Origin of the sequence: Streptomyces sp. CB00316, from assembly GCF_001905595.1 — a bacterium.
Taxonomy (GTDB): domain Bacteria; phylum Actinomycetota; class Actinomycetes; order Streptomycetales; family Streptomycetaceae; genus Streptomyces.
Window position 1 is genome coordinate 1 of record NZ_LIXI01000008.1, and the last position, 54,788, is coordinate 54,788.

Annotated in this window: 52 protein-coding genes and 5 pseudogenes; 25 read left to right on the forward strand and 32 right to left on the reverse strand. The window is 72.1% G+C overall.

The features are described from left to right. Together AMK21_RS22170 and AMK21_RS22175 are read left to right on the forward strand one after the other, a co-directional pair. A pseudogene (locus AMK21_RS22170) lies at positions 1-427 on the forward strand (flavoprotein); the annotation flags it as partial. Next, positions 424-1,716 carry an MFS transporter gene (locus AMK21_RS22175; protein ID WP_073880621.1) on the forward strand — a complete coding sequence of 431 codons (1,293 nt, stop codon included), beginning with the start codon at positions 424-426 and terminating at the stop codon, positions 1,714-1,716. The pseudogene AMK21_RS22170 and the gene AMK21_RS22175, both read left to right, overlap by 4 nt. 525 nt (positions 1,717-2,241) lie before the next feature. On the opposite strand, the gene AMK21_RS22185 is transcribed toward AMK21_RS22175, so the two are convergent. The 3 genes from AMK21_RS22185 to AMK21_RS22195 all read right to left on the reverse strand — a co-directional run bounded on the left by AMK21_RS22185 (position 2,242) and on the right by AMK21_RS22195 (position 8,347). Beyond that, complete coding sequence (locus tag AMK21_RS22185; RefSeq protein WP_073880623.1) at positions 2,242-3,438, reverse strand: glycoside hydrolase family 64 protein; 1,197 nt, start codon at positions 3,436-3,438, stop codon at positions 2,242-2,244. A gap of 311 nt (positions 3,439-3,749) precedes the next feature. Beyond that, a complete protein-coding gene (locus AMK21_RS22190; protein WP_073880625.1) occupies positions 3,750-5,507 on the reverse strand; it encodes a ThuA domain-containing protein in 1,758 nt (585 codons plus the stop codon). Next, positions 5,504-8,347, reverse strand: a complete 2,844-nt coding sequence (locus AMK21_RS22195; protein ID WP_420712518.1) for a PQQ-dependent sugar dehydrogenase — start codon at positions 8,345-8,347, stop codon at positions 5,504-5,506. Before AMK21_RS22195 ends, AMK21_RS22190 begins: the two co-directional genes overlap by 4 nt. Before the next feature lie 524 nt (positions 8,348-8,871). Here AMK21_RS22195 and AMK21_RS22200 point away from each other — a divergent pair. After that, positions 8,872-10,134 (forward strand): glycoside hydrolase family 16 protein, encoded by a 1,263-nt coding sequence (locus AMK21_RS22200; protein WP_073880628.1) that lies wholly within the window; start codon positions 8,872-8,874, stop codon positions 10,132-10,134. Between the two features lie 98 nt (positions 10,135-10,232). Here AMK21_RS22200 and AMK21_RS22205 read toward each other — a convergent pair whose 3' ends face one another. The 4 genes from AMK21_RS22205 to AMK21_RS22220 form a co-directional block, all read right to left on the reverse strand. After that, entirely contained in the window at positions 10,233-11,027 is a 795-nt protein-coding gene (locus tag AMK21_RS22205) for an ABC transporter permease (RefSeq protein ID WP_073880630.1), read from the reverse strand. Beyond that, the gene (locus AMK21_RS22210; protein WP_073880632.1) at positions 11,024-12,025 is read right to left on the reverse strand and encodes an ATP-binding cassette domain-containing protein; all 1,002 of its coding nucleotides are present in this window, start codon (positions 12,023-12,025) and stop codon (positions 11,024-11,026) included. The genes AMK21_RS22205 and AMK21_RS22210 overlap by 4 nt, the downstream gene beginning before the upstream one ends. A 101-nt stretch (positions 12,026-12,126) precedes the next feature. Next, positions 12,127-12,969, reverse strand: coding sequence for a DUF4097 family beta strand repeat-containing protein (locus AMK21_RS22215; RefSeq protein ID WP_073880634.1), 843 nt, complete (start codon positions 12,967-12,969; stop codon positions 12,127-12,129). 99 nt (positions 12,970-13,068) lie between these two features. Next, a complete protein-coding gene (locus tag AMK21_RS22220) occupies positions 13,069-13,581 on the reverse strand; it encodes a hypothetical protein (RefSeq protein ID WP_073880636.1) in 513 nt (170 codons plus the stop codon). A 201-nt stretch (positions 13,582-13,782) separates the two neighbouring features. On the opposite strand from AMK21_RS22220, the gene AMK21_RS22225 reads away from it, so the two are divergent. Beyond that, complete coding sequence (locus AMK21_RS22225; protein WP_073881134.1) at positions 13,783-14,352, forward strand: DoxX family protein; 570 nt, start codon at positions 13,783-13,785, stop codon at positions 14,350-14,352. Between the two features lie 369 nt (positions 14,353-14,721). Here the strand turns inward: AMK21_RS22225 and AMK21_RS22230 are convergent, their stop codons facing one another. Next, the gene (locus AMK21_RS22230) at positions 14,722-15,213 is read right to left on the reverse strand and encodes an FBP domain-containing protein (protein WP_073880638.1); all 492 of its coding nucleotides are present in this window, start codon (positions 15,211-15,213) and stop codon (positions 14,722-14,724) included. Between the two features lie 82 nt (positions 15,214-15,295). Here AMK21_RS22230 and AMK21_RS22235 point away from each other — a divergent pair, with 82 nt between their 5' ends. Together AMK21_RS22235 and AMK21_RS22240 are read left to right on the forward strand one after the other, a co-directional pair. Then, positions 15,296-15,868, forward strand: coding sequence for a TetR/AcrR family transcriptional regulator (locus AMK21_RS22235; RefSeq protein ID WP_073880640.1), 573 nt, complete (start codon positions 15,296-15,298; stop codon positions 15,866-15,868). Between the two features lie 27 nt (positions 15,869-15,895). Further along, positions 15,896-17,080, forward strand: a complete 1,185-nt coding sequence (locus AMK21_RS22240; RefSeq protein ID WP_073880642.1) for a GDSL-type esterase/lipase family protein — start codon at positions 15,896-15,898, stop codon at positions 17,078-17,080. A 64-nt stretch (positions 17,081-17,144) separates the two neighbouring features. Here AMK21_RS22240 and AMK21_RS22245 read toward each other — a convergent pair whose 3' ends face one another. Both AMK21_RS22245 and AMK21_RS22250 read right to left on the reverse strand, forming a co-directional pair. Next, a complete protein-coding gene (locus AMK21_RS22245) occupies positions 17,145-17,351 on the reverse strand; it encodes a ferredoxin (RefSeq protein ID WP_199863262.1) in 207 nt (68 codons plus the stop codon). Continuing rightward, positions 17,348-18,634 carry a cytochrome P450 gene (locus AMK21_RS22250; protein ID WP_073880644.1) on the reverse strand — a complete coding sequence of 429 codons (1,287 nt, stop codon included), beginning with the start codon at positions 18,632-18,634 and terminating at the stop codon, positions 17,348-17,350. The genes AMK21_RS22245 and AMK21_RS22250 overlap by 4 nt, the downstream gene beginning before the upstream one ends. 388 nt (positions 18,635-19,022) lie before the next feature. Between AMK21_RS22250 and thpR the strand changes: the two genes are divergently transcribed. Next, complete coding sequence (gene thpR / locus AMK21_RS22255; protein ID WP_073880646.1) at positions 19,023-19,643, forward strand: RNA 2',3'-cyclic phosphodiesterase; 621 nt, start codon at positions 19,023-19,025, stop codon at positions 19,641-19,643. 187 nt (positions 19,644-19,830) lie between these two features. Here thpR and AMK21_RS36165 read toward each other — a convergent pair. The 3 genes and pseudogenes from AMK21_RS36165 to AMK21_RS22270 form a co-directional block, all read right to left on the reverse strand. Continuing rightward, positions 19,831-20,028 (reverse strand): annotated as a pseudogene (locus AMK21_RS36165) (SAM-dependent methyltransferase); the annotation flags it as partial. 109 nt (positions 20,029-20,137) lie between these two features. Next, on the reverse strand, positions 20,138-20,764 hold the full coding sequence (locus tag AMK21_RS22265; RefSeq protein WP_073880648.1) for a hypothetical protein: 627 nt from the start codon (positions 20,762-20,764) through the stop codon (positions 20,138-20,140). 82 nt (positions 20,765-20,846) lie between these two features. After that, on the reverse strand, positions 20,847-21,383 hold the full coding sequence (locus AMK21_RS22270; protein WP_073880650.1) for a MarR family winged helix-turn-helix transcriptional regulator: 537 nt from the start codon (positions 21,381-21,383) through the stop codon (positions 20,847-20,849). A gap of 116 nt (positions 21,384-21,499) precedes the next feature. On the opposite strand from AMK21_RS22270, the gene AMK21_RS22275 reads away from it, so the two are divergent. Further along, positions 21,500-21,910 carry an Ohr family peroxiredoxin gene (locus AMK21_RS22275; RefSeq protein WP_073880652.1) on the forward strand — a complete coding sequence of 137 codons (411 nt, stop codon included), beginning with the start codon at positions 21,500-21,502 and terminating at the stop codon, positions 21,908-21,910. Here the strand turns inward: AMK21_RS22275 and AMK21_RS22280 are convergent. Continuing rightward, a pseudogene (locus AMK21_RS22280) lies at positions 21,859-22,455 on the reverse strand (alpha/beta hydrolase); the annotation flags it as partial. The gene AMK21_RS22275 and the pseudogene AMK21_RS22280 overlap by 52 nt on opposite strands. Positions 22,456-22,520: 65 nt before the next feature. Between AMK21_RS22280 and AMK21_RS33800 the strand changes: the two are divergent. Beyond that, positions 22,521-23,139 (forward strand): annotated as a pseudogene (locus tag AMK21_RS33800) (RICIN domain-containing protein); the annotation flags it as partial. 11 nt (positions 23,140-23,150) lie between these two features. On the opposite strand, the gene AMK21_RS34425 reads toward AMK21_RS33800, so the two are convergent. Both AMK21_RS34425 and AMK21_RS22295 read right to left on the reverse strand, forming a co-directional pair. Continuing rightward, the gene (locus AMK21_RS34425; RefSeq protein ID WP_107429964.1) at positions 23,151-23,543 is read right to left on the reverse strand and encodes a hypothetical protein; all 393 of its coding nucleotides are present in this window, start codon (positions 23,541-23,543) and stop codon (positions 23,151-23,153) included. A 54-nt stretch (positions 23,544-23,597) separates the two neighbouring features. Further along, positions 23,598-24,731, reverse strand: a complete 1,134-nt coding sequence (locus tag AMK21_RS22295; protein WP_073880656.1) for an NADH:flavin oxidoreductase/NADH oxidase — start codon at positions 24,729-24,731, stop codon at positions 23,598-23,600. 159 nt (positions 24,732-24,890) lie between these two features. Here AMK21_RS22295 and AMK21_RS22300 point away from each other — a divergent pair, with 159 nt between their 5' ends. Beyond that, positions 24,891-25,262, forward strand: coding sequence for an ArsR/SmtB family transcription factor (locus AMK21_RS22300; RefSeq protein WP_073880663.1), 372 nt, complete (start codon positions 24,891-24,893; stop codon positions 25,260-25,262). A gap of 73 nt (positions 25,263-25,335) precedes the next feature. On the opposite strand, the gene AMK21_RS22305 is transcribed toward AMK21_RS22300, so the two are convergent. Beyond that, positions 25,336-26,376 carry an NAD(P)-dependent alcohol dehydrogenase gene (locus AMK21_RS22305; RefSeq protein ID WP_073880665.1) on the reverse strand — a complete coding sequence of 347 codons (1,041 nt, stop codon included), beginning with the start codon at positions 26,374-26,376 and terminating at the stop codon, positions 25,336-25,338. A 153-nt stretch (positions 26,377-26,529) separates the two neighbouring features. Between AMK21_RS22305 and AMK21_RS22310 the strand changes: the two genes are divergently transcribed. Continuing rightward, entirely contained in the window at positions 26,530-27,429 is a 900-nt protein-coding gene (locus tag AMK21_RS22310; protein ID WP_073880667.1) for a helix-turn-helix domain-containing protein, read from the forward strand. 502 nt (positions 27,430-27,931) lie between these two features. Here the strand turns inward: AMK21_RS22310 and AMK21_RS22315 are convergent. The 3 genes from AMK21_RS22315 to AMK21_RS22325 form a co-directional block, all read right to left on the reverse strand. After that, a complete protein-coding gene (locus AMK21_RS22315; RefSeq protein ID WP_073880669.1) occupies positions 27,932-28,618 on the reverse strand; it encodes a ScbR family autoregulator-binding transcription factor in 687 nt (228 codons plus the stop codon). Between the two features lie 179 nt (positions 28,619-28,797). After that, the gene (locus AMK21_RS22320; RefSeq protein WP_073880671.1) at positions 28,798-29,658 is read right to left on the reverse strand and encodes an NAD(P)H-binding protein; all 861 of its coding nucleotides are present in this window, start codon (positions 29,656-29,658) and stop codon (positions 28,798-28,800) included. Between the two features lie 82 nt (positions 29,659-29,740). Continuing rightward, positions 29,741-30,610 (reverse strand): ScbA/BarX family gamma-butyrolactone biosynthesis protein, encoded by an 870-nt coding sequence (locus tag AMK21_RS22325; RefSeq protein WP_107429965.1) that lies wholly within the window; start codon positions 30,608-30,610, stop codon positions 29,741-29,743. A 226-nt stretch (positions 30,611-30,836) separates the two neighbouring features. On the opposite strand from AMK21_RS22325, the gene AMK21_RS22330 reads away from it, so the two are divergent. Further along, positions 30,837-31,475, forward strand: a complete 639-nt coding sequence (locus AMK21_RS22330; protein ID WP_073880675.1) for a ScbR family autoregulator-binding transcription factor — start codon at positions 30,837-30,839, stop codon at positions 31,473-31,475. A gap of 26 nt (positions 31,476-31,501) precedes the next feature. Here the strand turns inward: AMK21_RS22330 and AMK21_RS22335 are convergent, their stop codons facing one another. Next, positions 31,502-32,113: a LysE/ArgO family amino acid transporter gene (locus tag AMK21_RS22335; RefSeq protein WP_073880677.1), complete on the reverse strand. Its 612-nt coding sequence runs from the start codon at positions 32,111-32,113 to the stop codon at positions 31,502-31,504. Between the two features lie 66 nt (positions 32,114-32,179). Between AMK21_RS22335 and AMK21_RS22340 the strand changes: the two genes are divergently transcribed. The 4 genes from AMK21_RS22340 (at position 32,180) to AMK21_RS22355 (ending at position 36,097) form a co-directional block, all read left to right on the forward strand. Next, on the forward strand, positions 32,180-33,094 hold the full coding sequence (locus AMK21_RS22340; protein ID WP_073880679.1) for a LysR family transcriptional regulator ArgP: 915 nt from the start codon (positions 32,180-32,182) through the stop codon (positions 33,092-33,094). A gap of 88 nt (positions 33,095-33,182) precedes the next feature. Beyond that, the gene (locus tag AMK21_RS22345) at positions 33,183-33,845 is read left to right on the forward strand and encodes a response regulator transcription factor (RefSeq protein WP_073880681.1); all 663 of its coding nucleotides are present in this window, start codon (positions 33,183-33,185) and stop codon (positions 33,843-33,845) included. Then, positions 33,842-35,176: a sensor histidine kinase gene (locus AMK21_RS22350; protein WP_107429966.1), complete on the forward strand. Its 1,335-nt coding sequence runs from the start codon at positions 33,842-33,844 to the stop codon at positions 35,174-35,176. Before AMK21_RS22345 ends, AMK21_RS22350 begins: the two co-directional genes overlap by 4 nt. Positions 35,177-35,248: 72 nt before the next feature. Next, entirely contained in the window at positions 35,249-36,097 is an 849-nt protein-coding gene (locus tag AMK21_RS22355; protein WP_073880683.1) for an endo alpha-1,4 polygalactosaminidase, read from the forward strand. 16 nt (positions 36,098-36,113) lie between these two features. Here AMK21_RS22355 and AMK21_RS22360 read toward each other — a convergent pair whose 3' ends face one another. The 4 genes from AMK21_RS22360 to AMK21_RS22375 form a co-directional block, all read right to left on the reverse strand. Further along, the gene (locus tag AMK21_RS22360) at positions 36,114-36,917 is read right to left on the reverse strand and encodes a VOC family protein (protein WP_073880685.1); all 804 of its coding nucleotides are present in this window, start codon (positions 36,915-36,917) and stop codon (positions 36,114-36,116) included. 98 nt (positions 36,918-37,015) lie between these two features. Continuing rightward, complete coding sequence (locus AMK21_RS22365; RefSeq protein WP_073880687.1) at positions 37,016-37,684, reverse strand: lysophospholipid acyltransferase family protein; 669 nt, start codon at positions 37,682-37,684, stop codon at positions 37,016-37,018. 821 nt (positions 37,685-38,505) lie between these two features. Then, positions 38,506-38,667 (reverse strand): hypothetical protein, encoded by a 162-nt coding sequence (locus AMK21_RS35485; protein WP_018515143.1) that lies wholly within the window; start codon positions 38,665-38,667, stop codon positions 38,506-38,508. A 268-nt stretch (positions 38,668-38,935) separates the two neighbouring features. After that, entirely contained in the window at positions 38,936-39,640 is a 705-nt protein-coding gene (locus tag AMK21_RS22375; protein ID WP_073880692.1) for an alpha/beta fold hydrolase, read from the reverse strand. Positions 39,641-39,778: 138 nt separating this feature from the next. On the opposite strand from AMK21_RS22375, the gene AMK21_RS22380 reads away from it, so the two are divergent. From AMK21_RS22380 to AMK21_RS22390, 3 genes are all read left to right on the forward strand, one after another. Continuing rightward, a complete protein-coding gene (locus AMK21_RS22380; protein ID WP_073880694.1) occupies positions 39,779-40,747 on the forward strand; it encodes an LLM class flavin-dependent oxidoreductase in 969 nt (322 codons plus the stop codon). Positions 40,748-40,864: 117 nt separating this feature from the next. Then, positions 40,865-42,898, forward strand: coding sequence for an ATP-binding protein (locus AMK21_RS22385; RefSeq protein ID WP_073880696.1), 2,034 nt, complete (start codon positions 40,865-40,867; stop codon positions 42,896-42,898). 559 nt (positions 42,899-43,457) lie between these two features. Next, a complete protein-coding gene (locus AMK21_RS22390) occupies positions 43,458-44,594 on the forward strand; it encodes a serine hydrolase domain-containing protein (RefSeq protein ID WP_374198577.1) in 1,137 nt (378 codons plus the stop codon). Between the two features lie 66 nt (positions 44,595-44,660). Here the strand turns inward: AMK21_RS22390 and AMK21_RS22395 are convergent, their stop codons facing one another. Continuing rightward, positions 44,661-45,464, reverse strand: a complete 804-nt coding sequence (locus AMK21_RS22395) for a PepSY domain-containing protein (RefSeq protein ID WP_073880700.1) — start codon at positions 45,462-45,464, stop codon at positions 44,661-44,663. 186 nt (positions 45,465-45,650) lie between these two features. On the opposite strand from AMK21_RS22395, the gene AMK21_RS22400 reads away from it, so the two are divergent. The 5 genes from AMK21_RS22400 (at position 45,651) to AMK21_RS22420 (ending at position 50,402) form a co-directional block, all read left to right on the forward strand. Further along, the gene (locus tag AMK21_RS22400; RefSeq protein ID WP_073880702.1) at positions 45,651-45,899 is read left to right on the forward strand and encodes a DUF6296 family protein; all 249 of its coding nucleotides are present in this window, start codon (positions 45,651-45,653) and stop codon (positions 45,897-45,899) included. A gap of 191 nt (positions 45,900-46,090) precedes the next feature. Then, positions 46,091-46,852 (forward strand): DeoR/GlpR family DNA-binding transcription regulator, encoded by a 762-nt coding sequence (locus AMK21_RS22405; RefSeq protein ID WP_073880704.1) that lies wholly within the window; start codon positions 46,091-46,093, stop codon positions 46,850-46,852. After that, on the forward strand, positions 46,849-47,796 hold the full coding sequence (gene pfkB / locus AMK21_RS22410; RefSeq protein WP_073880706.1) for a 1-phosphofructokinase: 948 nt from the start codon (positions 46,849-46,851) through the stop codon (positions 47,794-47,796). The genes AMK21_RS22405 and pfkB overlap by 4 nt, the downstream gene beginning before the upstream one ends. An 81-nt stretch (positions 47,797-47,877) precedes the next feature. Further along, positions 47,878-49,872 (forward strand): PTS fructose transporter subunit IIABC, encoded by a 1,995-nt coding sequence (locus AMK21_RS22415; RefSeq protein ID WP_073880708.1) that lies wholly within the window; start codon positions 47,878-47,880, stop codon positions 49,870-49,872. A 92-nt stretch (positions 49,873-49,964) separates the two neighbouring features. After that, complete coding sequence (locus AMK21_RS22420) at positions 49,965-50,402, forward strand: protein-tyrosine phosphatase family protein (RefSeq protein ID WP_073880710.1); 438 nt, start codon at positions 49,965-49,967, stop codon at positions 50,400-50,402. 19 nt (positions 50,403-50,421) lie between these two features. Here AMK21_RS22420 and lepB read toward each other — a convergent pair whose 3' ends face one another. The 3 genes from lepB to AMK21_RS22440 all read right to left on the reverse strand — a co-directional run bounded on the left by lepB (position 50,422) and on the right by AMK21_RS22440 (position 52,219). After that, the gene (lepB, locus tag AMK21_RS22425; RefSeq protein ID WP_073880712.1) at positions 50,422-51,111 is read right to left on the reverse strand and encodes a signal peptidase I; all 690 of its coding nucleotides are present in this window, start codon (positions 51,109-51,111) and stop codon (positions 50,422-50,424) included. 174 nt (positions 51,112-51,285) lie between these two features. Continuing rightward, complete coding sequence (locus AMK21_RS22435; protein ID WP_073880714.1) at positions 51,286-51,597, reverse strand: hypothetical protein; 312 nt, start codon at positions 51,595-51,597, stop codon at positions 51,286-51,288. 112 nt (positions 51,598-51,709) lie between these two features. Continuing rightward, the gene (locus tag AMK21_RS22440) at positions 51,710-52,219 is read right to left on the reverse strand and encodes a mycothiol transferase (protein WP_073880716.1); all 510 of its coding nucleotides are present in this window, start codon (positions 52,217-52,219) and stop codon (positions 51,710-51,712) included. A gap of 73 nt (positions 52,220-52,292) precedes the next feature. On the opposite strand from AMK21_RS22440, the pseudogene AMK21_RS22445 reads away from it, so the two are divergent. Further along, positions 52,293-52,654 (forward strand): annotated as a pseudogene (locus AMK21_RS22445) (iron chaperone). A gap of 7 nt (positions 52,655-52,661) precedes the next feature. On the opposite strand, the gene AMK21_RS22450 reads toward AMK21_RS22445, so the two are convergent. The 3 genes from AMK21_RS22450 to AMK21_RS22460 form a co-directional block, all read right to left on the reverse strand. Continuing rightward, positions 52,662-53,657, reverse strand: a complete 996-nt coding sequence (locus AMK21_RS22450; protein ID WP_073880718.1) for an alpha/beta fold hydrolase — start codon at positions 53,655-53,657, stop codon at positions 52,662-52,664. A 158-nt stretch (positions 53,658-53,815) separates the two neighbouring features. Beyond that, a complete protein-coding gene (locus AMK21_RS22455) occupies positions 53,816-54,049 on the reverse strand; it encodes a hypothetical protein (protein WP_073880720.1) in 234 nt (77 codons plus the stop codon). A 5-nt stretch (positions 54,050-54,054) separates the two neighbouring features. Beyond that, positions 54,055-54,726, reverse strand: a complete 672-nt coding sequence (locus AMK21_RS22460) for a TNT domain-containing protein (RefSeq protein WP_073880722.1) — start codon at positions 54,724-54,726, stop codon at positions 54,055-54,057. Positions 54,727-54,788 lie beyond the last annotated feature (62 nt).

Genomic DNA, 54,788 nt, shown 5'->3' on the forward strand with positions numbered 1-54,788 from the left:
CTTCCTCGACGAACTCCGCCTCAACCTCGACGAACGCCTCCAGGCCCCGACCGAACTGGCCCCGCTGATCGACCCCAACCAGCACTCCTGCGGCACCGTCTACCCCCACGGCCACCACGAACTCTCCCACCCGGAAGCCGGGATCTACCTGGTCGGCATGAAGTCCTACGGCCGCGCACCGACCTTCCTCGCCATGACCGGCTACGAACAGGTCCGCTCCGTCGCCGCCGCCCTCGCCGGCGACCTCGAAGCAGCCGACCGCACCGAACTCACCCTCCCCGAAACCGGAGTCTGCGGCGGAGCCGGACTCTTCGACGACCCGGCCCCCAGCGACACCAAAGACTCCTGCACGACGCCGGAACCCACCCTGGTCCAGCTCGGCGGCGCACCGGTCGCCGCCACGGCCGACGGCTGCTGCGGCTCGTGACCGGCCGCACCACCCCCGAGCGCGGGGCCGTGACCGGATCCGACGTCCGCTCACGGCCCCGCGCCGTGCTCCCCGCACTGTGCGCCACGCAGGTCATCAGCTGGGGCATCGTCTACTACGCCTTCCCCGTCCTGAACCCGCAGATCACCACCGCGACCGGCTGGTCGGCAGGGGCGACCACCGCGGCGTTCTCGCTCGGTCTTGTCGTGTCCGCCCTCGCCGGGATACGCGTCGGCCGCATCCTCGACCGACGCGGCCCTCGTACCGTCATGACCGCCGGTTCCGTACTCGGCGTCATCAGCGTGCTGATCGTGGCCACAGCCCCCAACCTGCCCGTGTTCATCGCCGGCTGGGCGCTCGCCGGGCTCGCGATGGCCGCCACTTTCTATCAGCCCGCGTTCGCCGCTCTCACTCGATGGTGGGCCCCCGACCACATCCGCGCCCTCACCATCCTCACCCTCGCCGGTGGCCTCGCCTCCACCGTCTTCGCACCCCTGGCCGCAGCCCTGGCCGAGCACCTGACCTGGCGCCACACCTACCTGGTGCTCGCCGGCATCCTGGCCCTCACCATCCCCGCCCACGCTCTGGCACTCAAGGCACCCTGGCCCGACGCCCCCACCGGCCCCGCCCCCGGAGCCGGCCCCGGGGCGGGCCCCGGGGCGGGCCCCGCTGACGCGCGCGAAGTGGAGCGCAGCCGCCCGTTCCTGCTCCTCGCCGCCGCCTTCACCCTGTCCGGCTTCGCGATGTACGCCGTCCTCGTCGCCCTCGTCCCCCTCCTCCTGGAGCGCGGATACACCACCACCCAGGCTGCCTGGGTCCTCGGCATCGGCGGCGTCGGACAGACCCTCGGCCGCACCCTGTACGCAGCCCTCGCCCGCCGCACCACCGCCTCGGCCCGCACCACGACCCTGATCGCACTCGGTGGACTGACCACCGCGGCCTTCGCCGCAGTGCCGGGCCCGTACGGCCTGCTCATCGCCGTATCGATCACGGCCGGCGCGGTCCGCGGCAACCTCACCCTCCTCCAGGCCACCGCCATCACCGACCGCTGGGGCACCACCCACTACGGCCGCCTCTCCGGGCTCCTCACCGCACCCGCCCACACAGCAACAGCCCTCGCACCGTTCGCCGGCGCCGCCCTGGCCGTGCCCCTCGGCGGCTACGAACCGCTGTTCCTCCTCCTCGCCGCCGTCTCAGCAGTCGCCTGCATGACCGGATTCAAGACAACGCCCAGCCGAGCCACAAGCAGTGGCCCGCCACAGGAGACTGCCAAGATCTTCCCGAGGTAAGCGCACGGTTGGCCGGAGGAGCCACGTACGCCGCTCGGTCACAGCGGGTGCGACTGAGCGCGACAGCAGGCCCACAGGGCAGTGGTGGCATCGCCCAGTGAGCCTGGCACCTCCTCGACTCGCCACCATGCCCACTGCTCTGCTCCGGCACTGGACCATCGCACTCGACCGGCCCGGCGCCCCGGGCACGTAGTGAGCGACGACGTGGACGCGGGTCGTCGCTGCCGGCGGCGAGGTCCTCCGTCCGCCACCGTGCCGACACCTGGACCGGCCGTGCGAGCGCGGGCTCGTCGCGCGCATCGCGCGGCCCGGCAACGAGTCCGGCGAACGACTCTGTCCGTACCGCTGGAAGGCCGAAAGGTCGATGGCCCGGCTCTCGGCCAACGCCGCCTCACCGTCCGACACGAGCCCGGGTAGGCGCGGTCAGGCGCGCCGGGCTTCCCTGACCGGGTACGAGCGGTCTCCTCTCGCTCCGGTACGACTGGGAGCAGTCCGCGGCGCACCCGGCCCGGGAACGAGGAGGTGTCAGCTGAACCTGTCGAGTGTGATCAGGGCTTCCTGCGGGTTGCCGTCGTGGACGAGCGACTCATGGGCGCCCACGTCGTCGAAGGCGAAGCCGTACGCCTTGCCGTCCACCATCTGTGCGTGGATGGCGCGGGAGTAGTGGTTGGTGACGGGGTCCTTGTAGAAGTTCGCCGCGGTGTTGTCCGGCTGGTTCGGGGCGGTCAGCAGGGTGGATCGGTTGAAGCCCGCGCACAGGGTGCGGGAGATCGGGCCGCGTACCAGGTCGTTGGGGGCGTCCAGGTGCTTGTAGCAGCCGAAGACGCTGTCCGAGTCCGGCCTCTGGAAAGAGGCCACGACCGCACCGGCGCTGTTGGTGAAGTTCATGACGTTCCCGGAGACCCGGCCGTAGTACTTGGTGTTCGGCTCGTGCGCGAACGGGGTCACCGTCAGCGTGGAGGTGCCGTAGCGGCTCCAGACCCGGTTGACGTAGTCGTTCAAGGTGGCGGGCGGCAGGACGCCGGCACCGACGCCGTGGCCGGGGGACAGAGCGCGCAGGACGGTTCCGTCGGATCGGGTCTGGATGAGACCGGCCCAGCCGCCGGCCTGGTTCCTGAGTGAGTCGAAGACGGCGTTGTATCCGCCCGGCTTGAGGCGGCCGGTGGTCTTGACGGTTCCGCCGGGGGCCTTGACTCCGACGGAATAGGGAGCGGAGAACATGTCGACCTGGGTGCTGTTGATCCACAGGCCCGCGTCGTTGAGTGTGTACTCGGTCCAGTTGAACAGGATGTTCCTGTTCGGGTCGCTCGGATTCTGGACGGCGGGCTGGACGAGACCACCGGTGGTGACCTTGAAGACGAGCTTCTGGCCGTACGAGAAGTAGACCCGGCCGGAGAATTTCGGCATCCGGATCGTCATCGACTGTCCACTGCGCGGGCCGGTGATCGACGCGTCCGGTGCCGGGGTGGGCGGGTTGCCCCCGGCCGGCCAGGGGTGGAACGTACCGTTGGCGTCGGCCCAGCCCTGACGGCCCGTCGAGAGCTCCGTTCCCAGGTTGTAGACGAAGATCTGCTCACCGCGGCCCGAGTCGTTCCTGACGGTCAGGGGAATGGTCGCGGGGACCGCCGCCTCGGCGGCGGTCTCACCGACGACGGTGGTCAGGCCCGCGGCGAGGGCCAACGCGGCGGTCAGTGAAGCGAGGCTTCTCCAGGGAGCGGGCATGCTCGTCCTCCTCAGCGGTTGGATCCGTGGGTGGAACGGTGTGCGCATCACCTTGAACGTGAGAGCGCTCTCAGAATCCTGCCGCGCGGGAGAGCTGTCAACGAACATGTCTCAACTCTTTTAACTCACAAAGGAGATGGGACACGCATGCGGGTGGCCGGCTCATGGAGGAGCGTGTGAGGCCGTCCCACCGGGCGAAGAACGGCGGCGGTGCGTTTCGGCGTTGCGCCCCGCCGCCGTCACCGGCCCCGTGTGGCGGCCGGGTCCGGGGTCACCGCCTCCCGCGGCGGCCCCGGAGTCGAGAGGTTCGCTCAGCCGGGGAGAACCCACTTCTGGTTGGCGCCGGTGTGACAGGTCCACAGGTGGAGCTTGGTGCCGTCGGCCGAGGAAGCTCCGGAAGCGTCCAGACACTTGCCGGAGGACGGGTTCTTCAACGTGCCGTCAGGCTGCGCCACCCACTTCTGGGCGCCCGTGCCGTTGCACCCGTACAGCTGGATCCTCGTACCGTCGGCCGTGCCCGCCCCGCTGACGTCCATGCACTTGCCGAGGGCGCGCAGCGTGTCGTCCGTGCCGGCCGTCCACTTCTGGGCTGCCGTCTGGTTGCACGTCCAGAGCTGGATCTGCGTGCCGTCCGCACTCGACCCGTTGGCCACGTCGACGCACTTGCCGCCGATTCCCTTGACGGCGCCTTCCCTTGGGCCGGTCGCGCCTCCCAGTTCCTTGATGCGGATGTTACGGAAGGACACGTCGTCGCCGTCGCCGTGGTTCTGCAGGCCGATGTGCCCCCGCTGGAGGCTGCGGGCGGGGTCGGTGTTGGTGAAGTCGTTGATCTTGCGGCCGTTGAGGAAGAGCTGGAGGCGTTCGCCCTCGACCCGGATCTCGTACGTGTTCCACTCCCCCGGCGGGTTCAGGGCGGCGTCCCGGGCCGCCAGGTCGGCGGACTTGAAGCCGTAGACGGAACCGGTGGTGCGGTCGGGGGTGTCGGTGGCGTCGATCTGGATCTCGTAGCCGTTGTTGACGGCCGACCACGGGTCGTCGGAGGCGGGGAAGCCCACGAAGACGCCGCTGTTGTCGTCCCCGCTCTGACGCCAGTCGAGCTTCAGGGAGTACGACGTGTACTCCCTGGCCTGGTACCAGTACAGGCCCAGACCGCCCTGGGAGGTGAGGGTGGCGTTCGCGTGCGTGAACGAGCCCGGCCCTGCCTGCTGCCAGCCGGTGGTGCCCGAGGAGCCGAAGAGCGTGGTGTAGCCGGTCTCCGGGCGGCAGTCGGCCTCCGTCATCTCCGCGGCCCAGCGGATACCGCCGAGCAGGTGGCGGCGGAAGGCGGGGTCGGCGTAGGACTCCTCGGTGTGGCCGCCGCCGGTGTAGAAGGCGCGGCCGCCCCGGTAGTCCTTGCACCAGGCGATGGGGTGGTCGCCGCCCATGGTGCCGCCGCTGTAGGTGGACTCGTCGAGCGAGGCCAGGACGCGGGCCGAGCTCCGCGGGTTGGTGCGGTAGTCGTACCACTCGTCGGTCCGCTGCCAGGTGGGGCCGAGGTGCGCGGTGGCGTCGTGGGCGCGGTCCTCCACCTTGACGGTGGCCGGCTGGATGTGCGGGTGGGACTTGAACAGGGCGCCGGCCAGGCCGCCGTACCAGGTCCAGTCGTACTCGGTGTCGGCCGCCGCGTGGATGCCGACGTAGCCGCCGCCCGCCTCGATGTACCCCTCGAAGGCGGTCTGCTGGGCGGCGTTGAGGACGTCGCCGGTGGTGGAGAGGAAGACCACCGCCTCGTAGCCGGTGAGGTTCGGGGGGGTGAAGGCGGCGGCGTCCTCGGTCGCCGTGACGGTGAAGTTGTTGGCGGCGCCCAGCTGGCGCAGGGCGGTGACGCCTTCGTCGATGGAGGAGTGGCGGAATCCGGCGGTCTTGGAGAAGACCAGCACGTCGTACGCGGGGTCGGCGGCGGCCGTAGCCGCGCGGGCGGGGGCGGCCGGGGCCGGTTCGGAGGCCGTGGAGACCGCCGTGGGCAGGGCGGCGGCGCCGAGCAGGGCGCCGGCGGCCCAGCAGGCGAGGCGGGTGCGGCGTCGGTTCATGACAGGGTCCACTTCTGGTTGGCGCCGGTGTGGCAGGTCCACAGGTGGAGCTTGGTGCCGTCGGCCGAGGAAGCTCCGGAAGCGTCCAGACACTTGCCGGAGGACGGGTTCTTCAACGTGCCGTCAGGCTGCGCCACCCACTTCTGGGCGCCCGTGCCGTTGCACCCGTACAGCTGGATCCTCGTACCGTCGGCCGTGCCCGCCCCGCTGACGTCCATGCACTTGCCGAGGGCGCGCAGCGTGTCGTCCGTGCCGGCCGTCCACTTCTGGGCTGCCGTCTGGTTGCACGTCCAGAGCTGGATCTGCGTGCCGTCCGCACTCGACCCGTTGGCCACGTCGACGCACTTGCCGCCGATTCCCTTGAGGTCGCGGCCGGGCGCGGCGGCCCCGGTGGTGGTGATGGTGAAGTCGTCGAGGTCGAAGAGGGAGCCGCTGCCGCCCTTGAAGACGAGGTAGAGCGTGGTGGTGGCGGCCGGGCGGTCGGTCAGGTCCGCGCTCACGTCCCGGAACGTGTCCCAGCCGCCGGTGACCGGGACCGCGGCCGAGCCGAGCAGCGTGCCGGCGGGTGAGCCTGCCCGTACTTCCAGCGTGCCTCCCGCACCGCCGGAGGAGACCCGGGCGGTCAGCTTGGTGGCGTTGCCGAGGATGTAGGGGGTGAAGGAGATCCAGTCGTTGTTGTCGATGTGGCCGACGGTCCTGCCGCCGTTCGCCGTGGCCTTGTCGACGATCCGGATGCCGGCGGATCCGCCGAAGTGCTCGGCCTGGCGCTTGCTGCCCTGGCTGATGTTCTGGTCGTGCGTGGTCAGGGCGGGCTGCCCGTTCGCTCCCTTGTCGGTGTACTCGGCGTCCCAGACGCCGAAGATGTTCGCGTTGGGGTCGTGCTCACCGTCGGCGATGGTCTGTACGGTGCCGGAGCAGCCGGTGGCGGAGGTCTGCGGGTGGCCGTGGCTGTCGTGGCCGATGATGAAGGTGACCTTCACCTTGGAGCAGTCGATCGTGTCGTCCTCGGGGTCGGTGACGGTGACCTTGAAGGGAACGGCCGCGCCCGGATCGATGATGGAGCCGTCGGCGGGCAGATCGAGGGTGACGGTGGGCGCGGTGTTGCCGACGGTGACGATGACGGAGGCGGTGGCGGTGTTGCCGGTGCCGTCGGAGACGGTCAGTTCGGCGGTGTAGCGACCGTTGGCGGTGTAGGTGTGTGAGGGGTTCGCGGCCGTCGAGGTGGACCCGTCACCGAACTTCCAGGCGTACGTGAGGGGGTCGCCGTCGGGGTCGGAGGTTCCGGCCGAGGAGAACGCCACGGCCAGCGGGGCCTGGCCCGAGGTGCGGTTCGCGGTTGCCTTGGCGAGCGGGGCGCGGCCTCCGGTGACGTACTCGATGCGGTAGACGGCACTGTTGGCGTCGCCGTTGAAGTAGCCGGTGCCGTAGTCCAGGACGTACAGCGCGCCGTCCGGGCCGAAGGCCATGTCCATGACCTGGGTGCCCTGCCAGGGGAACGCGTTGATCGACTGTACGGTGCCGTCGGAGCCCTGCTCGATGCGCTTGATCCACTTGCGGCCGAACTCGCCGGCGAAGTAGTCGCCGTCGAAGCTCTGCGGGAACTTGACCGGGGAGGCCGAGGCCGCGTCGTAGCGATAGACGGGCCCGCCCATGGGTGACTCGGAGCCGTTGCCGAACTCGGGGACGGAGGCGCCGTCGTACGGAATCCAGGCGGGCTGGGCGGGGGGCAGGTCGGTCAGCCCGGTGTTGTTCGGCGAGGTGTTCTTCGGTGCGGCGCAGGAGAACGTGGCGCCCGAGGTGGAGGTGGCGAAGTTGTAGTCCACGTAGGGGCTGTTGTTGCCGACGCAGTAGGGCCAGCCGTAGTTGCCGGCCTTGGTGATCCGGTTGAACTCGACCTGTCCGGCGGGTCCGCGTCCGGCGTTCGCCGTGCCCGCGTCCGGGCCGTAGTCGCCGAGGTAGACGGTGCCGGTGGGTTTGTCGACGCTCATCCGGAAGGGGTTGCGGAAGCCCATGGCGTAGATCTCCGGCCTGGTCCTCGCGGTTCCGGGTGCGAAGAGGTTGCCGGACGGGATGGTGTAGCTCCCGTCGGCGGCGACCTTGATCCGCAGCACCTTGCCGCGCAGGTCGTTGGTGTTGCCGGAGGAACGCTGCGCGTCGTACGCGGGGTTGCGGTTCGCCCGCTCGTCGATGGGGGTGTAGCCGTCGGAGGCGAAGGGGTTGCTGTCGTCGCCGGTGGAGAGGTACAGGTTCCCTTGCGCGTCGAAGTCGATGTCTCCGCCGACGTGGCAGCACAGGCCGCGGCTCGCGGGGACGTCGAGGACCTTCTTCTCGCCGGCGATGTCGAGGGTGCCGTCGGCTCTGAGGACGAAGCGCGAGAGCCGGTTGACGCCGTCGAAGGGGGCGAAGTCCGCGGCGGACCCGTTGGCGGGCGCGTCGCCGGAGGGGGTGGTCAGCTTCGGCGCGTAGTAGAGGTAGACGAAGCGGTTGGTGGTGAACTCGGGGTCCACGCCTACGCCTTGCAGACCCTCTTCGTCATGCGAGTAGACGTCCAGTTTCCCGGCGGTCTTCGTGGTGCCCGCGGCATCGGTGAGGCGGAGGGTGCCGTCCCGTGAGGTGTGCAGGACGGACCGGTCGGGCAGCACGGCGAGCGTCATGGGCTCGCCGGTCTCGGTCACCCCCTTGGCGAGGGTGACCTGCTGGAACTCGTCGGCAGCGATGGTTGTCACGGGTTCGGGCGCCGCTGCGGCGGGTCTCTGCTGTGTGGTGAGGGCACCCGCTGCGGCAAGCAAGGCGCAGGCCAGCGCCGCGACGGGTCGGGGGAGTCTCCTGTGCACGCGCATCCTCCGTGTGGTGACGGGGTGAGGTCTGGAGCACAGGCGCGCGCCGTCGCGCCGGAGGCATGGGTGCTCCCGGGGGGAGGGAGGAGCACTCAGGCCTTGTCGTTCGGTACAGAGCAGGAAGGTAATGGCTTTTCCGCGGACCAGAAAGCCCTTTGACGTACCTGGCCCCAACTTTCTCTACTGGGGAGACAAAGAGACCGGCGCTGGGCCCCTCGGCCGAGGGAGGTGAGAACCGCGCAACCGGGACCAGGAGGGCCGCTCTCGCGTCGGTCGGTGAGGGCAGGACGCCAAGTCGACCCACGGCGAAGGGAACTGGTCCAGACGAACGTCTTGACGGGTCTGCGGCGCGCTCCTTAAATCAGTATCGCCAACTGTTGAACGCTGCTGTCCCGGCGATCCCCACATCACTTCACTTCGTGTCCACGACACGGCCGTCAGCGCGTCCGACGTTCCGTCATGCACACGTCGCAGTGAACTCGCTCTTCCCCGTCCCCTCACACCCCTCGAAAGCGATGTGATGCCCCGTGCGTACGCCTTGGCGCCACAGATCCCTCACCTGGCTGGCCGCTGCCGCCTGTCTCACCCTCGCCTCCCTCTCCCCCACCGCCGCGCAGGCCGCCCCGGTCCCGGACTCCGGTACGGTCGCCCCCGCCGCGGTGACCTTCGACGAGAACTTCGACGGCCCGGCCGGTTCCGGCGTCAACACCTCCAGGTGGCAGCTGGAGACCGGCGACAACGTCAACAACCACGAGCGGCAGTTCTACACCTCGGGTACGAACAACGCCGCGCTCGACGGTCAGGGCAACCTCGTCATCACGGCGAAGAGAGAGAACCCGGCCAACTACACCTGCTGGTACGGGCGGTGCGAGTACACCTCGGCCCGACTCAACACGGCCGGGAAGTTCACCGCCCAGTACGGGCGCGTCGAAGCCCGCATGAAGCTCCCGCGCGGCCAGGGCGTCTGGCCCGCCTTCTGGATGCTCGGCAACGACTTCGGCAACGTCGGCTGGCCCACCTCGGGTGAGATCGACATCATGGAGAACGTCGGCTTCGAGCCGGGCACCGTACACGGCACGCTGCACGGACCGGGCTACTCCGGCTCCGGCGGCATCGGCGCCGGCTACACCCTGCCCGGCGGCGCGGCCTTCGCGGACGCCTTCCACACCTTCGCCATCGACTGGAGCCCCGACTCCATCAGGTGGTCCGTGGACGGGAACGTCTACCAGACCCGCACCCCCGCCGACCTCGGCGGCCGGCAGTGGGTCTTCAACAAGCCCTTCTTCCTCATCCTGAACCTCGCGGTCGGTGGCTACTGGCCCGGTGACCCCGACGGTTCGACCCGCTTCCCGCAGCAGCTCGTCGTGGACTACGTGCGCGTGAGCACCGATACCACCACCCCGCCGACCGGCACCAAGACCATCCGGGGCCTCGGCGGAAAGTGCCTCGACGTCGCGGGTGCCAGCTCCGCCAACGGCACCGCCGTGCAGCTCTACGACTGCAACGGGACGGGCGCCCAGCAGTGGGACGTCCGCTCCGACGGCACCGTCCGGGCCCTCGGCAAGTGCCTGGACGCCAAGGACGGGGCCACCGCCAACGGCACCCTCGTCCAGCTCTGGGACTGCAACGGGACGGCGGCCCAGCGGTGGGGCATCTTTACCGCCCGGGACATCGTCTCCATGCCGGCCGACAAGTGCCTCGACGCCACCGGCAACTCCTCCGCCAACGGCACCCGCGCCCAGCTGTGGACCTGCACCGGCGCCGCCAACCAGAAGTGGACCGTGGCATGAACGATAGCCCCGCCGGGGCCGGCTTCCGGCGCGCACGCACCGCGCGCTGAACCCGCCCCTGCCCGGACGACGGGGCTCCGTCGTCCGGGCAGGGGCGGTCATCCCGCGTCGCGGTCGAACTTGGCGGCCGACCAGAAGTAGCCGAGCGCGGCGAGCCCCAGGCACCAGGCGACGGCGAGCCACCCGTCGCCACCGATCTCGCTGCCGAGCAGCAGACCGCGCAGGGTCTCGATGGCGGGGGTGAACGGCTGGTACTCGGCGATCGGCCGGAACCAGCCGGGCATGGAGCCGACCGGCGTGAAGGCGCTGGAGAGGAGTGGCAGCAGGATCAGTGGCATCGCGTTGTTGCTCGCGGCCTCGGCGTTCGGGCTGACCAGGCCCATGCCGACCGCGATCCAGGTGAGCGCGGTGGCGAAGAGTACGAGCAGCCCGAATGCCGCCAGCCACTCCAGGGCGGTCGCGTTGGCGGAACGGAAGCCGATGGCCACGGCGACGACGCCCACGAGGATCACGCTCATGACCGACTGCAGCACGCTGCCGAGGACGTGGCCGACGAGCACCGATGGGCGGTGGATCGCCATCGTGCGGAAGCGGGCGATGATGCCCTCGGTCATGTCGTTGGACACCGACACGGCGGTGCCGACCACGGTGCTGCCGATCGTCATCAGCAGCAGGCCCGGGACGACGTACGCGAGGTACGCGGAGCGGTCCGGACCGTCCCCGCCGCCGATGACCGAGCTCATCGCGTCGCCGAAGATGTAGACGAAGAGCAACAGCAGCACGATCGGCGTGAGCAGTAGGTTCAGGGTGAGGGAGGGATAGCGCCGCGCGTGCAGGAGGTTGCGGCGCAGCATCGTGGACGAGTCGCGTACGGCGAGGGAGAGAGAGCTCATCGGGCGGTCTCCTTGGGCTGGTCGGGCCGGTCGGTCCGGTCGGGCATCGTGGAGCCGGTCAGGGCGAAGAAGACGTCGTCGAGGTCGGGTGTGTGCACGGTCAGTTCGTCCGCCTCGATACCGGCCGAGTCCAGCCGGTCGAGAAGGGCGTGCAGCTCGCGCTGGCCGCCGTCGCTGGGGATCCGCAGTGTGAGCGCGTCCTCGTCCCGGACGGTGTCGCCGAGCACGGCGGCGGCGCTCCGGTACGCGGCCGGGCCGAGGAAGCGCAGCCGTACGTGACCACCGGGGACGAGCTGCTTCAGCTCTTCCACGGTGCCTTCGGCGGCGATCCTCCCGTCGTTGAGCACCGCGATACGGTCGGCGAGCTGGTCGGCCTCCTCCAGGTACTGGGTGGTGAGGAAGACGGTGGTGCCGGACGCGACGAGCTCGCGGATGATCTGCCACAGGGCGTGCCGGGAGCGCGGGTCCAGGCCGGTGGTCGGCTCGTCGAGGAAGATGATCCTCGGGGCGCCGACGAGGGTCATGGCGATGTCGAGGCGGCGCTTCATTCCGCCGGAGTAGCTCTGCGCGGGTCTCCTCGCGGCGTCGGTGAGGCCGAACCGCTCCAGCAGTTCCGCCGCGATCCGGCGCCCCTCGCGTCCCGGCAGGTGGTGCAGGTCCGCCATGAGGAGCATGTTCTCCTCGCCGGTGATCAGCCCGTCCACGGCGGAGAACTGCCCGGTGACGCCGATCGCGGCCCGTACCCCGTCAGGGGAGGCGGTGATGTCGTGGCCCGCGACCTGGGCCTGTCCCCCGTCGGCGGTGATGAGCGTGGAGAGGATCTTGACGAGGGTGGTCTTGCCGGCGCCGTTCGGCCCGAGCAGTGCGAACACCGATCCTGCCGGGATGTGCAGATCGACGCCGTCGAGGACGGTGTGGCCGCCGTACGCCTTGCGCAGACCGATGGCGGAGACCGCGGGCGGTCGCGGATGAACGCCGCCCCTGTTGGATGTGGGCATGACAGGTAGGGACATGGGGTTCTCCCCTTCGCGTGCGAATGATGCGGAAAGCGGTGGCTGGAGGGGGAAGCCGGCGAGCCCTTGGCGCGGCTCCCGCCGGGTCAGCGCTTGGCGCGGCGGACGTCGATGTTGCCGTACCGGGTGCGGGCGCGGATCCTGACGGTGTCCGCGCCCTCATCCGGGGCCTTCGACTCGGTCAGCGTGTTGCGCACCTGGCCGGAGTCCGAGCTGACGTCGAGCCAGGCGGCGGTGCCCTCGCGGACGCCGACCTCGATGGCACCGTAGGAGGTCTCCAACTGCACCGCCCCGCGGGACACTTCGGCGACACGCAGGGTGCCGTTGGCAGCGGTGGCGGCGACCGGGCCCTCGGCGCGCGCGATGATGATGTCGCCATTGGCTCCGCTCACCCGCAGGTCGCCCCTGGCCGTCTCGACGCTCGTGGTGCCGTGCGAGTTCTTCAGGACGGCGGGGCCGTCCACGAGGCCGACGCGCACGCTCCCGGAACTGGTGGTGATCTCGGCCGCGCCCTCGACCCGGTCCACGGTGATCGAGCCGTGCGACGCGGTCAGCTTCAGCGGGCCGGTCGTGTCGAGACGCACATCGCCGGACGACGTCTTCACGCGGACCTCGCCGAGTCGGCCCTCGCCGAGCACCTGGAGCCAGGCACCGGTCACCTCGACGCGTGATCCCGCGGGCAGTCCGACCGTCACATCGACGGTGCCGGTGCGGCCGAGCAGTCCGGGCTTGGGCGTCCTCACGGCGAGCGCGCCGCCCGCGTACGTCACCCCGGTCTGACCGGCCGTCCGCACGTCCTGGTCCCGCTTCGGGTCCCGGGGCCGTACGTCCACGATGGTGGCGGGTCCGTCGCCCGCGGTGAACTGGATGGAGCCGACCTCCACGTGCGCGGTGACGGAGATCGGTTCGGGAGTGTCGAAAGTAGGCATGGCTGTGCCGTCCTCGTGGGTGCTGGGGACGTCCCCGCTGGTGGGACGTGGTGTGTACGTGCAGTGGTACGGAGCGGCAGGGGTACGGAGCCGGGGCGGCTAGCGCACCCAGCCCGTGAAGCTCTGCCCGACGGCCCGGGTCCTCTCCGTCGTACGCGGCCGGGCACCGCCGTCGACCGCGGACGCCACCGCCCGGACCAGCCACGCGTTGACCGACAGCCCTTCACCGGCCGCGGACTCCTCGGCACGGGCCTTGAGGCGGGCCGGCAGACGCAGATTGACCCGGGCGACGGCGCCTTCGTCACCGTCGGCCGGGACCTTGAGCGGCTGGGCGGGCCCGGTCGGTTCCGCGGTGACCCCGTCGCCGGTCTGCGGCAGTGTCACCACGAAGTCGGGGTCCAGCCCGCGCAGCCGCACATCGACCGAACCGGGGGCGAGTTCGCGCGTGACCTCGTCCATCGCGGCGGAGAGCACATGGAGCATGGTCAGCCTGGTCGCCGACTCCAGAGGGGCGGTGAGCCTCTCCGCCAGCGCACGGGCTTCGTCGCCACCGGCTTCGGCGGCCACCGCGAGTTCACGGCGGAGGGAGTCGACATAGGGGGTGAGATCCATGACGCCATAGTGACATCAAAATGGCGCCACTGGCAAGCCTTTATGGTGCTACCCAGCACCACATGGCGCCACGGTGCCTGCTCATGACGCCACGCGGCGCCAGACGGGGCAGGAGGGGAGGCCCTCTGCGAACTGCCGCCGAACGACGGACGCCGGGCATGGAAGCGTGTGCTTCTCCGCATCGCGGGGCAGCCGACCGTCATGACTGTTCTGCGCAAAGTCGCCCGACCCCTGCTGGCCTCGATGTTCGTCAATGGCGGATACGACGCGGTGCGCGATCCCGCGCCCCTGGTCCCTGTCGCCGAACCCGTGACCGATCGCGTCTCCTCGGCGATCGGACGGCGGACGTCCCTGTTGCCGGAAGACCCCGAGAGCCTCGTACGCCTCAACGGCGCGGTACAGCTCGGTGCGGGCATCTTGCTCGCGCTGGGGCGCGCACCCCGGCTGGCCTCGGCGGCTCTCGCCGTGTCCCTGGTGCCGACCACCCTGGCCGCCCACCGCTTCTGGACGATCGAGGACCCGGAGAAGCGCTCGGCTCAGCGGATCCAGTTCCTCAAGAACGCGTCCCTGCTCGGCGGGCTCCTCATCGCCGCCGCGGACACCCACGGCAAACCCTCGCTCGCCTACCGCACCCGCCACGCCACCGGTCATGCCTCCGACGCCGTCGCCCACCAGGCGCACGCTGCCGTCGGCCGGGTCGGCGACGTAGCGAGCAGTGCCGTGGAGAGCGTCACGGACGCCGTCGAAGCGGCCCGCAAGCATCTGCCGTGACCTCGGGTACGCCGTCGGCCGGTGAAGGCGACACGCCGACGGCGTACCCGAAGGTGGTCCAGACGGCTCCCAGCCGTGCGGGCGATCGGCCACCGAGCCGGTCGACGGCGCGGGCCGTTCTTTCGTCGCCAGGAGGAAGACGACCAGTTGCTACGCGCCCTCGGGGGACTTCGAGGGTCGCGCGGATCAGCTCCCGTTCGCATCGGGACGGACGGTGGAGCCGCCGAGGCTCTCGTCTCGGAACCACGTGCCGGTTCAGACGGCGCGTGAACTCGGGGCCCGCGGCGGGGTGAGCTCGGCGGTGAACCACTCGCAAGCTCGCCGCCGAAGGCCCGTGCCACAGTGCGAAGGCCCGCTCGCCCGCGGGGGTCATCCGGTCACCTTGGCGATGAACGCGGCGAGATTCGCCACGGTCCGCCGAATCTGCTCCTCCAGGGTGAGCGACTCGCTGAGCCGTGCACCGATGCCCGCGTCCTTCTTTCCGCGTACGTAGAGCGAGCAGGCGAGGTCGCTGCACATGTAGGCGCCGACCGAGTTCCCCTGCTGGCCGGCCTTCCCGGACCTGGGGGCCACCAGCAGGGAGACGCCTCCGGTGTGGACGGTCACGCACATCGAGCACATGCTGCGGCGGGTCTGCCAGGAGCCCGCGTCCGAGGAGCGCAGCTGGATGCCGATGGGACGGTCGCCCCAGCCGGCCACGAGGTACGCCCGGTCGGGGGCCTGGGGGTCGCGCCAGCCCAGGAAGTCCAGGTCGCCCCAGGGCCGTTCGGCCAGATCGCGGGGGATGTTGAGGCGCTTGGCCTCGCCCTTGGTGCAGTTCACGAAGGCGTTACGGATCTCTTGCTCGGTCAGCGGCTTCATGACAGTCACGCTAATTTGCCTAAAATTATTAGGCAAATGTATATTCTCTTAGGTAATCACGGGGAAGTGTTCGGAGGGTGCCATGGCGAAGGCAGGACCGGCCGCGGAGCGCGTGGTGAGAGTGGGGGCCGACCTCGCGGACGAGATCGGCTTCGAGCAGGTGACCCCATCCGAGCTCGCCCGGCAATTGGGCGTCAGGACCGCGAGCCTGTACTCGCACGTCAAGAACGCCCACGACCTCAAGACGAAGATCGCACTGCTCGCTCTGGAGGAGCTCGCCGACGTGGCGGCCGCCGCGATCGCCGGGCGGGCCGGCAAGGACGCTCTCAGCGCCTTCGCCAACGCGTACCGCGGCTACGCCCTCCAGCATCCCGGACGCTTCGCCGCAGCACAGTTCCGACTCGACGCGGATGCGGCAGCCGCCAGCGCCGGCGTACGGCATTCCCAGATGATGCGGGCCATCCTGCGCGGCTACGAGCTGGACGAGACCCAGCAGACGCATGCCGTACGGCTGCTCGGCAGCGTCTTCAGCGGATACGTCGGCCTGGAGGCGGCCGGCGGCTTCAGCCACAGCTCCCCCGTCTCCCAGGAGAGCTGGACCGAGATCCTCGGCGCACTCGACGCCCTGCTGCGCAACTGGCCCGCCCCCTCCTGACCCCTACCCGCGAGGAGAGTCCAGAAGATGAACACCCGGCACGAGTGGACCGTCACCCCCATCACCCTCGACTTCCTGCGCGGCGCCCTCGACCTGGAGCGCACCGAACGCGGCGTACTGCCCCACCGGCTGCCCGCCCACGCCCGTGAACAGATCCCCGACGGACAGCTGGCCACGGCCGAGTCGCAGCCCTCCGGGGTCCGGCTGGCCTTCCACAGCCGGGCCACCGCCGTCGAGCTGGACGTCGTCGCCACCAAGCGGGTCTACCCGGGAGCGCCGTCGAGTCCCGACGGGGTGTACGAGCTCCTCGTGGACGGTCACCTCGCGGGCCGGGCGAGTGCGCCCGACGGCGACACGGTCACCCTCGACCTGGCCTCGGGGACCGCGCACACCCGCCCAGGTCCCGTGGAGACCCTGCGGTTCACCGGCCTGCCGGACGACGAGAAGCGCATCGAGATCTGGCTGCCGCACGACGAGACCACCCAGCTGGTCGCCCTGCGCACCGACGCGCCCGTCCGCGCCCCGCGGCCGAGCGGCCGGCCGGTCTGGCTGCACCACGGCAGTTCCATCAGCCACGGTTCCAACGCCGCCACCCCGACCGGCACCTGGCCGGCCCTGGCGGCGGCTCTCGGCGGGGCCGAACTGATCAACCTGGGGTTCGGCGGCAGCGCCCTCCTCGACCCCTTCACCGCCCGTGCCATACGGGACACCGCCGCCGACCTGATCAGCGTCAAGATCGGCATCAACCTCGTCAACGCCGACCTGATGCGGCTGCGCGCCTTCGGCCCGGCCGTCCACGGGTTCCTCGACACCATCCGCGAGGGGCACCCCACCACGCCCCTGCTGGTCGTCTCGCCGATCCACTGCCCCATCCACGAGAACACGCCCGGCCCGTGCGCCCCGGACTTCAGCGCGATGAGCGAGGGGCGGCTACGGTTCATCGCCACCGGGAATCCCGCGGAGACCGCCGCCGGGAAGCTGACGCTCACCGTCATCCGGGACGAGCTGGCCCGGCTCGTCGGACAGCGCGCCGCCACCGATCCCCACCTGCACCACCTCGACGGCCTCGCCCTCTACGACGCGACCGACCACGCCGAACTGCCGCTCCCCGACGACCTGCACCCGGACCCCGCCACCCACCGGCGTATCGCCGAGCGCTTCGCCGGCCTCGCGTTCGGCGACGGCGGGCCCTTCGCAGCGGAGAACCGCTGACCCCGGGAGGCCGGCCCCAGGGGGCGGCCCCCGCTGCGTCACGGGGCGGTGGAGCGGCGGCACGTCAGCCGGATGACAGGGCCACCGCCCCCACCGGGCAGGCCCGCACGGCCTCCCCCACCAGCGGATGGGTCCCGGTCGTCGACTCCCGGCCCGGGAGCACCTCGCTGAGGCCGTCGTCGTCCTGTGTGAACACGTCCGGCGCGGTCAGCGCACACATGCCGGCCCCCACACACCGTTCCTTGTCGACCTGGACGCTCACGCCGCTCACCAGGCCACGGGCAGTTCCAGCAGCCCTTGGATCGTGTCCCCCGGTTTCTGGCGGATCTCGTGTGCGGGCACGGCGAGCCTGAGGCCGGGCAGCCGCTCGAACAGACTGCGCATCGCGATCTCCAGCTCGGCGCGGGCCAGGTTCTGGCCCAGACACTGGTGGATGCCGAAGCCGAAGGCGAGATGGTGGCGAGCGGAGCGGCCCCAGTCGAGCGTCTCGGCGCCGGGGAACACGTCGGTGTCGCGATTGATGAGCGAGGTCGAGAAGACCACGCCCTCACCCTTGCGGATCGTCGTCCCGGCGACCTCCATGTCCTCGATCGCCAGGCGCTGCAGGCCGTCGGCGATGGACAGGAAGCGCAGCAACTCCTCGACCACCACGGCGGTCGTGGTCCCGCCGGCCCGCAGCGCCGCCAGCTGTTCGGGGTGGCGCAGCAGCGTGAACGTGCCGAGCGCGATCATGTTCGCCGTCGTCTCGTGCCCCGCGATGAGCAGGATCACGGCGAACGCGACCAACTGTTCGCGGTCGACCGGTCCGTCCGGGTGGTCCCGGTGGATCAGCTCGTCGAGGAGGCCGTCCCCCGGCTCGGTCCTCTTGCGGTCGATCAACGTGCCCAGGTACTCCTCGAGTTCGTCGCGTGCCCTGTCCACATCGTCGGCTCCCGGGCCGCGCAGGAGCCGCTGCGAGCGTTCCTCGAAGAACGCGTGGTCGGCGTACGGCACGCCGAGCAGGGCGCAGATCACCATCGACGGCACCGGCAGGGCGAACGCGCTCACCAGTTCGGCCGGCGGCCCCTGTCGTTCCATCGCGTCGAGCAGGCGGTCCACGGTCTCCTGGACACGCGGCCGGAGTGCGCCGATCCGCTTCACCGAGAAGGCCGGGATGAGCATCCTGCGCTGGGTGTTGTGCTCGGGATCGTCGACGCCGAGCAGAGCCACGCGGCGCTGCTGCGCGTTCGCGAACCGCTGGGCCGGGACGGGGAAGTCCGGGTGGCCGCGGTCACTGGAGAGGCGCGGGTCGGCCAGCAGTCGGCGTGCCAGGGCGTGTCCGGTGACCGCCCAGACCGGGCGTCCGTCGAAGAGGGTGACCCGGCTCAGCGGGCGTTCGTCGCGCAACGGCGCGTACCCGGCGGGCGGGTGGTACGGGCATCCCCGGTCCTGGGGGAAGGACGTCGCGGGGGCAGGAGTGGCTGCGGGGCCGCTTGGACTGGTCGGGCTGGTCGGGCTGGTCGCGTCGGTCGGGCCGAGGTTCTGGCGGGCCGGGTCCGTGGTGGATGCCGTCATGGGATCGGGTCGCCTCGCAGTGCTCGGTCGTGCGCGCGGAGCCGGTCGTTCCGCGTCTCCCGACTATTGGATGCCCTAGGCACCTATCTGGTCGACGGGTAGACCGGCCAGCTCAGTGGGGCCGTTGATCTGGCCGGTGCCATTCGTACGCGTTCGAACCGCGCCGCATCGGCTCAGCTCCCAAGGGGCGCCCGGTACGCGCCGGACGTGACCACCGGGCCGCCGACGGCTTGAACCGGACAGGAGAGCGGGGCCTGAATCAGGCCGTACGCCGACGGCGCGTCCTCGCGCGGCTCGGAGCCCCGCCCATGACGTCACCGGCGACCACGGGTCCGTGGGTGAGCCCCGTGTTGTACCGGGGGCAGGACCGGCACGTACGGTACGGCAGGTGAACGAACCGCCCGAAGCCGCTGCCGAGTCCGCTGTGGACGAGCGTGACCAGGCCACGACGATCCGCGTGTTCCTGGCCCTTGCCCCGCCCGACGACGCCAAGCACGAACTGGCGCGGGCGCTGGGTCCGGCCTACGCGGAGTACCCGCGCCTGCGCTGGAACCGGATCGAGGACTGGCACATCACCCTGGCGTTCCTCCACGAACTCCCGCTCACCACCGTCCCGCTCCTGATGCCCCCGCTCGCCGAACTCACCGCCCACCGCAGGCCCCTGCGGCTGGCGCTGCACGGCGGTGGGCACTTCGACGAACGGGTCCTGTGGAGCGGGATCGAGGGGGACCTCGAAGGGCTGCACCGGCTGGCCACCGACGTTCGCGACGTCGTCAGGGCCTGCGGTGTCTCCTTCCCGGACCGGCCGCTGCGACCCCATCTGACGCTGGCCCGCTCCCGCCGGGGCGACCACCGCGCCGCGGTGGAGGTCGCCGAGGGACTCGCCGCGTTCTCCGGCCGCGTGTGGGAGGCCGAACGGCTCCATCTGGTCGGCAGCAACATCGGCCGCGGCCCGGGGCCGATCCGCTACCGCGACATCGAGGCCTGGAGCTTTGGTCACGGATCCTGATCCGTGCCCGTCGGAGTGACCGATGCGGCGCGATCGGTGGTGCGGTGCGAACCGTGGGGTGCGACCCGTGGGGGTTGGTCGGTGTGCGGGCCTCGACCGCCCTGCTGGAGAAGAACATCAGCCGGCACCACGGGCGCCCGGCCCCCGGCCGACCTCCGTCCGAGGCCGGCCGGGGCGCGCCGGGGCGTCAGATCCGGTGGGACACCGCCAGTTCGAAGAGGTAGCGCTTGGTGACCCTGCCTCCGTACCGCCCCACGATCAGGGCCTCGACGCACCCCAGCAGCCCGTTCCCGGCTGCCTCCGGAAGCGCCCGGTGACCGGAGAAGGTCCGCAGCAGCTCCAGGTAGCCGGACGTGGTGCAGGTAAGGTCCCGCTCGTGGCGGCGCGGCAGCCCCGCCGGTCGTACAGTTCCGCGCCCTCGTCGAAGCTACGGGCCAGGCGCTCCCGCCGGGGCTCGTCGGGGCTGTCGTCGCGTCGGGCGTCCACGGCTCGGGTCATGCGGATTGCCGCGGCGCGGGCCCGGCGTGCGTCAGGAGGAACTCGGTCGCCCGGGCGATGGCCTCAGCCGAAGTGCGGTGAACGGCCTCGGACTCCTCCTCCTGCCGGTCCGCCGCCGTGGCGGTGTACCACCAGGCGTCCACGCCCGGGTCGTGGTGGATGACGGCGGAGCCACCCGCGTACCGGAGCGGCACGGACTCGCCGGCCGACCTCTTGACGACCGCGTGCGGCCACTTGAGGCGGGCGGATTGGCGCTTGATGCCGCCCCAGGCCGCGCCCAGCTGGGAGTAGCTGGCTCCGCTGCGGCCCGCCGCGGTGGCCGCGCTCTCGGCCAGCCGGTCGACGGACAGCTTGGCTTCGTACAGGGCCCGGAGCGTCGCCAGTTGCACGTCGGGGGCGGCCATGAGCGCGGCGTCGAACGGCTCGCCGGCGGTGCGGTAGGCCAGCGCGCGCGTCGAGATCCGCTCGGCCAGTGCGCCGACCGCGTCGAGCACCTTCTCGTCCATGGCGAACGAGTCGCCATCGCCGGGCTCGCTCCAGGCGGGCTGCACCGGTGTCATGACCAAGGTCCAGAAGTTCTCGTCGTTCCTGGCCGGGGTGGGGATGGCCGTCGATTCATTCATGCGACAAGAGTAACTGTCATCTTGCGCCAATGACAATTAAAGCTGTCACACTCTTGCGGCTGGCCGAGGGAGCCCCGCGCCTTCAATGAGCATCGGCGGCTTCCCCCAGTGCGGCGGTCAGGCGGCCGAGGACCTCCTGGAGCCCGAGCACCTCCTCCACCGACAGGCCGGTGGCGGTGAGCACACCCCGGGGGACGGACAGCGCCCGCTCCCGCAGCCGCACGCCCTCACCGGTCAGCTCGACGAGGACGGAGCGTTCGTCCTCGCGGCTGCGCTCGCGCCGGACCAGTCCGGCCGCCTCCAGCCGCTTCAGAAGAGGCGAGAGGGTCCCGGAGTCCAGATGGAGGCGCTCCCCGATGGCCTTGACCGACCGGGGGCCGTCCTCCCACAGGACCAGCATGACCAGGTACTGGGAGTAGGTGAGGCCGACGCCCTTGAGCGCCTGCCGGTAGAAGCCGCCGAACGCACGCGACGCGGCATGCAGCGAGAAGCAGACCTGGTGGTCGAGCCGCAGCAGTTCCGCGTCGGGCACGGCCGGGAGGATGCCGGGGAGGTCGGGGCGGTCCGACCGGTCGGACAGGTCGGGCAGGTGGGGCGAGGGGTTGGGAGCAGGCGTCATGGAGCCAGCGTACCGCCGGTCACGTCATTGAGTTGTGCACAACTAAATCGTGTGCCATCTTTATGGAAGTGACCGCGACCGACCCCGTTCGCGGCCCCGACGAGGAGGGTCACCCTATGGACGCGCTGTACACCGCTGCCGCAACCGCCAACGGCCGCGAGGGCCGTGCCGTGAGTTCGGACGGCCAGATCGACCTGCCCCTCGCCCTGCCCCCGGCCCTCGGCGGCAACGGCAAGGGCACCAACCCCGAGCAGCTCTTCGCGGCCGGGTACGCGGCCTGCTTCGCCAGCGCGATGGCCGCCGTCTCCCGCGAGATGAAGCTCGACACGAAGGACGTCTCCGTGACCGCCGAGGTCTCCATCGGCAAGGACGGCGACGGCTTCGGTCTCGCGGTCGTCATGCGCGTGGAGCTGCCGGACTCCCTCACCGGAGAGGTCGGGCAGCAGCTGGTCGAGGCCACCCACGCCTACTGCCCCTACTCCAAGGCGACCCGGGGGAACATAGCCGTCGAGCTGGTCATCGAGTAATCCCGTATCCAGGCGGTCAGGCGGGCCAGCACCGCCTGACCGCCCGGCGTACGGCGTCACGTGCCTCGTCCGTCGGGCCGAGGGTCTCGAAACCGTGGCGCCCTTCCGGTACGTCGACCACCTCGACGTCGGCCCCGCAGCGTTCGGCCGCGGTTCAGGAACTGCTCCACGGTCGCGGCGATCCCGGCCATCTCCCGGCCCGCCCGGACCAGCACGATCGGGAGCTTCCCCGCCCGGGCGACCGCCCGCACCGGGCGGAAGCGGGCGTCCACCACCCCCCAGCTCGGCAGCAGGGCCATGATCGGGTAGTTGGCGGCCAGGCAGCGCAGCCATGCCGGGGGTGCGGCCAGCCAGTCCGCTGTGAGGGGCCGCCGCCCGAGAAGAACCACAGGGCGATCCGGTCCGCGTCGACCCGTGGGTCGGCCCGCAACCCGCTCCACCGCGGCGCTCACGTCCTCGGCGGCCCGCTCGTAGTCAATAGGGGCGTGCAGCCGGTGGTCCACTGTCGCGGCCACGGCTCCGGTACGCCCGGCGACGGCCGATGCGCTGGAGCCGGCGATCGACGGCCGGCTGCGCGTACTCGGCTCCGAGCTCAGGGCCCTGCGCTGGCGGGAAGCGGGTCTTCTTCACCGAGTGCTCCGGCACCGACAGCGCGAACCCCGTCACCACGTTCGGCGACACCCTCAAGTGGCACGCCGAGAACCTCGTCGTACAGAACATGCGCAACGGCGGCGAGACGGTCATCAACTGGAACCTGGCCCTGGACCAGAACGGCGGCCCCCACCAGGGGCACTGCACCAACCGCTGCAACCGCCGACGACCGCATCGCCATCGGCGGCCGCGGCTACCCCTACCGACTGGGGCACCGGTGACGGCACCGCGCTGCAGCAGTGGGCCTGCGGCACCGGGGCCAACCAGAGCTGGCAGTTCCGGCCGACCAGCGGCGGCCACTACCAGGTGGTGAACCGGCACAACGCGAAGGTCTGGGACGTGGACGGCGGCGCCGGGGCGACCGCCGACGGCACCAAGGTCCACCTCTGGTCCTACGTGGGCTCACCAACCAGCAGTGGCGGCCCGAGCCGCTGGCCACCAGCGGGCGGTACCGCTTCGTCACCCGCCACAGCGGCAAGTGCCTGACCGTCGACAACTCCTCCACCGCCGATGGTGCGCGGCTCTCCCAGCAGCCGTGCGACGGGGCTGCCGCCCAGTCGTTCGCCCTGACCGGCTGACCGCGCACCGCTCACGTCGTGCCCCGTCGCACGCGGCGGGGCCCGACTGCGGATCGACTCAGCCCCGGATCGCGGTCAGCAGCCGGGCGCAGCGGGCCGCCATGTCCTGAGCCGGCCGGCGCGCCGACCGTGCCGGTCCGCACGTGCTTCAGTGGCCGGCCCGGGTGCTGTTCGACGCCGCGACGGCGTGGTTGGGGGGGCGGGTCCGGGCCCGGTGGCGGAGTCAGCGAGGACTCGATCAGGGTGAGCTGGTGGGCGAGGCTCGTCATCCACACCTCCAGGTCGACCGAGAGGGGCGGCGGCGTACGGCCGTCCGGTGCGGTCCACCGCCGTACGGGCTCCGGGGCGCCGCCGGTCGGCCGGCAGGCGATCCGGTCCGTCTCCGCGACCCGCTCCTGCGCCATTGTCGGCCCGCGTTGGGCCGCCCGCTCGGGACGGCGGGCTGGTCCGGCGGTGGGTCAGGCCTTGGCCGTCTCCTTCTCGGCGGTGCGGCGGCGGACCACGGCGTAGCCGTACGGGTCGGGCCAGCGGGGCTCCGCGCCGAGGGCGTCGGCGGCGTGGTGGGCCCAGTGCGGGTCGCGCAGCAGCTGACGGCCGAGCATGACGGCGTCGGCCTGACCCGAGGCGACGATCTCCTCGGCCTGGGCGGGCTCCAGGATCAGGCCGACCGCGGAGACGGGTATGCCGGTGGCCTGCCGTACCTGTGCGGCGAAGGGCACCTGGTACCCGGGGTGGGCGGAGATCCGCGCGTCGCGGACCAGGCCTCCGGTGGAGACGTCGAGCAGGTCGACGCCGTGGGCGGTCAGCTCCTTGGCGAGGCGGACGGTGTCGTCACCGGTCCAGCCCTCGCGCGGGTCCTCCGGGTTCTCGGTCAGCCAGTCGGTGGCCGAGGTGCGGAAGAGGACGGGCAGGTCGTCGGGCCAGACCGCGCGGACGGCGTCCACCACCTGGAGCGGGAAGCGCAGGCGGTTCTCCCAGCTGCCGCCGTAGGCGTCGGTGCGGTGGTTGGCGGCCGGGGAGAGGAAGGAGTTGATGAGGTAGCCGTGGGCGCCGTGGATCTCGACGACCCGGAATCCGGCGGCGAGGGCTCGCCCGGCGGCCGCCGCGAAGTCGCGTACCAGTTGCTGGATCTCGTCCTCGGTCAGCTCGTGCGGGACGGGCAGTCCGTCGAACGCCACAGGGCTGGGGGCCACGGGCTGCCAGCCGCCGTCGCTCTCGGGGACGTGCGCGCCGCCGAGCCAGGGCCGCTCGGTGGACGCCTTGCGGCCGGCGTGGGCGAGCTGGATCGCGGGGACGGAGCCGTGGGAGGCGATGGCCGCGGCGATCCGGGCGAAGGCCTCCTGCTGGCGGTCGTTCCACAGGCCCAGGTCCCACGGGCTGATCCGGCCGTCCGGGCGTACGCCGGTGGCCTCCGCCATCACGAGCCCTGCGCCTCCGACGGCGCGGGCCGCGAGGTGGGTGAGGTGGAAGTCCGTCGGCACGCCGGCCTCGGACCCGTGGGAGGCCGCGGAGTACATGCACATCGGGGACATCCACACGCGGTTGGGGATCTTTAGGGACCGCAGGGTCAGGGGCGTGAACAGAGCACTCACCGGAACGTCTCCTCAGGGGGTCGGGGCACGGAGCTGACGCCCCGCCCTGACTGGTAGGGCGGGACAGCCATGACCAGTACGATAGACCTCGTAGTACGGCAGTTGTCAAACTACGAGGATGTTCGTACTTTAGAGGTGCGAGACCTGAGGAGGCCGCCCATGCCCACGACCGAGCACGACGTCGCCGCCCCGACCGGGCGCCGGCTCACCCATCCGTCGGCGGAGGAGATCCGCCTGGAGACGGTCCTGCACGCGATGGCCGACCCCATCCGGCTGACCATCGTGCGCGAACTGGCGGACGGCCACGCGGACATGGCCTGCATCGCGTTCGACCTTCCGGTGAGCAAGTCCACCACCACCCACCACTTCAAGGTGCTGCGCGAGGCGGGCGTCATCCGCCAGCACTACGAGGGGACCTCCCGCATGAGCAGGCTGCGCGAGGCCGACCTGGAGGCGCGCTTCCCCGGGCTCCTGGCGGCCGTCCTGGAAGCGGCGCGGCGCTCCGCCCACGCCGCCACGCCTTCGGCGTGAGCCACCCCCGTACGCCGTCCTCCCCGGGCCTGTGAAGCAGCGCGGGGCGGACGCGTACAGCTGTCGGACCCGCTCAGATGGTCGCGGTGTCGATCACGAAGCGGTAGCGGACGTCGCTCGCCAGGACCCGCTCGTACGCCTCGTTGACCTGGCCCGCCTCGATGACCTCGATCTCGGCGCCGAGGCCGTGCACGGCACAGAAGTCAAGCATCTCCTGGGTCTCGGCGATGCCGCCGATCGCCGAGCCCGCCATCGACTTGTTCCCGCCGATCAGCGAGAAGAGGTTGAGCGAGATCGGCTCCTCGGGCGCGCCCACGTTGACCAGGGTGCCGTCCGTCCGCAGCAGGGCGAGGTAGGCGCCGAAGTCCAGCGGGGCCGAGACCGTGGAGAGGATGATGTCGAAGGTTCCGGCCAGCTCCTCGAAGGTCTTGGGGTCGCTGGTCGCGTAGTAGTGGTCGGCGCCCAGCTTGAGCCCGTCGTCCTTCTTGCGCAGGGACTGGGAGAGGACCGTGACCTCGGCCCCGAGGGTGTGAGCGATCTTGACGGCCATGTGGCCGAGCCCGCCCAGACCGATGACCGCGACCTTCCTGCCCGGGCCCGCGCCCCAGCGGCGGAGCGGGGAGTACGTGGTGATGCCCGCGCACAGCAGCGGCGCGGCCTCGTCCAGCGCGATGCCCTCGGGGACGCCGACGACGAACCCCTCGGTCACGACGATGTGCGTCGAGTAGCCGCCGTACGTCGGCTCACCGCTGCGGTCCAGCGCGTTGTACGTCTGGGTGTTCCCCTCGGCGCAGTGCTGCTCGCGGCCCATCAGACAGGCGTCGCACTTCCCGCAGGAGTCGACCATGCAGCCGACGCCGACACGGTCGCCGACCTTGAACCTGGTGACGCCGGGGCCGGTCTCCGCGACGATGCCGGCGATCTCGTGACCGGGGACCATCGGGAAGATGCCCTCGCCCCAGCCGTCACGGGCCTGGTGGATGTCGGAGTGGCAGATGCCCGCGAACTTGATATCGATCAGGACGTCGAACTCGCCCACCGGGCGGCGCTCGATCGTGGTGCGCTCCAGCGGGGCCTTGGCACGGGGAGCGGCGTAAGCGGCAACGGCGGTCATGCCGGAGGTTCTCCTCTGGGTGGTGCGGTAAGTACGCCTTCCAGCATCAAGGCTTCGGCGGCGTTTACCCAGGTCACCGCTTTGCCTACGTCCAGTGGTCCTACCACTGGCGGGGACAGGCTCCCGCGCGTACGACCAGGGACAATAGAAGCCATGGACGATCAGCCCGCCCCCTCCGCCCCCGAGCCGCTCGACCGGCGCGCCGAACTCAGCGAGTTCCTGCGCACCCGGCGGGCCCGGCTCCAGCCGCAGGACGTGGGGCTGCCGGAGTTCGGCCGGGCCCGCCGGGTGCCGGGGCTGCGGCGGGAGGAACTGGCGCAGCTGGCCGGGGTCTCGGTGGCGTACTACACGCGCCTGGAACAGGGCAACGGGCGCAACGTCTCGGCCGAGGTGCTCGACGCGATCGCCCGGGCGCTGCGACTCAGCGACGCCGAGCACGCGCACCTGACGCACATGGCCAAGCCGGCGCAGCACAAGAAGAAGCGGCGGCCGGCGAGGGTGCAGCGGGTCCGGACGGGACTGCTGCACCTTCTGGACAGCCTGGAGGGCATTCCCGCGTACGTCTCCGGGGCCCGCTCCGATATCCTCGCCTGGAACCCGATGGCGGCGGCGGTCTTCGGCGACTGGGGCGCGCTGCCGCTCGAGGAGCGGAACTGGGCGCGGCTCGTGTTCCTCTCCCCCGCCTACCGGGACCTGTTCGTGGAGTGGGACTCCAAGGCCTCGGACATGGTCAGCTATCTGCGCCTGTACGCGGGCTGCCATCCGGACGATCCGCAGCTCTCCGCGCTGGTGGGTGAACTCTCCGTCAAGAACGACGAGTTCCGGCGGCTGTGGGCCACGCACAACGTGAAGGAGAAGGGGCACGGCACGAAGTTGATCCGGCATCCGCTCGTCGGGGACATGGCCCTGTCGTACGAGACGCTGCATCTGCCGGACGACCAGGAGCAGTGCCTGGTCACCTATCACGCGGAACCGGGGTCGGCGTCGGCCGAGGCCCTGCGCCTGCTGGCGAGCTGGGGAGCTGACGCGAGCCGTCGCGCGGCACGGGCGTGACGCCGCTCGGCCTTCGCCTCGAAGGTGAGCCCCCTCGTCAGGCGCCCGGATGCCGGAGACGACGCCCTTCTGCGGCTGGTGCGGGAGCGGCGGCCGCACCTCCGGCCCGGGCGGGTTCGTCCTCCCGCCGGCCGGCCGCCGGAACCGCTTCGAGGCGAACATCGAGGACGCCCGGACCTCCACGTGGTACGCACCGCACGCCTACGGCGGGCGCACCCTCAACGTGGAGGTGCCGCAGGGGACGGACGAGCGCTCCGCCGATCCCACGCCGCTGGACGACGGGCCGGAGGCCCTCCTGCTCGCCTGTGCCCTGGAGGGTCCGGGAGAGGAGAAGGAGCGCCTGCGCTCCCGAGCCACCGGTCCGGCGCACCGCTGGTGCGACGAGTTCGCCACGTCCTTCACCCTGCATACCGTTCCCATCGCGGTCCAGGTCGCGCACCGGGGGGCCACCGTGCCGGCGGCGGCGCGGCTCACCGCACCGGGCGGCGTAGGAGCCGGAGGGTCAGATGGGGGCGGCGGCCCCCACCCCGTACGTCTCGCGATCGGCCCAACCCGCGGCGACGGCCTCCGTTGCCGCGGTGGTCCCCGACGGGTCCAGGAGCGGCAGGACCTCCGAGTCGGCGAGGCAGGGCAGCAGCAGCCGCCAGAAGCCGGTGAGCGTCCGCGCGGACAGCCACTGGGAGTCGCACCGTCCGAGCACCTCGAACCCGGTGGTCGCGGCCACCGTCGCGGCGGTGACGTCCGTGCGGGAGACACCCTCCACGAGGGTGCCGACGGCGGCCGCCTCGTCGAGCAACTCCCCGACGCAGCTCTGCCACTGCGCGGGCAGGCCGGGTTCACCGCCTCGCTCCCCGCCGTGACTGAGCCGGAAACCCGCCCGCGTGACCGGGTCGCGGCCGAGCAGGTCCACCAGGGCGTGCGAGGTGTCGACCAGGGTCTGCAGGGCCGTGTCCGTCCTGCGGCGGATGGAACCGGACACCTCCAGAAGACCGTGCGACGCCTCCGCGACCACGGCCTGCGCGACCGCCGCCTTGTTCTCGAAGTGGAAGTGCAGGGCCCCCGTGCTGACGCCCGCGCCGGAACTGATCAGCGCCAGGCGCGCCTGTCCGTACCCGTGCTGCTCGAACACGATCGCCGCGGAGCGGATCAGGGCTTGGCGGGTACGCGCGGCGCGCACCTGCTTGGTCACCGTGACCTCCACCGGGGGGCGAAGCGGATGGGATGGGGCCCCGGGCCGTGGGCTCCCAGGGCCCGGGGCTCTCCGCCGGAGCGGTGAAGCAGTGTCATGGGCAATATCAAACCAACTTACCGGTTTGATTTCCAGGGGAACGTATGCGCGGTCGGACCCCCGCGTCCGTACGCCGGGCGTTACGCCGTGCGGCCGACCGCGCCGAAGGACTCCGCGTGGTCCGCGGCCCAGGTGCGGAACGGCCTGGCGGGACGGCCCGTCAGCTCCTCGACGGTGGGCACCACGGCCGCCTTGGCCCCTGCCCGCTGGCGCTCCGCACTCTCCAGGAACGCCTCGGCCACCGGCCGCGGATACTTGGCGAGCAGCGCCTCGCGCGCGCGGTCCAGGGACAGTTCCTCGAAGCGCAGCGGCCGGCCCAGCAGTTCGGAGAGCTGGGCCGTCTGCTCGTACGCGCTGATCGCCTCCGGGCCAGACACCCCGTACGCCCGTCCCTCGTGGCCGCTACCGGTGAGGGCGGCGACGGCGACCGCCGCGACATCCCGCGGGTCGACGCACGCGACCGGCGACCGCCCGTAGAGGGCCCGCACCACACCGTCCGACGCGATGCCGTTCGCCCAGGAGAGCGTGTTGGACATGAACGTCCTGGGGCGGACGAAGGTCCACGGCACCCCGGACTCCCTGATGGCCTGTTCGTTGCCCCGCTGGAGCCGGGTGATGAAGTCGTCCGCGTCCGGCTCCTCCACCGCCATCATCGACAGCTTCACGAGGTGGCGCACACCCGCCGCCGCGGCCGCCGCGGCGACCCTCGCGTCATCGGGCTCCGTGGGGCTGTTCGTCACGAGGAACACCGCGCCGATGCCCCGCAGCGCCCGGTCGAGGGACGCGCGGTCCCCGTACTCCCCCGCCACGACATCGGCCTGGGGTCCGCGCACCGTCACGCGCTCCGGCCGCCGCGCCAGGATCCGCACCGGACCGGCGGCCGCCAGCAGACGGGCGACCTCGCGGCCGACCGCCCCCGTCGCCCCTGTCACCAGAATCACGCCACGTACTCCTCACACACCGTCATCAGTCTGCCGTCCAACCGCAACACACCGCTCGCACGCGCGCCGACCGGCTGCGCGTTCAGCTCTCCCCCACGGGGCCCGTCAGCACCGTGTCGAAGACCGGCTCGCCGTCCTGGTGGCCCGTCACCCGGATCCTCGCCCCGCCCGGCGAGCCGCCCGGCAGGATCTCTGCGGCGATCGAGCAGGGACTGCCGAACTCCGCGTACCGGTGAAAGTGCGTACGCCCCTCGGCGGGGACGAACCCGCCGTCCCCGGCGGCCAGGCACGCCGCCTGCCGGGCGGCTTCCAGCAGCAGCATGCCGGGCACATGGTCGTTGGGCCGCTGGAAGAGCGTGGGGTGACGGGTGTCCACCCGCAGCTCCCAGACCCCTTCGTGGGAGCCCTCAGAGAGCACCACGTCCTCCGCCCTGGCGCGACCCGCCCGGGCGGGGTCCACCGGCGCCGTCCGCGGTATCACCACGCCCGGCTCCGCCGATCCGCCGCGGATCCGCCGGTAGACGCGCGGGCTGGTGAACCTCGTCGCGCCCATACCGGTCGCGACCAGCCGGCCCGCGCGGTGCACCACCCAGTCCACGCGTCCCTGCACCGGCAGGCCACCGCGCCACTTGAGCTCGGAGCAGGTCACCTCCACGTCGATCACGGTGGGCAGGCCGCCCACGACCAGGTGATCGGGGTGGGTCGCGTAATCCAGATCGGCCATCAGGAAGTGGTAGCCGACGGGGACTCCGTACCCGGCGTGGAAGGCCAGCATCGCCGCCTGCCGCATCGCCTCCGTCACCAGCAGCGGATCGTGACGGTCCGTTCCCACCGGGGCGAAGAACGGATGATCGTGCGGAAGCACCGCCTCCACGTGGAACCGGTCCGGCCCCAGCCGCTCCCAGTAGCGCGGAAAGGCGTCCTCCGCCCTGCTCCTGTGAACCAGTTCCATTCCCACCGGATGCACCACTCGGGCCTCCGAGCCGACGGCCGACGCCGCTACAGGATCGGTCAACACTGCTGCTTCGGGCATAACTCCCCCCCAGGGGTCATGTGATGGGCGAGTCGTTCCTGCGGTGCGCACGCGCTGATAAGATACAGACTAAGCGGTTTTTTTTCTATCCCCACAGGCCGCCCGCCCGGCCCACGACCGGCACCGCCCGACGAAGGAGACAGGGATGGCCAAGCAGGACCGGGCGATCCGCACCCGCCAGGCGATCCTGATGGCAGCAGCCGAGACTTTCGAGAAGCACGGTTACCAAGCCGCCACCATTACCGAAATACTCAGAGTCGCCGGAGTGACCAAAGGCGCGCTCTACTTCCATTTCCCGTCCAAGGAAGAGCTCGCGCTCGGGGTGATCGAGGCCCAGGACCCCCCACCGCCCACCCCCGACCAACTCCTCAAGCTCCAGGAGCTCGTGGACATGGGGATGCTGTTCAGCCACCGCCTCCACACCAGTCTCCTCACCCGCGCCGGGGTCCGTCTCTCCATGGACCAGCAGGCCCAGGGCCTGGATCGCACCGGCCCCTTCCTCCGGTGGCAGCGGACCACCCACGGCCTCCTCGCCCAAGCCAAACAGAACGGCGAACTCCTCCCGCACGTCAACCCCACGGAGACCGCCGACCTCTACGTCGCGGCCTTCACCGGCATCCAGGCGGTCTCCCAGACCCTCACCAACTACCGCGATCTGGAGCAGCGCCACATCACGCTCCAGCGGCACATCCTGCCCAGCATCGCCACTCCCTCCATCCTCACCGCGCTGGACCTCAGCCCCGAGCGCACCACCCGGCTCGCCCGGCTCACCCCCGCGCACTGAGCCCGCAGGCGCCGACCCGCAGGCGGTCAGGCGGTCAGGGCCAGCCGGGTGCCGAGGCCGATCATCATCGCGGCGACGAGTCCGTCCAGGACGCGCCACGACGACGGGCGGGCGAGCACCCCGCTGAGCAGCCGGGCGCCGAACCCGAGAGCGGCGAACCAGCACACGCTGGCGAGGATCGCCCCCAGCCCGAAGGTCCAGCGCAGCGGACCGCGGTCGGCGGCGACCGAGCCGAGCAGGAAGACGGTGTCCAGATAGACGTGCGGGTTGAGCCAGGTCATCGCGAGGCAGGCGAGCACGGCGCCGCGCTTCGCCCCGGAGGGCGCGTTTTGCGGGTGCAGGGCGGAGGGACGGAACGCCCGGCGTGCGGCCAGGACGCCGTAGACGATCAGGAACACGCCACCCACCAGGGAGACCACGGCCAGGGCGGACGGCCAGGCCACCACCACGGCGCCGACCCCGGCGACTCCGAGGGCGATGAGGACGGCGTCGGACAGGGCACAGATGACCACCACCGCGAGAACGGCCTCCCGGCGGACGCCCTGGCGGAGGACCAGAGCGTTCTGGGCGCCGATGGCGACGATGAGGGAGAGGCCGGTACCGAACCCGGCGGCCGCGGTGGTCAGGGCGTTGGTCATAGTCCAGACGCTAGGGAGATCCACTCTGCGTGTACAGCTAATGATTCTTACGTATCATTAGCTGTCATGATGTCGGAGCTTCCCCTGGATCAGGTGCGGACCCTGCTGGCCGTCGTCGACGAAGGCACCTTCGACGCGGCGGCGAACGCCCTGCACGTGACGCCGTCGGCGGTCAGCCAGCGGGTGAAGGCCCTGGAGCAGCGCACCGGGCGGGTGCTGCTGATGCGGACGAAGCCGGTGCGGCCCACCGGGTCCGGTGAGGTCCTGGTGCGCTTCGCCCGCCAGCTGGCGCGGCTGGAGCAGGACGCGCAGTCGGCCCTCGGGATGTCGGGCCCCGGCGAGCCGACGCGGCTGACGGTCGCGGTGAACTCCGATTCCCTGGCGACCTGGTTCCTGCCCGCCCTCGGGCGCGTACCGGAGGAGCTCGGCATCTGTTACGAGCTGCGCCGGGAGGACCAGGACCATACCGCCGCGCTGCTTCGCGAGGGCCTGGTGATGGCGGCGGTGACCTCCTCGCCCGAGGCGGTGTCCGGCTGTTCGGTGCGGAGTCTGGGCCGGATGCGCTATCTGCCGGTGGCGACGGCGGCCTTCGCCGGGCGCTGGCTCGGGCTGGGGACGGCGACCCCGTTGCGCGAGCTGATCGCGGACGCCCCGGTCGTGGACTTCGACCGGCGCGACGACCTCCAGGACTCCTTCGTCCGCGCGCTCGGGTGCGACCGGCGGGCGGCCGCCCGGCGCCACTACGTGCCCACGTCACAGGGGTTCGTGGACGCCGTGGTGGCGGGGATGGGCTGGGGCATGCTGCCCGACGTCCAGGCACGCCCGCTGCTGGGCGCCGGTCGGCTGGTCGCCCTCGCCCCGGACCGTCACGTGGACGTTCCCCTGTACTGGCAGCAGTGGAAGCTGGACTCACCGGCCCTCGCCACCGTGGCCGAGGCCGTGGTGGCGGAGGCCGCCGAGGCGCTCGACGGGGCCCCTTAGGATGACGGGTCTCTCCCCCAGGTCAGGCTCCCGGCTCCGTACGGGAAGTGCCCCGGGGGGCCATCCCGAGAGACCCGGAGGCGTCTCCTTGCGCGTGCTGCTGGTGGAGGACGACGACGACCTGCGGGCGGTGCTCGCGGCGGGGCTGCGCGAGGCGGGCTTCGCCGTCGACGGCGCGGACGACTGGCCGGAGGCGGACGTGATGCTGCACGTGACCGCGTACGACTGCGTGGTCCTGGACCGGATGCTGCCCTCCGGCGACTCCCTCGCACGGCTGGAGAGCAGGCGCCGTGCCGGCTGGTCGGTGCCCGTGCTCTGCCTCACCGCTCTGGACGCCCTGGACGACCGGGTGCGCGGGCTGGAGAGCGGGGCGGACGACTACCTGGCCAAGCCGTTCGCGATGCGCGAGCTCGTCCTGCGGGTGCGCAGCCTGACCCGGCGGGCGGCCGAGCGGCTGCCCGCCTTCCTGAGCTGCGGGGACGTGGTGATGGACCTGGCGCGGCGCGAGGTGCGGCGGGGCGGGGTGCTGCTCTCGCTGAGCCCGAAGGAGTACGCCGTGCTCCAGCAGCTCCTGGTCCACCGGGACAGCGTCGTCACGCGTACGGCGTTGCTGGAGCACTGCTGGGACGAGATGGCCGACCCGGTCTCCAACGTGGTGGACGCCGTCATCGCCGGCGTGCGGCGCAAGCTCGGCGCCCCCGGTCTCGTGCGCACCGTGCGCGCCCAGGGGTTCCTGATGAGCTCGGCATGACCCGGGCTGAAGGCGCCGGGTCCGCGCGGCGCGGCTCCCCGGCCCGGAGAGGGCTGCGCCGGCTCCAGCTGCGGCTGACCGCCGCGTACACGCTGATCACCGTCGTCGGGCTGAGCTGCCTGTCCTGGCTGGTGATCCGTACCGACGACCGGTCCCGGGAGGCCGCCGAGTACGACGAGATGCGCCGCCGGGCCTCCGTCGCGGCCTCGCTCGTCTACTACGAGGACGACCGGATCCGCCTCGACGGCCTGGCCGACGACGAGGCGACAGCGGGCACGCCCCAGGTCCTCGTGCTGGAGGAGCGGCCCGGTGACGGTCCGGCCGTGGTCTTCCGGGGCAGCGTCCAGCAGTTCGACGTACCGGCCGCGACGATCGCGCGGGCGGCGCGTTCGGCGATGCGCACCGAGGAGACGGTGCGGGAGGAGGCCGACGACCGTGAGGGCGGGCCCGTGCGGCTGCTGGCCGTGCCCTTCTACCACGACGCGACCGACGAGGTGGCGGGCGCGGCCGTCGCGGTCGGGGACCCGGCGTACGGGGCGGCCGAACACCGCAGCCTGGTCCTCTCCCTCGTCGTCGGGTGCGCCGCACTGAGCGCGCTGGCCGCGCTCACCGGCCATGTGCTCTCCGGTCGGTCCATGCGGCCCGCCTGGCAGGCGCTGGAGCAGCAGGAGCGGCTGCTCGCCGACGCGGCGCACGAGCTGCGGACGCCGGTGGCGGTGATGCGCGGTGCGGTGGAGGTCGCCGAGCACGGGTCGGGCGGGCCGGAGTCCCCTCTGCCGATGATCCGCCGGGCGGCGGACCGGATGGGGCACGTGGTGGAGAACCTGCTGACCCGGGGGCGGTTGGAGGCCGCCGTGGAGTCGGTGCGGGCCGAGCCGCTGCGGCTGGACCAGCTCGTGGAGGAGGTGTGCGCCGAGCTGCCGGAGGGCGGGCACCGGCTGGAGCTGCGGCTGGAGGATTCGGTGGTCGACGCGGACGCGGCGCTGGTGCGGATGGCGGTACGCAATCTGCTCGACAACGCCGTACGTCACGGCCGTACGCCCGGGGAACCCGGCGGGGCCGAGTTGCTCGTGACCGTACGCGGACCGGAGGTCTCGGTCGCCGATCGCGGTCCGGGGGTGGAGCCCGGGCGGTTGCCTGAGCTGATGGAGCGCTTCCGCTCGCCGGGCGGCGGTACCGGGATCGGCCTCTCGCTGGTGCAACGGGTGGCCCTCGCCCACCGGGGCGGCCTGACCGTGTACGCCCGCCCGGGCGGCGGTGCGGTGTTCGTGCTGCGGCTGGCACCCGCCCGGTCGCGGCGGAGGCGGGCAGGCAGGCGTCCGGGAGACTGACGCTCACGATTCGCTCATGATCGGCCGTCCATGATGCGGAGGCAGGTACGCAGACCACGCACAGGAGTCCCCATGCCCCAGCACGCCGCCACCCCGTTGCTCCGTCGCCGTTCCACCCTCGCGGCCCTGTCCGGCGGGGTCGCCGTGACGGCCGGCGCCGGGGTCCTGCTGTCCGGCGCCTTCGCGGCCGAGCCCGCGCCCAAGGTCGTACTCCCCCGGGCCGACGCCACGTTCGACTACCAGATCGGCGGGGCCTACACCCCGCCCGCCGGGGTCAAGGCGCTCTCGCGAGACCGGGGCGCCAAGCCCGTACGCGGCCTGTACAACGTCTGTTACGTCAACGCCTTCCAGACCCAGCCGGACGCGATGGACTGGTGGCAGAAGAAGAACCCGGACCTGCTGCTGCGTGACGGCAGCGGCAAGCCGGTCAACGACGAGGCCTGGGGCGAGGCGCTGCTGGACACCTCGACCGCCGCCAAGCGGACCCGGCTGGTGGAGATCGTCGGCGGCTGGATCGACGGCTGCGCCAAGTCCGGGTTCCAGGCGGTGGAGCCCGACAACCTCGATTCCTACGAGCGCTCCGGAGGCCGGCTCACCCGGGCACACAACGCCGCGTTCGCCAAGCTGCTGGCCACGCGGGCGCACGCGGCGGGCCTGGCGATCGGCCAGAAGAACACCACCGACCTGCTGGGGCAGCGCAAGAGCATCGGCTTCGACTTCGCGGTCGCCGAGGAGTGCGGCCGCTACGACGAGTGCGCCGACTACGCCACCGCGTACGGCAACAGGGTCTTCGTCATCGAATACACCGCCCGCGACTTCTCCAAGGCCTGTTCCGCCATGGGCACGAAGCTCTCGGTGGTCCACCGGGACCTCGACGTCCGGCCGGCGGGGCAGAAGGGGTACGTCTTCCGGACCTGCTGATACGGACCGGCGCCGGTCACGCGGGGGATGCGGGTGACCGGCGGGAGGTGAGCGTGAAAAGGGCGCCGTGGGGGTCGCCGATCATCGACTCGGGTCCGTCGTCCGGGGAGACGGTCGGCGGGGACACCTCACCACCCGCCTTCCGCGCGGCCTCGGTGGCCGCCGTCAGGTCGTCGACCTGGAAGCGGACGTGCCACCGGGGGCGCAGGCGGGGGTCGGGGGACGCCCCGTCGCCGCCGCCGCGCAGGGTGGCCACGGTGTGGCCGCCCTGGCGGACGACCACGACGTCCTGCTGGTACGCATAACCGACTTCGCAGCCGCCGGGGTCGTGGGGGTCCCAGCCGAAGACCTCGGCGTAGAAGATCGCGGCGTCGAAGGCGTGGCTCGTGCGCAGTTCGAGAGAGGCGGGCGCGCTGCCCCGGCCGATGGACCAGGGCGGGGTCCGGCCCTCCCAGAAGCCGAACCCGGCCCCCTCGCGGTCCGCCGCCACGGCCCCTCTGCCGGGGCCGAGCCGGAGCGGGCCGACGGCGATCGTGCCGCCGCGTTCCCGTACGCGGGCGGCGGTGGCGTCCACGTCGGCGACGGCGAAGTACGGGGTCCAGGTGGTGGCGGTGGGCAGGCCGGGGCCGATCCGGCCGATCCCGGCGACGGGCAGGCCGTCGGCGTGGGCGACGGTGAATCCCTCGCCCAGGGTGCCGGAGCGGAAGGTCCAGCCGAGGACGGCCGTGTAGAAGGCCTGGGCGGCGCGCAGGTCCCGGGTCATGAGACTGACCCAGCAGGGAACGCCGTACACAGGGGTGGCCCGCTCTGCCTCCGTCATCGCCGATCCGTCTCCTCGCCGGAACAACATGCCCTACATACCTACGCCTCCCGCGTCACCGGCGCCACCCGGGCGCGTACCCGCGGCCGCCGTCGCTTTCACCGTACGGTGAGGGCCGCGGCGGGTTCGCCCAGGTGCCGGGCGGCCGTGCGCCAGGCGGTGGTGACGGCTTCGCGGGCGGTGGCGGTCGCGGCTTCGACGTCCGGGGGCAGGTGCAGCGGCGCACCCAGGTGGACGTGGAGGCGGGGGCGGCGGGCCGGAGCGGTGAGGAACCCCGCGATCTGCTTGGCGACCGAGCCGCTGGTCACCCGGCGGGCGCCGGCCTGCCCGAGGGGGACGACCGGCGCACCCGACGCGTGGGCCAGGCGGGCGAGACCGCTGCGGAAGCTCTCCGGCGGCGCCTCGGCCACGTCCGCGCGCAGCGGAATGCGGCCCTCCCCGTAGATGAGGACGTGGCGGCCCGACCCGAGCGCGGCGGCGGCCGTGTCCAGGGCGTCGGCCGCCCGGTGGGTGTTGCGGTGTACGGGGACGTGGCCGCCGCGCTCCAGGAGCCGGCCGAGGACCGGGATGCGCCAGAGGCCGGCGGTGGCCAGGACGACCGGTTCGACGTCGAGGCGCCGCAGCGCGGCGAGGACGACGCCGGGGTCGGCGAGGGAAGTGTGGTTGGCGACGATGATGGAGCCGGGCGCCGGGGCGCTGCCGTGGTCGGAGGTGACCGTGAGGCGGCCGAGGCAAGGGATGACGGCGGCTGCGACGTTGCTGAGCACGGTTCTCCTGTGGTCCTGGTCGGTGGGGTGACCTCGGCTTCGCGGTCGTGTTCATCGTCGCGGCGGCGTGGGCCTCGGACCTGAGTTCGGATACTCAGCCGGGGGTGGGTGTGGTGCTCGGCCTCCCTGCCCTGCCCGGCGGAGAACGGTGCGCGGGGCGTACGGCCCCGGCGGCAGACTGCGGGGGTCGCCGACGACGCCTCCCGCCGGCAGCGGGCGCCCCGCCGATGTCGATCCGATAGCGGGTGGCCAACTGCTGGGGCGGCTGGACGAACAGCCGCACCGCGCCGTCGCCGTCCCGGGCTCGGAGCCCGGCGGCCACCCGCGCAGCCGCTCGCCGTCCGAGGGGCAGTCGCCTGCGACAAGCAGCCGCGGAAGTACGGACGGAAGGCTGTCCACGGAGGGGTGGATCCGACTGCTACGGGCACGCCACCTGGGCAACATCCGCAAGCGGCGGCAGCGGGACAGGCGGCCGGCCGGCTCGGGGAGCGCGGGGGAGATGAGGATGCGGAGAGGTGACGAAGGCCGGATTCGGCGGCGATGGCAGGATCGCGCGCCGTCCGTCGGTGACGGGCCGGGAGCGCTCTCCGCGCCGACGCGCGGGCCGCTCACCGGGGCGGGGGCGTGTCCTTCACGCCCGGCCGGCGGGTGGCCGCGGTGACACCGGCGCCCCGTCGGCACTCGGCCGGACCGCGGCCCCACCCACTCTCGCCGACGACGGTTCTTCAGCAAGCCGTCGCCTTGGGTGCGCAAAATATGACAATGCCTGCAAGACGTTTATCGATGGACATGTCCATCTCTGGGCGGCTTGCCCTGACGCCCTAGCGGTAGGCGGCGGACGACCGTACGGCGCCGAAGTCGATCGCGCGGTCCGCGTCGCGCAGGACCTCCTCGGCCACGCGCCGTACCTCGGCGAGCACGTCTCCCTGCTCCTCCACGAGGCCGGCGTAGATCGGTGCTTCGGTGCTGTCTGCGGAACTCATGCGGATTTCCCCGTCTGGTCTGGTGCGGAAAGCCCCGCCGGTCGGCGGAGCGGGGGCGAGTGTACGTGGTGGGCGGGGGACGCCGCGATTCCCGGTCCGGGGACCGAGACGTCCCCGGACCTGCCGGAACGGCTCCCGGGCAAGGGCCGGTGCCCCTCGGTCCACTCGTTCACCCAGCCGCAGCCCGAGCAGGCGTACCGGCCGTCGAGCCCCGCGATCTGGGTGCCGCACCGGGCGCATCCGATGTACGTGATCTCCGGGTGCTCCGTCATCGCCCGGTTCCGGCGGCGTCCAGGAGGACGCGGGCGAGCTCGCCCGGCTGGGAGAACATCGGCCAGTGGCCGGTCTCCATGGTGACCAGCTCCCACCGCTCGCCCTTCAGGAGCGCGGCCACGTCGGGGCCCGGCTCGGCTCCGTCGAGCAGGCACTTGACGTACGTCGCGGAAAGCTCGCCGAGGGAGCCCCGCAGAACGGCGGGTTCGGTGAGGGTGGCGCCCGGGTGGGGTGTGGCTCCCGCCACGATCCGGGCCATCTCCTCGTCGCCGAGCTCCTGGCCCGCGCAGTCCGCAGCCGTCAGCGCGGGCCAGAAGCCGTCGTTCGCGGCGATCGCCGCCTCGACCTGCGCCCGGCCCTCCGGCCAGCCCGACACGAACGACTCACCATCGGCCGGAACGCTGGAGTCGACGAAGACCACACGGGCCAGCCGGTCACCGATCCGTTCCGCCGCCTGTCCGACCGGAATGCCCGCGTAGCTGTGTCCGACCAGGACGACGTCCCGCAGGTCCAGGCGCTCGACATGGCCGACGATGTCGTCGACATGGGTCTGCTGTCCGGCCTGCACGCCCTGCCGGTCGGCGAGGCCCGACAGGGTCAGCGAATGGGCCGTGTGCCCGGCCGTGCGGAGGCCGGGCAGCACATCGCTCCACGCCCACGAGCCGAGCCAGGCGCCTGCCACGAGTACGAAGTTCGTCATGGCAGCAACGTAACGCAGGGGTCCGACAGTGCCCTTCGACTCCTGCCGGGCCGCGTTCGCTAGGTTCTCCGTACGCCGAGAACCCGATCCCTACGTCGCGGCCCTGAGCCGTACGCCGAGAGCCCGAGGAGAACACCTGTGCCTTCCTCCACCCCCTCCCCCGCCGTGGGCGTCCTGCTGCCGCGCGATCTGCCCACGGATCTGCTCCTGCCGTTCGCCCGCCGGGCCGAGGAGCTGGGGTTCGGTTCGGTGTGGGTGGTGGAGGATCTCGGGTTCCGCGGCGGGATCACCCAGGCGGCCACCGTCCTGGCCTCCACGTCCGGGATCCGGGTGGGCATCGGGCTGCTGCCCGCAGGTGCCCGCAACGTGGCGTTCGCGGCGATGGAGATCGCCTCCCTGGCCCAGCTCTTCCCCGGTCGGACCGACATCGGCACGGGACACGGCATGCCCGGATGGATGCGGAGCGTCGGCCAGTGGCCCAGGAGCCCTCTCACCTTCCTCCACGAGTACATCGACGCCTTGCGTGCGCTGCTGCGGGGCGAGGCGCCGGAGGTCCGGGGGCGGTACGTGCGCCTCGACGGCGTCCGGCTGGAGAGCGGCGCGCTGCCTGACGTGGTGCCCGACATCCTGGCAGGCGTCCGGGGCCCCAAGTCCCTCGCCGTCTCCGGTGAGGTGGCCGACGGGACGATCCTCGCCGAGCCCGTCGCCCCCGAGTACGTACGTGCCGCCCTCGGGCACATCGGCGCGACCCGCCCGCACCGGCTGGTCGCGTACAACGTCGGCTCCGTCGGCGCCGATCCCGCGGCAGCCCTCGCCGCGGCGCGGCCCGGGCTGGAATGGATCGGCGAGCCGGAGTGGCACGCCCACATCGCCCCGCTCCCGTTCGCCGGGGAGCTGGTGGAGCTGCGGGCGGCGTGCGCGACCCGGGAGGAGTTCGTCCGCCGCCTGCCCGATGCCTGGGTCGCGCGGCTCGCGGTCACGGGAACGCCGGAGACGGCCCGCGCCCGCCTCGGCGAGCTCGGGGCGGCGGGCGTCACCGACGCCGTCCTCGCCCCGGTCGGTCCGGACCCCATCGGGGCCTTGGAGTCGCTCGCCGGGGTGCTCTGACGCGACCTTTCATACGTGTCAACTTCCGATCGGACAGGAGGCATTGTCAGCCGTTTCTGACTGCTTTTCGCTATGAACGGAGGCTGCGGGGCGCGGCGAGGCAGGATGGCCTGCGTGATGGGCAACCTCCCTGTTGTGACGACCAGCTTCGTCGGCCGCGACAGCGAACTGGACAGTATCGACCGGGCACTTCGTGATCACCGGCTGGTCACTCTCAGCGGGAGCGGCGGGGTCGGCAAGAGTCGTCTGGCCCTGCAGACCGCCGGGTACGTCCGGGACCGGTATGCGGACGGCGTGTGGTGGGCCGACCTCTCCCATCTGGACGACGACCAGTTGCTCAGCACGACGGTGTGCGACGGCGTCGGGCTGCTGGACCACAGCTCCCGACGCCCCGTGGCCGCGCTCTGCGAATGGCTCTCCGACCGCCGGCTGCTGCTCGTCCTCGACTGCTGCGAGCGCGTCGTCGACTCCTGCCGGCAGCTAGTCACCGAACTGCTCTCCGCCGCGCCGGGGCTGACCGTCCTGGCCACCAGCCGGCAGCCGCTCGGCGCGGAGGGCGAGTACGCCCTGGAGGTTCCCCCGCTCTCCGCGGGCGAGGACGGCGACGAGGCCGTCCGGCTCTTCCACGACCGGGCCGCCGCCGTCGCCCCCGGGCTGGTGCTCGATTCTCCCGGCGACACGGCCGCCGTGGCGGAGATCTGCCGCCGCCTCGAAGGGATACCGCTCGCCGTCGAGCTGGCCTGCGCGCAGCTCCGTGAGAGCAGCGCGCAGGAGATCACCGGGCGGCTGGCCTCCCGGCTGGACGCCCTCTGCGACGACACGCTCTGGCCCCGCCGCCACCGCGCCCTGCGCACCACCATCGGCTGGAGCCACGAGCTCTGCGCCCCGCTGGAGCGCCTGCTGTGGGCGCGGCTCTCCGTCTTCCGTGGCGTCATCATGACGGCCGACGCCGAGGCGGTGTGCGCGGGCGGGCCCCTCGGCGCCGACGCGGTCGGCCCCGCGCTGGAGCGCCTCGCCGAGCAGTCCGTGCTCCGGCGGACCGGTGCCGGCTACCGCATGCTGGACACGCTGCGCGAGTACGGGGCGATGTGGCTGGCCGAACTGGGCGAGGACGCGCTCCTGACGGACCGGCACGCCCGGCACTTCGCGCAGACCGCCGTGCAGGCGCACGCCGGCTGGCTGGGCCCCCAGCAGGTCGAGTGGTACCGCAGGGTCGCCTCCACGCACGCGGATCTCTGCGCGGCCCTGGAGCATCTGCTGGCCGAGGACCCCGAGCGGGCGATGGAGATGGCCGGATGCGCCGGTCTGTTCTGGAGCTGCTGCGGCCACCTCCACCAGGCCCGGACCTATCTGGAGCGGGTGCTGGCCCTGCCCCTCTCGGCCGGTCCGCACCGCACCCGCGCGCTCTGGGCCCTCGGCATCACGCTGACCCTGCAGGGGGACCATGAGGCGGCCCGCCGGGTGGGTACGGAGTGCGAGGAGGCGGCCCGCCTCGGGCAGGACGCCGAAGGAGCGCTCTCGGCGGCCCACTCCATGAGCTTCACCTATCTGATGATGGGCCGCCCGCAGACCGCCCACCTGGTCAGCGACCATGCCCTGCGACAGCACCCGGGGGACCCCGCCGACGCCCCCTCCCAGCTGCGCTGCCGGGTGATACGCCTCTTCGCCCTGTCCGCACTGGGCCGACTGGACGAGGCGTACGAGGAGGCGACGCGGCTCCAGCGGACGAGCCTGCGCTTCGGCGAGCACTGGGCACGGGCCTACGCCGATCACCAGCTCGCCCTCATCCACCTCCTCCAGGGCCGCCCCCGCCACGCCGAGAGCCACGCGCGCGCGATGCTCGCGAGCAAGCACGAGCTCCACGACAGCCTCGGCATCGCGCTCGGCCTCGACCTGCTCGCCGGAGCCATCGCCGCCCAGGGGGACGGCGTCGCGGCTGCCCGTACCTCCGGCACCGGACACACGTACTGGCGGATCATCGGCCACCCCCACCGCGGCACCCCCGAGCTCGGGGCGATCCGGGAACAGTGGGAGCTCCAGGCCCGGCAGGCGGCCGGGAACACGGCGTACGAAAGGGCCTACCGCCGGGCGTCGGCCGACGACGCCGAGCGCGGCCTGGCCCATGCCCTGGAGCGGCAGCTCCCCTCGTGACCGGGCCCGTTCGCCGTCTCCCCTGGCGACCTGGGCGGTCCGGCGGATCTGCCGGGTGGCGGTCACGGAGTACGGGCTCAACGCGCTGCGGGCGGAGGACGCGCGACAACGCGGGTTCCCACGCGGTACTGGCCCGTGCGGGGTTCGAGCCGGTGGAGGACGTCATGTTCGGCGTCCGGCCGGAGCGACGGTACGTCCTCGATCTGCGCGGGGACGCTTCCCCGGCCCGGTGACCGGTGCTTCCTGGAGAGAGCCGGATGGTCCACTCCGGGGGCGGGCTCCGCCCGGCCGCCCGATGCTGGGCTCGCGGCAGCCGCCGGCCAGGGGCTGTCGTGGTCCAGGCCCAGGCCTCCCAGGGGGTCGTCGGGGGATCAGGCCCGGGACGCCCAGGGGATGTCCGGCCCGATCCGCCCCGCCGCTCCTGAGGCCCGGCCCGCCGTTTGACCGCACCTTCAGGAGGTAGCCCGTGCCCACTCGTCCCCTTCTGCGCGCCCCTTCCCGTCCGCTGCGGCGAAGAGCCGTCGTGGCCGTGCTGGCCGCCGCCTCGCTCGCCGGGCTGATGACCGGCCCGGCCCGGGCGGGCGGTGACGGGGGCGACGGCCCGCGCGGACCGCACGGTCCGGCCGACGGCGAGCTGCAGCGCAGGCTCCAGGCACTCGTCGACACACCGGGCGGGCCGCCCGGGGCCATCGCCGTACTGAAGGCCGGCGGCCGCAGCGAGGTGTACCGGGCCGGAACGTCGAAGGTGGGCACAGGCCGGCCGCCGCGGACGACGGACCACATGCGGATCGCCAGCGTGTCGAAGGCCTTCAGCGGCGCGGTCGCGCTGCACCTGGCGGACCGGGGGCGCCTCTCTCTCGACGCCACCCTCGGCCGGTGGCTGCCCCGGCTCCCGGCAGCCTGGCACCGGGTGACCGTCAGCCAGCTCCTGAACCACACCAGCGGGCTGCCGGACTACACCGAGGACCCCACGTTCATCGCCGAGTTCGCGGCCGATCCGCGCCGCCACTTCGACTCGCGCCAGCTGCTGCGGTACGTCGCCGGGGAGCCGCTGCGGTTCCGGCCGGGTTCGGCGTACCGCTACTCCAACTCCGACAACATCGCCGTGGCCCTGATCGCCGAGGCCGCGACGGGGACCCGCTACGAGCAGCTGCTGGCCGAGATCGTGTACCGGCCGCTGGGGCTGCGCGCCACCTCACTCCCCCAGGGGTACAGGCTGCCCGAGCCGTATCTGCACGGGTACGACGTGGACCCGCCGAATCCGCCGGCGGACCTCTCCACCGCGATCAGCGCCTCCGGGGTGTGGGCGTCCGGCGGCATCGTCTCCACGCCCGGGAACCTCGGCGCCTTCATCCGCGCCTGGGCCGGCGGCCGGGACCTGAGCCCGGCGGTCCGCCGCCGGCAGCTGACATTCGTGGCGGGCAGCTCCGAACCCGCGGGTCCCGGGCGCAACGAGGCCGGGCTCGCCCTCTTCGCGTACCGGACGCGGTGCGGGACCGTGTACGGCCACACCGGCAACTTCCCCGGCTACACCCAGCTGGCGGCGGCCACCAAGGACGGCAAGCGGTCGCTGACCGTCTCGCTCACCTCGCAGGTCAACAGCACGACGAACCCGCGGCTGCTGGCCACCCTCCGCGGCCTCCAGGAGGACTTCGTCTGCCGGCTGCTGGAGCGGCGCAAGCCGCACGGAACATAGGAGAAGGGGTACGCCGGGTGTCCGGCGTACCCCTTTCCCTCGCATCGGTGCCCCGTCCGGCGACGGTCAGTCGTTGTCGGTCTCCTCGCGGACGATGGTGTCGTTCTTGGCGTCCACGTCGAACGTGGTCTTCTTCCAGTCGGAGCCGACCACGTCGACCGACCAGATCACGCCGCTGCCATCGTTGTCGTCCAGGCTGACGGAGGTGACGGTCCCCTTCTTCTTCTCCGTGGCGACCTTGGCCGCCTGCTCGGGCGTCTGCGTGGCCTGGGAGAGCCACTCGGCCGTCTGTTTCTTGTCCTCGGCGTCCTGGTCCGCGTCGACGCGGGCCTCGATCACCTTGCCGTCGACCGCGTCGATCCGCACGGTGTGGACCGTGCCGTCCTTCTCGGCGACCTCCGCGACCCAGACAGGGCCGTCGGCACCCGGGCTCGCGCTCGGCGAACCGGTCGCTTCGGGGCTGCCGGTCGGACTCGCGGTGCCCGTCGGGCTGCCGGTCGCGGTCGGGCTGGGGCTCTCGCCGCGGTCGTCGTCGTCCACACCTTCCAGGTCCAGATCGACGAGCTTGCCGTTGGCCACTTCGCCGACCGCGGTCGTCGCCGCGTCGTCGAAGGCGACCTTGGTGGCATCCAGCACGCTCTTGCGTTCCCGCTGGTCCTCGGTCAGGTCCGCGGTGGCCGACGGGGACGCCGTCGTCCTCTGCGGGAGGACCTTCGCGGCTTCGGTGGCCGCGGACGTCGCGCTGTCCGCGCTCTGACCGCATGCCGTCAGCAGGAGAGCGGCGGCGGCCAGGCAGGCGGCGGCGCCGGTCGCCCTGAGGTTGCGGGAGCGTAGGGAAAGACAATTGTTTCGTCGGGGCTCAAGTCTCATGTACGCATGCCTAGCCCTCCCGGCGATCAGTCATGTTGTCCTACCGGCCGGAGTCACCCGATCGACCGGACACCTCCGCCCGTTGGCCGTCGCCAAGCCGCGCGCCGCTCCCCGGGCGGGGCGCACCCGGGTGCGAAACAATGGAGGCGGGGCCGGATGTCGTCATGGCCCCGCCGGGAGGCCGTCATGGAGCACACGGAGCGGTACGAACTCATCTTCCAGATGTCCGGCGCCGAGGACGACGTGGTCGCCGTCCGGCTGACCGACCGGACCGGAGCGGGCGGATCTCCCGTGTACGAGGACGAGACCGGGATCGTCCGCGCCGAGATCAGCGACCGGGGCGAGGTCCGGATGCTCGCCAGCGGAGGACACCAGGTCCCCGGAACCCCGCTGCTGGCCCGGCCACTCACCGAGGGGGTTCCCGGGAGGCACTGAGCAGACCGGTCACGGACCACAGGCGGGGCGTATCGGCGAAACGGTGCGCCCCGCCGAGCTGTGCGTCCGTCGGTGCGTATCTCGCGCCCGCCCCTGCCCACCTCTCGCCCGAATGTGTTTACTTTCCCAGACCTCGGACGTAACCTGAGCGCGAAACCACAGACTCGGGCATGAAACGGATACGAAACCACATGTACGCACCGGAGCGTCAGCAGGAGATCCTCCGCCTCGCCCAGGAGAGCGGCCGGGTCGACGTGCTCTCCCTGGCCGAGGAGTTCCAGGTGACCGCCGAGACCGTCCGGCGGGATCTCAAGGCGCTGGACCGGGCGGGGCTGCTGCGCCGGGTGCACGGCGGTGCCATCCCGGTCGGGCGGCTCGATTTCGAGCCCGACCTCGCCGAGCGGGACGCCGTGGCCGCCGACGAGAAGGACCGGATCGCGCAGGCGGCGCTCGCCGAGCTGCCGGCGGACGGCAACGTGATCATCGACGCCGGGACCACGACGGCCCGGCTCGCCGCGGCTGTCCCCGTCGATGCCGCGCTGACCGTGGTGACGCACGCCCTGCCGGTCGCCGCCCGTCTCGCCGACCACCCGGGCATCGCGCTGCACCTGGTAGGCGGGCGGGTCCGGCACCGGACGCGGGCGGCGGTCGACGCCTGGGCGCTCAGCGCGTACGCCGAGATCAGCGCCGATGTCGTCTTCCTCGCCACCAACGGCTTCTCGCCCGACAGCGGCCTCACCACGCCCGACCTCGCCGAGGCCGCCGTGAAACGCGCGGTGGTCAAGGCCGCCCGCCGGGTCGTCCTGCTCGCCGACTCCGGCAAGTTCGGGCAGCGGCACTTCGCCCGCTTCGGTGACCTCACCGACGTGGACCTCCTCATCACCGACACGGGCCTCAGCCCCCACGACGCCCGCTCCATCGAGAGCCGGGGCACGGAAGTAGTACGCGCATGATCCTCACCGTCACCCCCAACCCCAGCCTGGACCGGACCTACGAGCTGCCGGACCTGGTCCGCGGCACCGTCCTGCGGGCCACGGCCGACCGCGTCGACCCGGGCGGCAAGGGCGTCAACGTCTCCCGCGCGGTCGCGGCGGCCGGCCACCGCACGGTCGCCGTCGCCCCGATGGGCGGGCCGGAAGGCGCGCTGCTCGCCCGGCTGCTCGGCGAGCACGGCATCGAGGCGGCCGGAGTCCCGGTCACCGGCAGCACCCGGATCAACGTCACGCTCGTCGAACCGGACGGCACCCTCACCAAGATCAACGCCACCGGGCCCGAGCTCAGCGCCGCCGAGGCGGAGGACGTCCTGGAGGCGGTGCGCACCCGCTCGGCGTCCGCCGACTGGATCGCGTGCTGCGGAAGCCTGCCGCGCGGGCTGCCGCCGCGGTGGTACGCGGAGCTGGTCGCCCGGAGCCACCGGGCGGGGGCGCGGATCGCGCTGGACACCTCCGGTGCGGCGCTGACCGCCGCGCTGCGGGAGGGGCCCGACGTGATCAAGCCCAACGCCCAGGAGCTCGCCGAGGCCGTCGGCCGTCCGCTCGCCACGGTGGGCGACGCGCTGAAGGCGGCCGAGGAGCTGCGCGAGCGGGGCGCCGGGGCGGTGCTGGCCAGTCTGGGGGCGGACGGGCAGCTGCTGGTGGAGGAGGCCGGGGCGTACTTCGCGACCGCCCGCGTGGCGACCGTACGCAGCAACGTCGGCGCCGGGGACGCCTCCCTCGCCGGCTTCCTGACGGCGGGCGGGCACGGGCCGGGGGCGCTCGTCTCGGCGGTCGCCCACGGGGCGGCGGCGGTGCAGCTGGCGGGAAGCCTGATGCCCGCTCCGGCCGACCTCGACCCCGCGGCGGTCGCGCTGAGCACCGATGTCCCGCTGGACCGCCCTCTGACGGAGCCTGCCCCATGACCCCCGCACTCCCCCTACAAGCCCGCAGCATTCCATCCCCCCGAGCCGCCGCCCGGCGGTCCCCGAGCAAGGAGCACCGCGATGAGTGAGCTGATCACCGCGGAACTGGTCGACCTCGATCTGTCCGCCGCAACGAAGGACGCCGCCGCGAGGTCGCTCGCCGAGCGGATGGTGGCCGCGCACCGCGTCACCGACCTCGACGGCTTCCTGGCCGATGTCGCCGCCCGCGAGGCGCAGATGCCCACGGGCCTCGACGGCGGGATCGGCATCCCGCACTGCCGGAGCGAGCACGTGAGCGCCCCGACGCTGGCCTTCGGGCGCAGCGCCCGGGGCATCGACTTCGGCGCGGCCGACGGCCCGGCGGACCTCGTCTTCCTCATCGCCGCGCCGGCCGGGGCGGACGACGACCATCTGACGATCCTGTCGGGGCTGGCCCGTAGGCTGATGGAACCGGAGTTCACCGCCGCCCTGCGCGCCGGGGACGACCCGGGGGCCGTCGCGGCGCTGATCCGGGGCGAGGAGCCGGTACCGGAGCCCGAAGCCGCAGCGCCGATACAGGCAGCTGATGACACCGACGACAGCACCGACACCCCCTTCCGGATCGTCGCCGTCACCTCCTGCCCCACCGGCATCGCCCACACCTACATGGCCGCCGAGTCCCTGACGGCGGCCGGCCGTGCCGAGGGCGTCGAGGTGACGGTGGAGACCCAGGGGTCGGCCGGCTTCAGCAAGCTGGACCCCGCCGTCATCGCCCGGGCCGACGCGGTCATCTGGGCGCATGACGTCGAGGTGCGGGAGAAGGCCCGCTTCCGGGGCAAGCCGCTCGTGGACGTCGGAGTGAAGGCGGGCATCAACCGGCCCGCCGAGCTGATCGCGGAGGCCCGCCGCAAGGCGGAGCGCGGTGAGATCGCCGCCGTACCGCAGGGCGGGGACGGGCCGGCGGACGGCGGATCAGGTGCGGACAGTGCGCACTTCGGAGTCCGGTTGCGTACGTATCTCATGTCCGGCGTGAGCTACATGGTGCCGTTCGTCGCGGCGGGCGGCCTCCTGATCGCCCTGTCGTTCGCCATCGGCGGCTACGAGATCGCGGACGCCAAGTCGGTCGCCGACCACTTCGTCTGGGGCCAGGCGGACAGCTGGGCCGCGCTGCTCAACCAGATCGGCTCCGCCGCCTTCGGCTTCCTGGTGCCGGTGCTGGCCGGGTACATCGCGTTCGGGATGGCCGACCGTCCCGCGCTGGTGCCCGGCTTCGTCGGCGGGGCGATCGCGCTCACCGTCGAGGCCGGGTTCCTCGGTGGTCTGGTCGCCGGTCTGCTGGCCGGTGCGGTGGTGATGGCCATCCAGCGGGTCCCGGTCCACGCCACGCTGCGCGGGATCATGCCGGTGCTGGTGATCCCGCTGATCGCGTCGGCGGTCGTCGGGTTCCTGATGTTCATCGTCGTCGGCAAGCCGATCGCCGCGCTGCAGAGCGCCCTCACGGACTGGCTCAACGGTCTGTCCGGCTCCAACGCGGTCATCCTCGGCGTCGTCCTCGGCCTGATGATGTGCTTCGACATGGGCGGCCCTCTGAACAAGGTGGCGTACGCCTTCGCGGTCGGCGGTCTCGCCGATCCGACCGACGGAAGTCTCAAGGTGATGGCGGCGGTCATGGCGGCCGGTATGGTCCCGCCGCTGGCGATGGCGCTCGCCACCACCGTACGCAAGAAGCTGTTCACGAAGACCGAGCGGGAGAACGGCCGGGCGGCCTGGGTGCTGGGCGCCTCGTTCATCAGCGAGGGCGCGATCCCGTTCGCCGCCGCCGACCCGCTGCGGGTGATCCCCTCGGTGATGGCGGGCGGCGCGGTCACCGGTGCGCTGTCGATGGCCTTCGGGTGCACCCTGCGCGCTCCGCACGGCGGCATCTTCGTCGTCCCGCTGATCGGTGAACCGTTCCTGTACCTGCTCGCGATCGCCGCCGGAACCCTCGTGGCGACCGCGCTGGTCGTCCTGCTCAAGGGCGCCCGCCGGACGGTCGCGGTACCTGCCGACGAGGCGGGGGCCACGGCCGCCGCCTCCCGGGTGGGTGTGACCGCCTGACCCCGTCGCGCCGACGGAACGGGGCACAAGGTCTCTGATCTTGTGTCCCGTTCCCTGCTCCGGGCCCGCTTCCGGTCGCTAGATTCGACGGCATGACCGACAGCTGGGACGCGGCCGACCGGGCCGTCCTGACACTGCCCTCCGGGCGCCGCATCCGGGGTCGTGGCCTGCGCAACCCCCTGCCCGAAGGCCCCGAGCCGGACTTCGCCCTGTATCTGCTGGGCCGTACGCCTCCCGAGGTCGGCTGGGAGTCACGGTGGCTGCGGTGGCCGGACTTCCGGCTTCCGGCCGACCCGCACCAGGCCCGGGAGCTGCTGGAGGAGGTGTGGCGGCGGGCCCCGGGCGAGCGGGTGGAGGTGGCCTGCGGGGGCGGGATGGGGCGGACCGGGACGGCCCTGGCGTGTCTGGCCGTGCTGGACGGGGTCCCCGCCGAGGAGGCGGTGGCGTTCGTCCGCCGCGGGTATCATCCGCGCGCGGTGGAGACCCCGTGGCAGCGGCGCTACGTACGCGGGTTCGGCCGGCCCGGGTAGCCCCGGACGGGCCCCGCTGTCAGCTCGTGGAGAAGGTGGCGGGGACGGGCAGGGTGTTCCAGCGGCCGGCCGGCCAGGCGATGACGACGGCCCGGCCGACGACCTCGTCGACCGGGACCATGCCCTTGTTGCGGTCGTCGCTGTGGTAGCGGGAGTCCGCCGACGCCTGGCGGTGGTCGCCCATCACCCAGAGCTCGCCCTGCGGGACGGTGACCTTGAAGGTGCCCTTGCCGTCGTCGCTGCACGGGGTGTTGCCGGGGAACACATAGGGCTCGTCCAGGGCCTTGCCGTTGACCTTCACCGGTCCGTCGCCCGCGCACTCCACGGTGTCACCGCCGACGCCGATCACCCGCTTGATGAGGTCCTTCTCCTCGGCGGACGGCATCACACCGATGAAACTCAGCACCTTCTGCACGGTGTTGGGCGGGTCGACGGCCACGTCGTCGAGCCAGCCGTCCGGGTCGTGGAAGACGACCACCTCGCCCCGTTGCGGCTCGGATCCGAACCACGGGGTCAGCTTGTCGACCAGGACCCGGTCGCCCTTCTGCAGGGTGTTCTGCATGGACTCCGACGGGATGGAGAAAGCCTGGACGAGGAAGGTCTTGATGAGCAGGGCCAGGATAAGGGCGATTCCGACGAGGAGCGGGAGCTCCACCCAGAACGGCCGGTGTCTTCTCGTCCCCGCCCGCCGTGCACCCGCACGCACCATTGCGCCGCTCCTCGCCCCGTGAACCGCTCACCCGCCCCGGTGGGGAACGGATCTTGTCGGTTCACTCTATGGGGCGTGACGGACGCGGCGGGTCGCGCCTCCGGGCACGGGCGCCAGGGAGGCGGGGGCGGAACGCTAGGAGGCGGGGGCGGGCGGTGCGGCGGGGGCGGAACGCTAGGAGGCGGGGGCGGGCGGTGCGGCGGGGGCGGTACCGTCCGGCGGGACCGTGGCCCCGTCACCGGCGCGCACGGCCTCGACCACGCTCTGGTGGAAGGCCCGGCTCTCCTCCTCGGAGGTGCACGGCACGGGGCTGCCCGCCAGAGTGAACCAGTCGGACGAGCCGCTGTACTGCACGGCCACCGACGCCTGGCCGTCGGACCACGTCGTGTGCACCGTGAGGTCTCCGCTCAGGATGCCGGCTTCTTCGGTGCGGACTCCGCCTGTTCCCGCGAAGACACCGCTGGTCGTCCACGATGCCCAGCTCATGACGTGTCGCCTTTCGGATGATGACAAGCCTCTGCGGCGGACTGCTTCCGAGTATGGCACCGCTGCCTGGAGGGTGCACGGGTTGCGGAGGTGCTTCCTCCGCAACCCCGTCTCACGCGCGTTCCCGTACGCCCCGGACGAATGCGGCCTGGCCCGCGTGCTGGAGGTCTTCGGCGATGACGCTGATCAGCCGGACGCCCAGGGTGACCGGGGGCGACCAGGCCTCGTCGACGATGCGGTCGAGGGCGCGGCCGTCGATCCCGCGGACGAACCCGAGGGTCTGTTCGTGGACGGCGTCGTAGTAGCCGAGGAGCAGGTCCGCGGAGTCGACGCGGACGGCCGCGACTTCTTCGCTGCTGTGCCCGAATCCGGTCGCCTCCTCGTCGAAGGGGAGCCCGAAGCGGTCGGACCACCCCTTGGTGAGCCAGACCTGGCCGGTGCCGGCGGCGTCGGCGATATGGTCGTCCTGGACCCGGGTGAGGTGCCAGATCAGCCAGGCGATCGAGTTCGCTCCGTCGTCGAGCCGGGCGTTGAGATCGTCGGCCGAGAGCCCTTCGGCCGCCGCGTGGACCGCTTCCCCGACCCGGCCGAACGCCTCGGCCAGCATGTTCGCACTGTTCATCCGTTCACCTTCGCCTCCTGGCCCGCGCGAACCACGCTCCGACACACGTGCGCCGCCCGCTGAGGATCGGCACATGGTCCAGAGCGGCGCGCAAGACGTCGATCAGTACCTCGCCGACCTGCCGGAGGCCCGCCGTGGCGCGCTCACCGAGCCGCGCGCTGTGCCGCGCGGAGCTGACGCGGTTCCGGGAGGTGATGGCGTACGGCATGCCCGCCTACGAGCGGGACGAGGCCGGCGGGATCGCCTTCGCCGGCCAGAAGCAGTACATCGTTCTCCCTCCTGCGCACCGATGTCCGTGACGCGTTCGCGGACCGGCCGGCCGGCCGCGACATGGGCAGGGGGTGCCTCCGCTTCCGTACGCCGGAGAGGATCGACTTCACGCTCGTACGGGATCTGCTCCGGGCGACGGCGGCGACCCGCGGCCCCGCCCGCTGAGTACGTCCTACCGCAGGCCGTCCAGCCACTGCGTCAGCAGCAGGTTGACCTCGTCGGGGCGTTCCTGCTGGATCCAGTGGCCGCAGCCGTCGAGGATGTGCGCGGCGGACAGGCCGGGGAGGGTGGCCGGGTAGGCGTCGATGGCGTCCGCCATCCATGTGGTGGAGGCGTCGAGGGAGCCGCCGATGAACTGGGAGGGCTGGTTGATGGGCGCTCCGTGCCAGGCCGCGAGGTCCTCCCAGTCGCGGTCGACGTTGCGGTAGCGGTTGAGGGCGCCGGTGAAACCGGACCGTTCGAACTCCCCGCTGTAGACGTCGAGCTCGGCCTCGGTGAGCCAGGCGGGCAGCGGGCCGGTGGGGAAGCGGTCGGCGAGCTGGGCTCCCGGGGGTACGAAGAAGAGCCGGCCGTGCTCCTCGGGGGTGAGGGCGCCACCGGTCAGCCCGGTGTAGAAGCCGGTGAGCCAGCCGCGTACGTCCCGTTCGATCTCCGCCTCGGCCCGGCCGGGGGCCTGGAAGTAGCTGACGTAGAACTCCTCGTCACCGCCGATCCGGGCGAAACCGTCGCTGGGGCGGTGGTCGCCCCGGGGCGCGTAGGGGACGCTGAGCAGGCCTACGGCGGCGAAGACGTCCGGCCGGAGCAGGGCGCTGTTGGCGGCGATGGGCGAGCCCCAGTCGTGGCCGACGACGGTGGCGGTCTCCTCGCCCAGGGCGTGGACGACGGCGGTGTTGTCGGCGACGTGGGCGAGCATGCGGTACGCGGCGGTGGCGGTGGGCTTGGCGGAACGCCCGTATCCGCGTACGTCGATGGCGGCGGCCCGGTATCCGGCGGCGGCGAGCGCGGGGAGTTGGTGGCGCCAGGAGTACCAGGACTCGGGGAAGCCGTGGACGAGGAGGACGAGGGGGCCGGTGCCCTGCTCGACCAGGTGGATGCGGCCGCCGGGGGTGTCCACCAGGCGGTGGACCGCGCCGGGCGGGGTGGCGGGGTCCGTCAGGGGCTGCGGCACGGTTCCTCCTCGGGTGCCCCAGGGGTGCGGGGCGGATCGTGACGGGGCGGCCGGGCGGCCGGGCCGGAGTCCGGCCGCCCGTTCACGATCATTCGGGGGCGTCCGCCGCCCGCACAAGGATCTTTGCCGGACCGGCAAAAGGGGAGCGCGAAGGGCGGTCAGACGAGCAGCCGCAGCAGGTGCGCGCAGGCGGCGGCCTCGTCCGGGTGGCGGGCGAGGACTTCGTCCCGGCCGCGTTCGTAGGCGCCGGTCTCCCATCCGCCGTCCGCCGCCCGTCGCACGAAGAGGAAGTCGGGCGGCGTGGGGACCGGCTCGTGGACGCCTTCGATCCGGTAGTAGCCGCCGGGGATCGAGGCCTCCATGAGTGCGGCGTGCAGCGTCCGACGGTCCACGGGGATTACGCGCCGGCGGGTGTGAGGTAGCCGTGGTCCAGCAGCCACTTCACGTTCAGCCGCTCGCCCTCGCCCGGGTTCAGGAAGACCGGGTCGAGCTTGATCTGCCGGCCGCCGCCGGGCTGCTCGAACCACGGGGCGATGCTGCCCTGCCAGACCCAGAAGGGCTTGGCCACCTTGTAGACGCGGTAGTCGCAGGGGGTCGCCGCCTCCCGGGTGTTGAGGTTCTGCGGAGGCAGGGCGCGCTCGGCGTAGGCGTCACCGGCCGGGGCCAGGTAGCCGCCGTACTCCGAGCCGAAGCGGTCCAGGCGCTGGCCGGGGCGGAGCTTGGAGGGCTCCTTGTCGATCTCGCCGTTGACCTCGCCGAAGCCGTCGTTGGGCGGGTACTTCCAGCTTCCGGTGTCCGCGGGCCCCTCCCAGTACTTCTTGAGGAAGGCCTGCGGGGAGAGGTCGCCGGTGCGCTGGTAGCCCTTCAGGAGCGGGCCGACCGGGGCGAGGCGGTTGTTCGGCAGCCACTTCGGGCCGAGCCGGGCGTCGCCGCGGTATTCGCCGGTGCAGGGTTCGTGCCGCTCGGCGGCCACCGGGACGTCCGGCTGCGGGGCGGCGTTCGCGGCGGGGGCGGTGATCAGTCCGGCGGTGATGCCGAGCGCGGCAAGTACGGTACGCATGCGGTTCATTCAGGGATCCCCTCGAGCACTGATGATCAATCAGACAGCTGACGAAGAGTATCCGTTCGGCT

Bases quoted from the DNA above. Each gene is read 5' to 3' on its own strand.
- AMK21_RS22300 (WP_073880663.1), top strand. From the start codon at position 24,891: ATGCCCACGACCGAGCACGACGTCGCCGCCCCGACCGGGCGCCGGCTC.
- AMK21_RS22205 (WP_073880630.1), bottom strand. From the start codon at position 11,027: ATGAGCTCTCTCTCCCTCGCCGTACGCGACTCGTCCACGATGCTGCGC.
- AMK21_RS22270 (WP_073880650.1), bottom strand. From the start codon at position 21,383: ATGACGCCTGCTCCCAACCCCTCGCCCCACCTGCCCGACCTGTCCGAC.
- AMK21_RS22375 (WP_073880692.1), bottom strand. From the start codon at position 39,640: ATGACGAACTTCGTACTCGTGGCAGGCGCCTGGCTCGGCTCGTGGGCG.
- AMK21_RS22310 (WP_073880667.1), top strand. From the start codon at position 26,530: ATGGACGATCAGCCCGCCCCCTCCGCCCCCGAGCCGCTCGACCGGCGC.
- AMK21_RS22230 (WP_073880638.1), bottom strand. From the start codon at position 15,213: ATGAAGCCGCTGACCGAGCAAGAGATCCGTAACGCCTTCGTGAACTGC.
- AMK21_RS22210 (WP_073880632.1), bottom strand. From the start codon at position 12,025: ATGCCCACATCCAACAGGGGCGGCGTTCATCCGCGACCGCCCGCGGTC.
- AMK21_RS22330 (WP_073880675.1), top strand. From the start codon at position 30,837: ATGGCCAAGCAGGACCGGGCGATCCGCACCCGCCAGGCGATCCTGATG.
- AMK21_RS22390 (WP_374198577.1), top strand. From the start codon at position 43,458: ATGACCGGCCCGGCCCGGGCGGGCGGTGACGGGGGCGACGGCCCGCGC.
- AMK21_RS22195 (WP_420712518.1), bottom strand. From the start codon at position 8,347: ATGCGCGTGCACAGGAGACTCCCCCGACCCGTCGCGGCGCTGGCCTGC.
- AMK21_RS22225 (WP_073881134.1), top strand. From the start codon at position 13,783: ATGACTGTTCTGCGCAAAGTCGCCCGACCCCTGCTGGCCTCGATGTTC.
- AMK21_RS22435 (WP_073880714.1), bottom strand. From the start codon at position 51,597: ATGAGCTGGGCATCGTGGACGACCAGCGGTGTCTTCGCGGGAACAGGC.
- AMK21_RS22355 (WP_073880683.1), top strand. From the start codon at position 35,249: ATGCCCCAGCACGCCGCCACCCCGTTGCTCCGTCGCCGTTCCACCCTC.
- AMK21_RS22395 (WP_073880700.1), bottom strand. From the start codon at position 45,464: ATGAGACTTGAGCCCCGACGAAACAATTGTCTTTCCCTACGCTCCCGC.
- AMK21_RS22360 (WP_073880685.1), bottom strand. From the start codon at position 36,917: ATGACGGAGGCAGAGCGGGCCACCCCTGTGTACGGCGTTCCCTGCTGG.
- AMK21_RS22440 (WP_073880716.1), bottom strand. From the start codon at position 52,219: ATGAACAGTGCGAACATGCTGGCCGAGGCGTTCGGCCGGGTCGGGGAA.
- AMK21_RS35485 (WP_018515143.1), bottom strand. From the start codon at position 38,667: ATGAGTTCCGCAGACAGCACCGAAGCACCGATCTACGCCGGCCTCGTG.
- AMK21_RS22340 (WP_073880679.1), top strand. From the start codon at position 32,180: ATGATGTCGGAGCTTCCCCTGGATCAGGTGCGGACCCTGCTGGCCGTC.
- AMK21_RS22405 (WP_073880704.1), top strand. From the start codon at position 46,091: ATGTACGCACCGGAGCGTCAGCAGGAGATCCTCCGCCTCGCCCAGGAG.
- AMK21_RS22215 (WP_073880634.1), bottom strand. From the start codon at position 12,969: ATGCCTACTTTCGACACTCCCGAACCGATCTCCGTCACCGCGCACGTG.
- AMK21_RS22235 (WP_073880640.1), top strand. From the start codon at position 15,296: ATGGCGAAGGCAGGACCGGCCGCGGAGCGCGTGGTGAGAGTGGGGGCC.
- AMK21_RS22420 (WP_073880710.1), top strand. From the start codon at position 49,965: ATGACCGACAGCTGGGACGCGGCCGACCGGGCCGTCCTGACACTGCCC.
- AMK21_RS22190 (WP_073880625.1), bottom strand. From the start codon at position 5,507: ATGAACCGACGCCGCACCCGCCTCGCCTGCTGGGCCGCCGGCGCCCTG.
- AMK21_RS22265 (WP_073880648.1), bottom strand. From the start codon at position 20,764: ATGAATGAATCGACGGCCATCCCCACCCCGGCCAGGAACGACGAGAAC.
- AMK21_RS22350 (WP_107429966.1), top strand. From the start codon at position 33,842: ATGACCCGGGCTGAAGGCGCCGGGTCCGCGCGGCGCGGCTCCCCGGCC.
- AMK21_RS22275 (WP_073880652.1), top strand. From the start codon at position 21,500: ATGGACGCGCTGTACACCGCTGCCGCAACCGCCAACGGCCGCGAGGGC.
- AMK21_RS22325 (WP_107429965.1), bottom strand. From the start codon at position 30,610: ATGGAACTGGTTCACAGGAGCAGGGCGGAGGACGCCTTTCCGCGCTAC.
- AMK21_RS22240 (WP_073880642.1), top strand. From the start codon at position 15,896: ATGAACACCCGGCACGAGTGGACCGTCACCCCCATCACCCTCGACTTC.
- AMK21_RS22305 (WP_073880665.1), bottom strand. From the start codon at position 26,376: ATGACCGCCGTTGCCGCTTACGCCGCTCCCCGTGCCAAGGCCCCGCTG.
- AMK21_RS22460 (WP_073880722.1), bottom strand. From the start codon at position 54,726: ATGAACCGCATGCGTACCGTACTTGCCGCGCTCGGCATCACCGCCGGA.
- AMK21_RS22385 (WP_073880696.1), top strand. From the start codon at position 40,865: ATGGGCAACCTCCCTGTTGTGACGACCAGCTTCGTCGGCCGCGACAGC.
- lepB (WP_073880712.1), bottom strand. From the start codon at position 51,111: ATGGTGCGTGCGGGTGCACGGCGGGCGGGGACGAGAAGACACCGGCCG.
- AMK21_RS22415 (WP_073880708.1), top strand. From the start codon at position 47,878: ATGAGTGAGCTGATCACCGCGGAACTGGTCGACCTCGATCTGTCCGCC.
- AMK21_RS34425 (WP_107429964.1), bottom strand. From the start codon at position 23,543: ATGGCGCAGGAGCGGGTCGCGGAGACGGACCGGATCGCCTGCCGGCCG.
- AMK21_RS22400 (WP_073880702.1), top strand. From the start codon at position 45,651: ATGGAGCACACGGAGCGGTACGAACTCATCTTCCAGATGTCCGGCGCC.
- AMK21_RS22250 (WP_073880644.1), bottom strand. From the start codon at position 18,634: ATGACGGCATCCACCACGGACCCGGCCCGCCAGAACCTCGGCCCGACC.
- AMK21_RS22185 (WP_073880623.1), bottom strand. From the start codon at position 3,438: ATGCCCGCTCCCTGGAGAAGCCTCGCTTCACTGACCGCCGCGTTGGCC.
- AMK21_RS22335 (WP_073880677.1), bottom strand. From the start codon at position 32,113: ATGACCAACGCCCTGACCACCGCGGCCGCCGGGTTCGGTACCGGCCTC.
- pfkB (WP_073880706.1), top strand. From the start codon at position 46,849: ATGATCCTCACCGTCACCCCCAACCCCAGCCTGGACCGGACCTACGAG.
- AMK21_RS22220 (WP_073880636.1), bottom strand. From the start codon at position 13,581: ATGGATCTCACCCCCTATGTCGACTCCCTCCGCCGTGAACTCGCGGTG.